This is a genomic window from Peptoniphilus stercorisuis (assembly GCF_017874395.1).
Lineage (GTDB): Bacteria > Bacillota > Clostridia > Tissierellales > Peptoniphilaceae > Anaerosphaera > Anaerosphaera stercorisuis.
Map to the genome: position 1 here is coordinate 1 of NZ_JAGGLJ010000002.1, position 57,671 is coordinate 57,671.

54 protein-coding genes, 4 tRNA genes, 1 pseudogene and 1 other annotated feature (1 of these 60 running past the window's edge) are annotated in these 57,671 nt (G+C 27.7%); of the genes and pseudogenes, 51 read left to right on the forward strand and 8 right to left on the reverse strand.

The features are described 5' to 3' along the window. Positions 1-4 precede the first annotated feature (4 nt). The 12 genes from J2Z71_RS00880 to accC (J2Z71_RS00935) all read left to right on the forward strand — a co-directional run bounded on the left by J2Z71_RS00880 (position 5) and on the right by accC (J2Z71_RS00935) (position 10,075). Positions 5-93: transfer RNA gene (locus tag J2Z71_RS00880), tRNA-Ser, on the forward strand. Between the two features lie 54 nt (positions 94-147). Next, positions 148-221: transfer RNA gene (locus tag J2Z71_RS00885), tRNA-Gly, on the forward strand. A gap of 12 nt (positions 222-233) precedes the next feature. After that, positions 234-309: transfer RNA gene (locus tag J2Z71_RS00890), tRNA-Lys, on the forward strand. Between the two features lie 26 nt (positions 310-335). Beyond that, a tRNA-Ser gene (locus J2Z71_RS00895) sits at positions 336-424 on the forward strand. Positions 425-1,163: 739 nt separating this feature from the next. Further along, positions 1,164-3,095 (forward strand): acyl-CoA dehydrogenase family protein, encoded by a 1,932-nt coding sequence (locus J2Z71_RS00900; protein WP_210059969.1) that lies wholly within the window; start codon positions 1,164-1,166, stop codon positions 3,093-3,095. Positions 3,096-3,115: 20 nt separating this feature from the next. Then, the gene (locus tag J2Z71_RS00905; protein ID WP_210059970.1) at positions 3,116-4,351 is read left to right on the forward strand and encodes an FprA family A-type flavoprotein; all 1,236 of its coding nucleotides are present in this window, start codon (positions 3,116-3,118) and stop codon (positions 4,349-4,351) included. A gap of 119 nt (positions 4,352-4,470) precedes the next feature. Then, positions 4,471-5,581, forward strand: a protein-coding gene (gene prfB, locus J2Z71_RS00910) for a peptide chain release factor 2 (RefSeq protein WP_210059971.1) whose coding sequence is annotated in 2 segments (ribosomal slippage) — positions 4,471-4,548 and positions 4,550-5,581 — 1,110 coding nt in all. Because the reading frame shifts where the segments join, the coding sequence is not laid out codon by codon here. A gap of 68 nt (positions 5,582-5,649) precedes the next feature. Next, positions 5,650-6,501 (forward strand): PLDc_N domain-containing protein, encoded by an 852-nt coding sequence (locus tag J2Z71_RS00915; protein ID WP_210059972.1) that lies wholly within the window; start codon positions 5,650-5,652, stop codon positions 6,499-6,501. Positions 6,502-6,610: 109 nt separating this feature from the next. Further along, positions 6,611-7,312, forward strand: coding sequence for an orotidine-5'-phosphate decarboxylase (pyrF, locus tag J2Z71_RS00920; RefSeq protein WP_210059973.1), 702 nt, complete (start codon positions 6,611-6,613; stop codon positions 7,310-7,312). 8 nt (positions 7,313-7,320) lie between these two features. After that, positions 7,321-7,950, forward strand: coding sequence for an orotate phosphoribosyltransferase (gene pyrE / locus J2Z71_RS00925; protein WP_210059974.1), 630 nt, complete (start codon positions 7,321-7,323; stop codon positions 7,948-7,950). Between the two features lie 197 nt (positions 7,951-8,147). Continuing rightward, entirely contained in the window at positions 8,148-8,717 is a 570-nt protein-coding gene (locus J2Z71_RS00930) for an acetyl-CoA carboxylase biotin carboxyl carrier protein (RefSeq protein WP_210059975.1), read from the forward strand. A 2-nt stretch (positions 8,718-8,719) separates the two neighbouring features. Beyond that, positions 8,720-10,075, forward strand: coding sequence for an acetyl-CoA carboxylase biotin carboxylase subunit (gene accC / locus J2Z71_RS00935; protein WP_210059976.1), 1,356 nt, complete (start codon positions 8,720-8,722; stop codon positions 10,073-10,075). Between the two features lie 66 nt (positions 10,076-10,141). Here the strand turns inward: accC (J2Z71_RS00935) and J2Z71_RS00940 are convergent, their stop codons facing one another. Next, entirely contained in the window at positions 10,142-11,443 is a 1,302-nt protein-coding gene (locus tag J2Z71_RS00940) for a M18 family aminopeptidase (RefSeq protein WP_210059977.1), read from the reverse strand. A gap of 103 nt (positions 11,444-11,546) precedes the next feature. Between J2Z71_RS00940 and J2Z71_RS00945 the strand changes: the two genes are divergently transcribed. From J2Z71_RS00945 to J2Z71_RS01070, 25 genes and pseudogenes are all read left to right on the forward strand, one after another. Further along, positions 11,547-12,155 carry a DNA-3-methyladenine glycosylase gene (locus J2Z71_RS00945; protein WP_210059978.1) on the forward strand — a complete coding sequence of 203 codons (609 nt, stop codon included), beginning with the start codon at positions 11,547-11,549 and terminating at the stop codon, positions 12,153-12,155. Positions 12,156-12,180: 25 nt separating this feature from the next. Continuing rightward, positions 12,181-12,417: pseudogene (locus tag J2Z71_RS09070) on the forward strand (DUF1294 domain-containing protein). 184 nt (positions 12,418-12,601) lie between these two features. Then, entirely contained in the window at positions 12,602-12,832 is a 231-nt protein-coding gene (locus J2Z71_RS00960; protein WP_210059981.1) for an acyl carrier protein, read from the forward strand. Then, positions 12,825-13,262 carry an acetyl-CoA carboxylase biotin carboxyl carrier protein gene (locus tag J2Z71_RS00965; RefSeq protein WP_210059982.1) on the forward strand — a complete coding sequence of 146 codons (438 nt, stop codon included), beginning with the start codon at positions 12,825-12,827 and terminating at the stop codon, positions 13,260-13,262. Before J2Z71_RS00960 ends, J2Z71_RS00965 begins: the two co-directional genes overlap by 8 nt. A gap of 1 nt (position 13,263) precedes the next feature. Beyond that, positions 13,264-14,634 (forward strand): acetyl-CoA carboxylase biotin carboxylase subunit, encoded by a 1,371-nt coding sequence (gene accC, locus J2Z71_RS00970; protein ID WP_210059983.1) that lies wholly within the window; start codon positions 13,264-13,266, stop codon positions 14,632-14,634. After that, positions 14,635-15,474, forward strand: a complete 840-nt coding sequence (gene accD / locus J2Z71_RS00975; RefSeq protein ID WP_210059984.1) for an acetyl-CoA carboxylase, carboxyltransferase subunit beta — start codon at positions 14,635-14,637, stop codon at positions 15,472-15,474. It begins immediately after the preceding gene. 4 nt (positions 15,475-15,478) lie between these two features. Beyond that, on the forward strand, positions 15,479-16,369 hold the full coding sequence (locus J2Z71_RS00980) for an acetyl-CoA carboxylase carboxyltransferase subunit alpha (RefSeq protein ID WP_210059985.1): 891 nt from the start codon (positions 15,479-15,481) through the stop codon (positions 16,367-16,369). After that, complete coding sequence (locus tag J2Z71_RS00985) at positions 16,370-17,299, forward strand: ketoacyl-ACP synthase III (RefSeq protein ID WP_210059986.1); 930 nt, start codon at positions 16,370-16,372, stop codon at positions 17,297-17,299. A gap of 1 nt (position 17,300) precedes the next feature. Next, on the forward strand, positions 17,301-18,233 hold the full coding sequence (locus tag J2Z71_RS00990; protein ID WP_210059987.1) for a nitronate monooxygenase: 933 nt from the start codon (positions 17,301-17,303) through the stop codon (positions 18,231-18,233). Next, complete coding sequence (locus tag J2Z71_RS00995) at positions 18,218-19,252, forward strand: NAD(P)H-dependent flavin oxidoreductase (protein WP_245311147.1); 1,035 nt, start codon at positions 18,218-18,220, stop codon at positions 19,250-19,252. Before J2Z71_RS00990 ends, J2Z71_RS00995 begins: the two co-directional genes overlap by 16 nt. Beyond that, positions 19,252-20,181, forward strand: a complete 930-nt coding sequence (locus J2Z71_RS01000) for an ACP S-malonyltransferase (RefSeq protein WP_210059988.1) — start codon at positions 19,252-19,254, stop codon at positions 20,179-20,181. Before J2Z71_RS00995 ends, J2Z71_RS01000 begins: the two co-directional genes overlap by 1 nt. Further along, a complete protein-coding gene (fabG, locus tag J2Z71_RS01005; RefSeq protein WP_210059989.1) occupies positions 20,171-20,905 on the forward strand; it encodes a 3-oxoacyl-[acyl-carrier-protein] reductase in 735 nt (244 codons plus the stop codon). The genes J2Z71_RS01000 and fabG overlap by 11 nt, the downstream gene beginning before the upstream one ends. Continuing rightward, positions 20,902-22,143 (forward strand): beta-ketoacyl-ACP synthase II, encoded by a 1,242-nt coding sequence (gene fabF, locus J2Z71_RS01010; protein ID WP_210059990.1) that lies wholly within the window; start codon positions 20,902-20,904, stop codon positions 22,141-22,143. Before fabG ends, fabF begins: the two co-directional genes overlap by 4 nt. Continuing rightward, the gene (fabZ, locus tag J2Z71_RS01015; RefSeq protein ID WP_210059991.1) at positions 22,133-22,564 is read left to right on the forward strand and encodes a 3-hydroxyacyl-ACP dehydratase FabZ; all 432 of its coding nucleotides are present in this window, start codon (positions 22,133-22,135) and stop codon (positions 22,562-22,564) included. The genes fabF and fabZ overlap by 11 nt, the downstream gene beginning before the upstream one ends. Positions 22,565-22,643: 79 nt before the next feature. Beyond that, positions 22,644-23,096 carry a MarR family winged helix-turn-helix transcriptional regulator gene (locus tag J2Z71_RS01020; RefSeq protein ID WP_210059992.1) on the forward strand — a complete coding sequence of 151 codons (453 nt, stop codon included), beginning with the start codon at positions 22,644-22,646 and terminating at the stop codon, positions 23,094-23,096. A gap of 135 nt (positions 23,097-23,231) precedes the next feature. After that, a complete protein-coding gene (locus J2Z71_RS01025) occupies positions 23,232-24,050 on the forward strand; it encodes an energy-coupling factor transporter ATPase (protein WP_210059993.1) in 819 nt (272 codons plus the stop codon). Continuing rightward, positions 24,041-24,904, forward strand: a complete 864-nt coding sequence (locus tag J2Z71_RS01030; RefSeq protein ID WP_210059994.1) for an energy-coupling factor transporter ATPase — start codon at positions 24,041-24,043, stop codon at positions 24,902-24,904. The genes J2Z71_RS01025 and J2Z71_RS01030 overlap by 10 nt, the downstream gene beginning before the upstream one ends. Continuing rightward, on the forward strand, positions 24,897-25,694 hold the full coding sequence (locus J2Z71_RS01035) for an energy-coupling factor transporter transmembrane component T family protein (RefSeq protein WP_210059995.1): 798 nt from the start codon (positions 24,897-24,899) through the stop codon (positions 25,692-25,694). The genes J2Z71_RS01030 and J2Z71_RS01035 overlap by 8 nt, the downstream gene beginning before the upstream one ends. Further along, positions 25,691-26,425, forward strand: a complete 735-nt coding sequence (gene truA / locus J2Z71_RS01040; RefSeq protein WP_210059996.1) for a tRNA pseudouridine(38-40) synthase TruA — start codon at positions 25,691-25,693, stop codon at positions 26,423-26,425. Before J2Z71_RS01035 ends, truA begins: the two co-directional genes overlap by 4 nt. 106 nt (positions 26,426-26,531) lie before the next feature. Continuing rightward, positions 26,532-28,307: a DUF4153 domain-containing protein gene (locus tag J2Z71_RS01045; RefSeq protein ID WP_210059997.1), complete on the forward strand. Its 1,776-nt coding sequence runs from the start codon at positions 26,532-26,534 to the stop codon at positions 28,305-28,307. Between the two features lie 75 nt (positions 28,308-28,382). Beyond that, complete coding sequence (locus J2Z71_RS01050; RefSeq protein WP_210059998.1) at positions 28,383-29,084, forward strand: tRNA1(Val) (adenine(37)-N6)-methyltransferase; 702 nt, start codon at positions 28,383-28,385, stop codon at positions 29,082-29,084. Continuing rightward, on the forward strand, positions 29,085-29,888 hold the full coding sequence (gene rsmI, locus J2Z71_RS01055) for a 16S rRNA (cytidine(1402)-2'-O)-methyltransferase (RefSeq protein WP_210059999.1): 804 nt from the start codon (positions 29,085-29,087) through the stop codon (positions 29,886-29,888). It abuts the gene before it with no gap. Position 29,889: 1 nt separating this feature from the next. Beyond that, positions 29,890-30,840 (forward strand): DNA double-strand break repair nuclease NurA, encoded by a 951-nt coding sequence (locus J2Z71_RS01060; protein WP_210060000.1) that lies wholly within the window; start codon positions 29,890-29,892, stop codon positions 30,838-30,840. After that, entirely contained in the window at positions 30,837-32,666 is a 1,830-nt protein-coding gene (locus tag J2Z71_RS01065; RefSeq protein WP_210060001.1) for an ATP-binding protein, read from the forward strand. The genes J2Z71_RS01060 and J2Z71_RS01065 overlap by 4 nt, the downstream gene beginning before the upstream one ends. Before the next feature lie 100 nt (positions 32,667-32,766). Then, a complete protein-coding gene (locus J2Z71_RS01070; protein ID WP_210060002.1) occupies positions 32,767-34,374 on the forward strand; it encodes a potassium/proton antiporter in 1,608 nt (535 codons plus the stop codon). A 6-nt stretch (positions 34,375-34,380) separates the two neighbouring features. Here J2Z71_RS01070 and J2Z71_RS01075 read toward each other — a convergent pair whose 3' ends face one another. Then, complete coding sequence (locus tag J2Z71_RS01075) at positions 34,381-34,953, reverse strand: glutamine amidotransferase-related protein (RefSeq protein ID WP_210060003.1); 573 nt, start codon at positions 34,951-34,953, stop codon at positions 34,381-34,383. 139 nt (positions 34,954-35,092) lie between these two features. Between J2Z71_RS01075 and J2Z71_RS01080 the strand changes: the two genes are divergently transcribed. Continuing rightward, on the forward strand, positions 35,093-35,752 hold the full coding sequence (locus tag J2Z71_RS01080) for a helix-turn-helix transcriptional regulator (protein WP_210060004.1): 660 nt from the start codon (positions 35,093-35,095) through the stop codon (positions 35,750-35,752). A gap of 13 nt (positions 35,753-35,765) precedes the next feature. On the opposite strand, the gene brnQ is transcribed toward J2Z71_RS01080, so the two are convergent. Continuing rightward, positions 35,766-37,079, reverse strand: coding sequence for a branched-chain amino acid transport system II carrier protein (gene brnQ, locus J2Z71_RS01085; protein WP_210060005.1), 1,314 nt, complete (start codon positions 37,077-37,079; stop codon positions 35,766-35,768). A gap of 355 nt (positions 37,080-37,434) precedes the next feature. Here brnQ and J2Z71_RS01090 point away from each other — a divergent pair, with 355 nt between their 5' ends. The 4 genes from J2Z71_RS01090 to J2Z71_RS01105 all read left to right on the forward strand — a co-directional run bounded on the left by J2Z71_RS01090 (position 37,435) and on the right by J2Z71_RS01105 (position 42,809). After that, entirely contained in the window at positions 37,435-38,787 is a 1,353-nt protein-coding gene (locus tag J2Z71_RS01090) for an oxaloacetate decarboxylase subunit alpha (protein ID WP_210060006.1), read from the forward strand. Positions 38,788-39,157: 370 nt separating this feature from the next. After that, complete coding sequence (gene fusA, locus J2Z71_RS01095) at positions 39,158-41,224, forward strand: elongation factor G (RefSeq protein WP_210060007.1); 2,067 nt, start codon at positions 39,158-39,160, stop codon at positions 41,222-41,224. Positions 41,225-41,337: 113 nt separating this feature from the next. Beyond that, positions 41,338-42,033 carry a putative ABC transporter permease gene (locus J2Z71_RS01100; protein ID WP_210060008.1) on the forward strand — a complete coding sequence of 232 codons (696 nt, stop codon included), beginning with the start codon at positions 41,338-41,340 and terminating at the stop codon, positions 42,031-42,033. Between the two features lie 38 nt (positions 42,034-42,071). Next, positions 42,072-42,809 (forward strand): class I SAM-dependent methyltransferase, encoded by a 738-nt coding sequence (locus J2Z71_RS01105; protein ID WP_210060009.1) that lies wholly within the window; start codon positions 42,072-42,074, stop codon positions 42,807-42,809. Positions 42,810-42,853: 44 nt separating this feature from the next. On the opposite strand, the gene J2Z71_RS01110 is transcribed toward J2Z71_RS01105, so the two are convergent. Both J2Z71_RS01110 and J2Z71_RS01115 read right to left on the reverse strand, forming a co-directional pair. Next, positions 42,854-43,003, reverse strand: a complete 150-nt coding sequence (locus tag J2Z71_RS01110; protein ID WP_210060010.1) for a hypothetical protein — start codon at positions 43,001-43,003, stop codon at positions 42,854-42,856. Positions 43,004-43,011: 8 nt separating this feature from the next. After that, positions 43,012-45,789: a transglycosylase domain-containing protein gene (locus tag J2Z71_RS01115; RefSeq protein ID WP_210060011.1), complete on the reverse strand. Its 2,778-nt coding sequence runs from the start codon at positions 45,787-45,789 to the stop codon at positions 43,012-43,014. Positions 45,790-45,896: 107 nt separating this feature from the next. Between J2Z71_RS01115 and hflX the strand changes: the two genes are divergently transcribed. From hflX to J2Z71_RS01130, 3 genes are read left to right on the forward strand one after another with little or no spacing between them, the layout of a single operon-like run. Beyond that, positions 45,897-47,210 carry a GTPase HflX gene (hflX, locus tag J2Z71_RS01120; RefSeq protein ID WP_210060012.1) on the forward strand — a complete coding sequence of 438 codons (1,314 nt, stop codon included), beginning with the start codon at positions 45,897-45,899 and terminating at the stop codon, positions 47,208-47,210. Next, the gene (locus J2Z71_RS01125) at positions 47,207-47,851 is read left to right on the forward strand and encodes a YigZ family protein (RefSeq protein WP_210060013.1); all 645 of its coding nucleotides are present in this window, start codon (positions 47,207-47,209) and stop codon (positions 47,849-47,851) included. Before hflX ends, J2Z71_RS01125 begins: the two co-directional genes overlap by 4 nt. A 9-nt stretch (positions 47,852-47,860) precedes the next feature. Next, positions 47,861-48,244, forward strand: a complete 384-nt coding sequence (locus tag J2Z71_RS01130; RefSeq protein ID WP_210060014.1) for a CoA-binding protein — start codon at positions 47,861-47,863, stop codon at positions 48,242-48,244. Between the two features lie 47 nt (positions 48,245-48,291). On the opposite strand, the gene J2Z71_RS01135 is transcribed toward J2Z71_RS01130, so the two are convergent. Beyond that, positions 48,292-49,284, reverse strand: a complete 993-nt coding sequence (locus J2Z71_RS01135; RefSeq protein WP_210060015.1) for a threonine ammonia-lyase — start codon at positions 49,282-49,284, stop codon at positions 48,292-48,294. Positions 49,285-49,495: 211 nt separating this feature from the next. Continuing rightward, positions 49,496-49,741: a binding site (T-box leader), on the forward strand. Positions 49,742-49,778: 37 nt separating this feature from the next. On the opposite strand from J2Z71_RS01135, the gene J2Z71_RS01140 reads away from it, so the two are divergent. The 4 genes from J2Z71_RS01140 to J2Z71_RS01155 all read left to right on the forward strand — a co-directional run bounded on the left by J2Z71_RS01140 (position 49,779) and on the right by J2Z71_RS01155 (position 53,847). Beyond that, positions 49,779-50,786, forward strand: a complete 1,008-nt coding sequence (locus J2Z71_RS01140) for an ABC transporter substrate-binding protein (RefSeq protein ID WP_210060016.1) — start codon at positions 49,779-49,781, stop codon at positions 50,784-50,786. Positions 50,787-51,162: 376 nt separating this feature from the next. Beyond that, positions 51,163-52,167 carry an ABC transporter substrate-binding protein gene (locus J2Z71_RS01145; protein ID WP_210060017.1) on the forward strand — a complete coding sequence of 335 codons (1,005 nt, stop codon included), beginning with the start codon at positions 51,163-51,165 and terminating at the stop codon, positions 52,165-52,167. 11 nt (positions 52,168-52,178) lie between these two features. Then, positions 52,179-53,093, forward strand: a complete 915-nt coding sequence (locus J2Z71_RS01150) for an ABC transporter permease (RefSeq protein WP_210060018.1) — start codon at positions 52,179-52,181, stop codon at positions 53,091-53,093. Continuing rightward, complete coding sequence (locus J2Z71_RS01155) at positions 53,080-53,847, forward strand: ABC transporter ATP-binding protein (RefSeq protein ID WP_210060019.1); 768 nt, start codon at positions 53,080-53,082, stop codon at positions 53,845-53,847. The genes J2Z71_RS01150 and J2Z71_RS01155 overlap by 14 nt, the downstream gene beginning before the upstream one ends. A gap of 31 nt (positions 53,848-53,878) precedes the next feature. Here the strand turns inward: J2Z71_RS01155 and J2Z71_RS01160 are convergent, their stop codons facing one another. Then, positions 53,879-54,883, reverse strand: coding sequence for a hypothetical protein (locus J2Z71_RS01160; RefSeq protein WP_210060020.1), 1,005 nt, complete (start codon positions 54,881-54,883; stop codon positions 53,879-53,881). A 128-nt stretch (positions 54,884-55,011) separates the two neighbouring features. Between J2Z71_RS01160 and J2Z71_RS01165 the strand changes: the two genes are divergently transcribed. Further along, complete coding sequence (locus J2Z71_RS01165) at positions 55,012-56,301, forward strand: alkaline phosphatase family protein (protein WP_210060021.1); 1,290 nt, start codon at positions 55,012-55,014, stop codon at positions 56,299-56,301. Between the two features lie 41 nt (positions 56,302-56,342). Here the strand turns inward: J2Z71_RS01165 and J2Z71_RS01170 are convergent, their stop codons facing one another. Then, entirely contained in the window at positions 56,343-57,371 is a 1,029-nt protein-coding gene (locus J2Z71_RS01170) for a hypothetical protein (protein ID WP_210060022.1), read from the reverse strand. Positions 57,372-57,560: 189 nt separating this feature from the next. On the opposite strand from J2Z71_RS01170, the gene J2Z71_RS01175 reads away from it, so the two are divergent. Then, positions 57,561-57,671: the 5' portion of a MarR family winged helix-turn-helix transcriptional regulator gene (locus tag J2Z71_RS01175; RefSeq protein WP_210060023.1), read on the forward strand. It continues 360 nt past the right edge of the window; the window shows 111 of its 471 coding nt (coding positions 1-111); the start codon lies at positions 57,561-57,563; the stop codon falls past the right edge of the window.

The window sequence follows — 57,671 nt, forward strand, 5'->3', positions numbered from 1 at the left end:
TATTGGAGAGGTACCGAAGTGGTCATAACGGGGCGGTCTTGAAAACCGTTAGGGTGCAAGCCCACGTGGGTTCGAATCCCACCCTCTCCGCCAAAAATAAATAAACTACCTTAAAAAACCTTGTAGTTTATTTTTTATTGAAAATTTGCGGGTGTAGCTCAGTGGTAGAGCCCCAGCCTTCCAAGCTGGTTGCGAGGGTCCGATTCCCTTCACCCGCTCCATAAAAATCATATGACCCATTAGCTCAGCCGGTAGAGCACCTGACTTTTAATCAGGGTGTCGCGCGTTCGAATCGCGCATGGGTCACCATTTTAATTTATGTTTAATTGAATATTGGAGAGGTACCGAAGTGGTCATAACGGGGCGGTCTTGAAAACCGTTAGGGTGCAAGCCCACGTGGGTTCGAATCCCACCCTCTCCGCCAAAGAAGAAGATGAACAATTTGTTCATCTTTTTTATTGTCTAAAAGTTAGTTAGTATAAGTTATTTTAAGATCTAATCTTTAGTTGTGATTGAATTTTAAGATGATTGTTATGAATAAAACTCTTAGAAGAGGCAGGGTATATGTTTAAAGTTTTTAATTTTAAGGTATAAATTTATGAGATTATTTAAGATATAGATTTTTATTTTAATTTGTATTATAAGTAATTTAAATCTCTTATATAATTTAATTTTAATAATAAGTTTTGTATAATTATTTTTATTAGATTAAGAAGAGTTTTTATTATTAAAAGTTTAGACATATATTAATTAAATGTATAAAAAAATCATTTTAAATGTATGAATTTTGTGGAATTTAATTATAAGTGGGTATAAATTTATATGTAAGCAATTTAAATGTTATTAAATTTAATGATAATATCTGTAATCTGCTAGGTATTTGAAAGAAATTAGATTAATTATTTTAAAAAACTTGACACTTAAATAAAAATAGACTACTATAATGGTATAGTTTATATAAATAAAGAAATCCATTATAGGATATAGAAAGTATTTAATTTAAATAGAACAGTTTAATTTTAATAATGTAGAAATAAGAAATGTATAAAAACGTTTCCGTAAGATATAGGATAATTACTTAAATACATTATTTATAAACATTATTATAATTTTAATATAGCTCTTAGGAGTTAATGTATTTATAAGTAAAAGGGGGCAATTGAATGTTATTTAAAACAACAGAAAAGCATGAAGCACTTCGTAAAGATATTAGAAAATGGGCTGAGGATAATATTAAGCCTATAGCTTTTATGCTAGATCAAAACAATGAATTTCCAGCAGAACAAATCGAAGAGTTTGGAAAACTAGGATACATGGGTTTACCATTTCCAAAGGAATATGGTGGAGCAGGAGAAGATACTTTAAGTTATGCAATCGCTGTAGAAGAACTTTCTAGAGTAGATGGTGGTACTGGAGTTATATTATCTGCTCATGTGTCATTGGGAACATGGCCAATTTTTGCATTTGGTACAGAAGAACAAAAGAAAAAGTACTTAGTTCCTCTAGCAAAAGGTGAAAAAATCGGTGCATTTGGACTTACTGAAGAAAATGCAGGATCAGATGCAGGTGGAACAGAGACAAATGCTGTTTTACAAGGTGACCATTATATTTTAAATGGTTCAAAAATATTTATTACAAATGCTGATAAGGCTGATACTTATGTAGTGTTTGCAGTTACAACTCCAGGTATTGGAACTCATGGAATTTCAGCATTTATTGTTGAAAAGGGATGGGAAGGATTTACTTTTGGAGATCATTATGACAAATTAGGTATTCGTTCTTCATCTACTGCAGAGCTTATATTTAATAATGTTAAGGTTCCAAAGGAAAACTTACTTGGTAAAGAAGGTCAAGGATTTACTATTGCAATGCAAACTCTTGATGGTGGACGTATTGGTATTGCAGCTCAAGCTCTTGGTATTGCTCAAGGTGCTTATGAAGCAGCTGTTGAATATTCAAAGGAAAGAGTTCAATTTGGAAAACCAATAGGATTCCAACAATCAATTTCATTTAAGATAGCAGATATGGCTACTAAGTTAAGAACTGCAAGATATTTAATTTATTCTGCAGCAGAACTTAAAGAACATCATGAACCATATGGTATGGAATCTGCAATGGCAAAACAATATGCTTCTGATATTGCTCTTGAAGTTGTAAATGATGCTCTTCAAATCCATGGTGGATCAGGATATCTAAAGGGAATGGATGTTGAAAGATTCTACAGAGATGCAAAGATCACAACTATTTATGAAGGTACTAATGAAATTCAAAGGGTAGTTATTGCTTCTCATATTTTAGGAAGACCACCTAAGAAAAAAGGTGCAAGAGCAGGTGTTGATGCTCAAAAGAACCAAATTACAGGTGTTCGTAAAAATGTAATTTTTAAAGATGGTTCTGCACAAGAAAAGGTTGATGAACTTGTTGCTGCACTTAAGAAAGATGGATATGACTTTACTGTAGGAATTCCAATAGATACACCTATTGTTGAAGCTGAACGTGTAGTTAGTGCTGGTAAGGGTATTGGCGATAAGAAAAATATGAAACTTGTTGAAGATTTAGCTAAAAATGCTGGAGCTGCAATAGGATGTTCAAGACCAGTTGCTGAAACTCAAAAATACCTTCCTCTAGATCGTTATGTAGGTATGTCAGGACAAAAATTCGGCGGAAACTTATATATTGCATGTGGTATTTCTGGAGCTATCCAACACTTAAAGGGAATTAAAGATGCAACTACTATTGTTGCTATTAATAAAAATGCTAATGCTAAAATATTTAAAAATGCTGATTATGGAATAGTTGGAGATGTATTAGAAATTCTTCCACTATTATCAAAGGCTTTAGAAAGTGGAGAGAAAAAACCAGCTCCACCTATGATAAAAATGAAAAGATCAAAACCAGCTAAATTAGCACCTACAAAAACTTTATATGTATGTAATGGATGTGGATATGAATATGATCCAGTTTATGGTGATGAAGATTCAGATATTTCACCAGGAACAGTATTTTCAAAACTTCCAGATGATTGGATGTGCCCAAGCTGTGGAGAAGAAAAAGACGGATTTACAGAAGTAACATTCCCAGAGTACAGACAATAAGGTTAAAGGAGGACTAATATATGTATAATGTAAGAAAAGTAACTGAAGACCTATATTGGGTTGGAGTTAATGATAAAAGAATAGATTTATTTGAAAATATATTTCCAATTCCTAGAGGAGTTTCTTATAACTCATATCTATTATTGGATGAAAAAACAGTTTTATTTGATACAGTTGACTGGGCATATGCTCGTGAATTAGTTAAAAATGTTGAAACTGTACTTGATGGAAGGGACCTTGATTATATTATTATAAATCATATGGAACCTGACCATGGTGCTTCACTAGAAGCTATGTTAGAGCTTTATCCAAAAGCAAAAATTGTTTCTACAGAAAAATCATTTATGATTATGAGACAATTTGGATTTGATATTGAAGGTCGTGAAATTGAAGTTAAAGAAGGAGACTCAATGAACTTTGGTAAACATACTATTGCCTTTGTTGAAGCTCCAATGATTCATTGGCCTGAAGTTATGGTATCTTTTGATGTAACTAATGGAGTATTATTTGCAGCAGATGCTTTTGGTACTTTCGGATCTCTTGATGGAAAACTTTTCAATGATGAAGTTAATTTTGATAGAGATTGGTTAGATGATGCTAGAAGATATTATACTAATATTGTTGGTAAATATGGACCATTTGTTCAAGCTCTTCTTGCAAAAGCTGCAACTCTTGATATTAAAATGATAGCTCCTCTTCATGGACCAGTTTGGAGAAGTGATCTTGGATATTTCATTGACAAATATGACAAATGGAGTAAATATGAACCTGAAGAAGAAGCTGTAATGATTATTTATGCTTCTATGTATGGTCATACTGAAACAGCTGCTCAAGCTCTTGCAACTAAATTATGTGAAAGAGGAATGACTAATGTAGTTATGTATGATGTTTCAAGAACTGATACTTCATATTTAATTTCAGAAACATTTAGAGTTTCTCATATAGTACTTGCATCTGTAACTTATAATCTTGGAATTTATCCTAAGATGCATAATTATCTAATGGATTTAAAGGCATTAGATATTAGAAATAGAACATTTGCACTTATGGAAAATGGTTCTTGGGCTCCACAAGCAGGAGACAAGATGGAAGAATTCTTAGATACTGAAGTTAAATTAATGGATGTTCTAAATGAAAGACTTCTAGTAACATCAGCAATTAAAGATGTAAATGAGCATGAAATGGATTCAATGGCTGATAGTATTATTGATTCAATGGAAAAAAGAAGAGAATCAATTGAAAAATTCGGTAAATAAAATCTATAAATAATTAAAATATAATTCACTCCTAGGGCGACTTGGGAGTGATTTTTTATTGATAAAGAAAAATATATCATTTATACTATAGTTAATATAATAAAAGGAGGGATTGTATTATGGAGCATAATATATACCTTGACAAGGAGCGTTTAAACGAAGCGAAATCCTTAGTTGAAAGTCTAGGTGAATCTCTTTGACTTACCTACACTAAGGGAAAAGGTCAAGGGATTAAATGAAAAACAAATGGAAGTTGGATTTTGGGATGATGCAGAAGCTGCACAAAAAGTAATTAGAGAACAAAACCACTACCAATCAAAAATTGAAAAATATGAAGAATTAATGAAAAAAATATCAGAAACTGAAGATTTAATTGAACTTATGGAACTTGAGGAAGATTTTACTTTTTATGATGAATTTAAAGAGTCAGTTGAAGATATAGTTAAGAAGGCATCTAATTTTAAATTAGAGACGCTTTTAAACGGAGAATACGACCAAAATGATGCGATAGTATCTATTCATGCTGGAGCAGGTGGAACTGAGGCTCAAGATTGGGCTAGTATGCTTTATAGAATGTACACTAGATATTGTGAGCAAAGAGGATTTAAAGTTGAGACATTAGATCTTTTAAAAGAAGATGAAGCGGGAATAAAATCAGTAACTCTTCAAATTACAGGTGACAATGCCTATGGTTATTTAAAGGGTGAAAAGGGAGTTCATAGACTTGTAAGAATTTCTCCTTTTGATTCTAATAAAAGACGTCATACATCTTTTTCATCAGTAGATGTATATCCAAAACTTGATGATGACAATGAAGTTGAAATAAAAGATGAAGATTTAAAAGTTGACACATATCGTTCATCAGGAGCAGGTGGACAACATGTTAATACAACAGATTCAGCTGTAAGAATTACACATATTCCAACGGGAATAGTAGTTCAATGTCAAAATGAAAGATCACAAATTCAAAATAGAGAACAAGCTATGAATATGTTAAAAGCAAAACTTATAGCACTTGCAGAAGAAGAGAAGAAAGAAAAAATTGAAGACCTTCAAGGTAATTATTCTCAAATTGCTTGGGGTTCTCAAATTCGTTCATATGTATTTCAGCCATATACTATGGTAAAAGACCATAGGACAAATACTGAAATGGGTGATGTAAATAGAGTTATGGACGGAGATTTAGATGATTTTATAAATGCTTATTTACAAATGAAAGCACAAAAATAATGGGTTTTACCCATTATTTTTATATAAAAAATTATCTTAAAGTTTAAATTATATAATAAGGTGGTATTATGAAAAGTTTTATAACATTAATGAGCGCACCATTTTCATTTACAATTTTTAGAATATTGTCTATAGTTTTTATTGGTGTTTGGACTTATAGAGATGCAAAGAATAAAAATAATAATGATTATATTATTTGGACATTAGTGTCTGTTGTAGTTCCTTATTATTTAGGAGTAATTTTATATATTTTAGTTGGACGAAAATCTAGCAAGGTAATTTGTGAAAATTGTCATAATTATACAGATTTAGATAAGCCCTATTGTTCTTACTGTGGAGAGAAAAGAGAAGTAGAAGAAGATCATAAGTTTTATAAAAAAAATAATATTTGGGCAATTTTAAGTGTTATTTCTCTAGGACTTGCTTTTATTATTCCAATAATTTTCTTTGGAAGTAATTTTTTCTTTATGGGAAATCACAATATGATGATACCAAGAATGAATGGTATTGAAGATTATAGAGAATTTAGAAACTTTTATGAAGATGATAAAAGACAAAGTAATTATGAAAGTGGAGAAGTTGAGAAAACGAAAAATAAATTTAATTATAAATTTAGAAAATCCAATGAAAAAATGGTCAATAATGTAGTTTATAATAAAAATGGCAGTGATGCTCAAAGTGTAAATTTAGATTATAAAATAAAAAATGGAAAAGTTATTGGCAAAATATTTATTAAGGGAAATGAAATTAAGGATTTTGAATTTAATGATAAGTCTGGAAATATAAAATTTAACTTAAATGAACTAGCTAAGATATCAGCTTTTGAGAATGAAGAAAATCTTGATATTTCTTTTATATTTTATCTAGAAAATGCAACTGGAGAAATAAATATGAACTCTATTGAGGCAAATATTTATTAATATTTGAAATTATTATAAAGAAATTGTAGATAAAAGTGTAATAATTGTTTACAGTTTCTTTTTTCTATGTTAGAATGTTGAAAGTTTAAGATAAATTAGGGAGGTACTTATGGCAAAGGATGTAATAGTAGCATTAGATTTTGATTCTAAAGAAAAGACTATGGATTTTTTAGATAAATTCAATGAAGAAATATTTGTTAAAGTAGGAATGGAACTTTTTTATAAAGAAGGACCTGAAATCGTTCGAGAACTTAAAAAAAGAGGTCATAAAATTTTTTTAGATTTAAAACTTCACGACATACCAAATACAGTAAAGAATGCAACAAAATCACTTATGAATCTTGAAACAGATATGATAAATTACCATATAGCAGGTGGGGAAGAAATGCTTAGTGAGTCTGTAATTGAAGCTAAGAAAATAAATGAAAACATTATTACTCTTGGAATAACTATGTTAACTTCAACATCAGATGAGATGATGCATGAAAGTATTTTAATTAAGGATGATTTATCTGTTGAAGATACAGTACTTAGTTATGCAAAAACTGGCAAAAAATCTGGACTTTCTGGTGTAGTTTGTTCCGCTCTTGAGGTGCCAGTTATAAAAAAAGAATTAGGAGAAGATTTTATTACAGTAACTCCAGGAATTAGACTTAAAGGATCAAATACAAATGATCAAAAAAGAGTTGTTACACCAAGTGATGCAAGAAGTCTTGGAAGTGACTATATTGTAGTAGGTCGTCCAATTACAAAATCTGATAATCCAGTAGAAAGCTATCATGAAATTAAGAAGATGTTTTTAGGACTATAGGAGGAAAAATGAAAAATATTTCAAAAATACTTTTAGATATTAAAGCTGTTGCACTATCACCAGATGAGCCATTTACTTGGGCTTCAGGAATAAAATCTCCAATATATTGTGATAATAGATTAATACTTTCTTATCCTGAAGAAAGAAAAATTGTAGAAGATTCCCTTACAAATCATATTAAAGAAGAATATGAAGATGTAGAGTATATTATGGGAACAGCAACTGCAGGAATACCACATGCAGCATTAATTGCAGAAAGATTAAATCTTCCAATGGGATTTGTTAGATCTTCAAAAAAAGATCATGGAAAGCAAAATAAAATTGAAGGTAAAATTGTAAAAGGTGCAAAAGTTGTAGTAATAGAAGATTTATTTTCAACAGGTGGATCTTCAATAGATGTTGCAATTGCCCTTGAAGAAGTTGGATTTGAAGTACTTGGAATAGTTTCTATTTTTACTTATAATCTTCCAGAGGCTCATGAAAATTTTAAAAAACATAATTTAAAATACAGCTCCCTTACAAATTATGAAGAACTTACTGAATATGCAAAAGAGATTAATTATATTGATGATAAACAATTAAATAAATTATCTAAATGGAGAGTTAACCCTAATGATTCTTCTTGGATGAGCTTATAAACAATGGTCTAGTTAAACTAGACCTTTTTTTATTATGAAAAAAACTTATAAATAATAATTGACTTTTACTTTGAAGAGTTTTACAATTACATACAACATATAAAAATGCCTATAGTTAGTATAAATTAAAATCTATATAATACATATATTAAAATACTGATTAATATAGCAAATAAATAAATTAAGGGGTTTTGAAAATGGATGAGAGAATAGAAGCACTAGAGCGAGCGTTTAAAAATTTAAAACTTACAAAATTGAAATATAAAGATAATAACTTTGAAATTGAATTTGAAAAAGAAAATGACTTAAAAATAGATGATAAAAAAGGAATAAATCTTGAAGAGGAAATTTTAAAGCTAAATATAGAAGAAGAATTAAAAAAAGCTGGACTTAAAAGAGGACTTGAAAGTTTAGAAAGAGAAAAAGAACTAAAGAAAAATAAAATAGAGCATAAAGATTTAGAAAAAAGTCCTGAAGTTCTTGAAAAAGTAGAAGAGGATATAAAAGAAAATAAATCTTTAAAGGGAAATCTAGTGGAAGTAAAATGCCCTGTAGTTGGAATTTTTTATTCTAAAGAATCTCCTGAAAAAGAGCCTTTTGTAAGTATTGGACAAAGTGTTAAAAAAGATGAAACTATATGCATTATTGAAGCTATGAAGATGTTTACGGAAATCAAATCTCCAGTAGATGGAGTTGTTAAAAGTATAAATTATAGTGATGAGGACTTAGTAGAAGCTGAAAAAGTAATATTTGAAATAGAGGAATAATTATGTTAAAAAAAGTATTAATTGCAAATAGAGGCGAAATTGCCGTAAGAATAATAAGAGCTTGTAAAGAACTTAATATAAAAACTGTTGCAGTTTATTCAACAGAAGATAAGGATTCTCTTCATGTAAAACTTGCAGATGAAGCTATTTGTATAGGAAGTGCTAGAAGTAAGGATAGTTACTTAAATGAAACTAATATATTGTCCTCTGCAATTAATTTAAAATGTGATGGAATACATCCTGGATATGGATTTTTATCTGAGAATTATAAATTTGCAAAAAAAGTAGAAGAAAATGGAATGAAATTTATTGGACCATCTGCAGATATAATTGAGATGATGGGAGATAAGATAAAAGCTAAAGAACTTATGAAAAAAAATAATGTTCCAATAGTTCCAGGTTCAGATGGAGAAGTAGAAGATATAGACTCTGCAAGAGAAATAGTAAATAATATTGGGCTTCCTATTTTAATAAAGGCATCAGGTGGCGGAGGCGGTCGTGGAATGCGACGAGTTTACAAGATTGAGGATTTAGATAAAGAGTTTTCTGAGGCAAAAAAAGAAGCTATAGCAGCTTTTAACAATGGCGAAATGTATATAGAAAAACTAATAGAAAATCCAAAACATGTTGAGGTACAAATTCTTGCAGATGATTATGGAAATGTAATATCTCTTGGTGAAAGAGACTGTTCTATTCAAAGAAAAAACCAAAAATTATTAGAAGAATCTCCTTACAATACATTAAGTGATGAAATAAGAGATCAAATGTATAAATCAGCTATTATAGCAGCAAGATCTTGTAATTATACAAATGCAGGAACAGTTGAATTTGTACTTGATAATGATAAATTTTATTTTATAGAAATGAATACAAGAATTCAAGTTGAACATCCTGTAACAGAGATGGTAACAGGAATAGACCTTGTAAAAGAACAATTAAAAATAGCATCTGAAATTCCACTTAGTATAAAGCAAAGTGATATAAATATAAATACTCATAGTATAGAGTGTAGAATAAATTCAGAAAACCCACTAAAGGGATTTTTACCAGCAGCAGGAAAAGTTGATTTTTTAAACTTACCTGGTGGAAGAAATGTAAGATTTGATACTTACTTATACAATGGATGTAAAATCAGCCCTTATTATGACTCAATGGTTGGAAAACTTATAGTGTCAGACGAGTCAAGAAGTGGAGCTATAATAAAATTGAAAGAAGCTCTTAAAGAATTAAAAATCCTTGGAATAAATACAAATATAGAGCTACAAAATTCAATTATTTCAAATAATGATTTTATAAATGGAGACTATGACACTTCATTTATAGAAAAAAACTTAGACAAGTTATTAGCTGTAGAATAATATAGCTTGTATATTAATATATAAATCTCCTAAAAAAAGACTATCATTTAAGATAGCCTTTTTTGTTTATAAATTATAAAATTCTAAAAATGATTTATAAGTGTAGTAGTGATCATCTACACCACAAAGTTCACAAATAGAGTGCATAGCAAGCATAGGTCCTCCAATATCAACTGATCTAATAGGTAGTTGAGATGAGGAGATAGGTCCAATAGTAGATCCACCTCTTAAGTCTGATCTATTTACAAAAAATTGAACTGGAACCTTTGCACTTTCACAAATTCCCTTATAGATTGCAGAGGAAGTACTATCAGTTGTATAAGCTTGATTTGAAGCAATTTTAATAGCAGGTCCCTTATTAATAATTGGAATATTAGTAATATCATTTTTGTCTCCAAAGTTAGGATGCTTAGCATGAGCCATATCTGCAGAGATTAAAAATGATTTTTCAAGTGCAATTAAAAAGTCTTCTTCATTTAAATCTTGAGCAAGTGCAATTCTATTTAAAACACTTTTAACAAAGGGACTTCCAGCACCTTGCTTAGTACTACTTCCAACTTCTTCATTGTCAAAAGCAATGGCAATATTTGTAGAATCACTATTATGTGAATTTACAAGTGCAGTCATTGAAGCATGAACCATTGCAAGATCATCAAGTTTTCCAGAAGATATAAATTCTTCATTAAGACCTACTAAAGATCCATTTTCAGTAGCATAAAGATAAACTTCAAAATCTAATATATCTTTATAATCAATATCTAAATTATCTGCAAGAAGTTTAATTAAATAATTTTCCTTTTCAAATTCATCATTAATCATAGAAAGTAAAGGTAATGTGTGGACTTGAGCATTATATTCAAAACCACTATTTATTTCACGATTCATATGAATTGCAAGATTTGGAATAATCAAAATAGGTTTTTCAAGATCAACTAGCATTTCCTTAGGTTCTAGAGGATTATTTGATTTAACACTTACTCTACCTGCTATAGATAAAGGTCTATCAAACCAAGTATTTAATATAGCTCCACCATATACTTCTGTATTTAGTTTTAGATAACTATTATACATTGTGATTTCAGGATTTGGTTTAATCCTAAAACAAGGTGAATCTGTATGAGCTGCTACTAATTTAAATCCTGTATCAGAAACATCTTTATTTCCAAAATTAAAAGCAACTAGAGCAGAGTTATTTTTAGTAGTGAAGTATTTTTTTCCTCTTTCTAAATTCCAATTATCTTTTAAATTAATTTCAGTAAATCCATTTGAAAGTAAATATTTTTTTGTAACTTTAACTGCGTGAAAAGCACTTTTACTTTTATCAATAAATTCAATAAGATCAAGTGCAAGTTCTTTTTCCTTTGACATATTGTCCTCCCTTAATAATAATTAATATTTAATAATATTAAATCTATATCTATTATATAATATAAATATTAAAAAAAATTATTAATATAAAATAGGTGATTAAATGAAATTAGATAAAAGTTTTTATTTAAAAGATACAGTAGAAATTTCAAAAAGTTTACTTGGAAAAATATTAGTTAGAAAAACTAAAGATAAAACTTATAAAGCAAGAATAGTAGAAACAGAAAGCTATCTTGGAGTAGAAGATAAAGCTGCCCATACCTATAAGGGAAAAAGAACAAAAAGAACTGAAACTATGTTTTTAGAAGGAGGATATTGTTATGTGTATTTTACCTATGGAATGTATAATCTATTAAATATAGTAACAGAAGAAAAAGACAATCCAAGAGCTGTTTTAATAAGAGCAGTAGAGCCAATATCTAATATTGATGATTTTTCTATATCAAGATATAATTTAGAATATAATAAATTAAATTCCTATAAGAAAAAAAACTTAACTAATGGTCCAGGAAAGCTTACAATGGCTATGGAAATAGATAGAAATCTTGATAAGATAAGTATTTTAGAAGATGAAATATATATAGAAGATGATAACTTTAAAGATTTTAAAATAGTTGAGGCAAAAAGAGTGGGAATAGATTATGCAGAAGAATGGAAGGATAAATTGCTTAGATTTTATATAGAGGGAAATAAATATGTATCAGTTAAATAATATAATAATTTACTTTTTAATAGGGATGAATATATTGTCTTTTATACTTTTTTTTGTAGATAAAAGACTTGCAATCAATCATAAATACAGAATAAGTGAACATACACTTTTAATGTCTTGTGCCCTAGGATGATCAATAGGTGCAATACTTGCTATGAATGTATTTCATCACAAAACAAGAAAGATAAAATTTAAAATATTACCAATTCTATTTTTAATAGCACAAATATATTTAGTATATAGATATTTATTAAAAATATAAAATATTGAGCCTTAGGGCTCTTTTTTTATGTAAAAATTTAAGAAATTACTAAGATTATTAAAAATATATAAATATTTTTATGTAATTATTGACAAAAAAATGAATAAAACCTATAATTAGTTCAAAACTAATACATAAAGAATTTTATATAAATTTATTTATGTAATTTTAAATGGAGGTAATTATGATTTTTAATAAAGTAAAAGAAATAATTGTAGAAAATTTAGGTTGTGATGAAGAGGAAGTAAAAATAGATAGCTCTTTAATAGATGATTTAGGAGCTGACTCTTTAGATATTGTTGAGATGTCTATGTCCTTTGAAGATGAATTTAATGTAAAGATAAAAGATGAAGATTTTGAAAAAATAAAAACTGTAAAAGATATTGTTGATTATATAGAGAAGAACAATGGATGAGAAACTAATTTTTTTAAGGGATACATTTAAGGACTTAAAACTTTCTAATTTGAAATATAGGGATTTGAATTTTGAATTAGAATTAAGTTCTGAAATTATTGAAAAGAAAAATATTAAGTCTTTTGACGAGAATTCTATATCTAAAAGTAGTGATATTTCTAAAGATATAGAGGAGATTTTAGACAAAAAAGATTATTTAAAAATAAAGGCCCCTTTAGTTGGGCTTTTTTATTCTAAGCCTGATCCTAAAGAAGACTCTTTTGTTCACATAGGTAAAGAAGTGAAAAAAGGTGATGTTCTATGTATTTTAGAGGCTATGAAAATGTTTAATGAGGTAAAATCTCCAGTAAATGGAATTGTTAAAAGTATTAATTTTAAAGATGAGGATTTAGTTTCTGTAGATGATGTACTTTTTGAAATAGAGGAATAAAATGTTAAAAAAAGTTTTAATAGCAAATCGAGGAGAAATTGCAGTTAGAATTATTAGAGCTTGTAAGGAGTTAAATATAAAAACTGTTGCAGTTTTTTCAACTGAGGATAGAGATGCTCTTCATGTAAAACTTGCAGATGAGTCAATTTGTATAGGAAGTGCAAAAAGTAGCGAAAGTTATTTGAATATTAATAATATTTTAACTGCTGCAGTTAATTTAAAATGTGATGGAATACATCCTGGATATGGATTTTTATCTGAAAATTATAAATTTGCAGAAGAAGTTGAAAAGCTAAATATAAAATTTATTGGACCTTCTTCTAAGGTTATTAAAACTATGGGAGATAAGATTAAGGCAAAAGAACTTATGGAAAAAAATAATATTCCAATAGTTCCAGGTTCAAAGGGTGTTGTATCTAATGTAAATGAAGCAAAAAAAATTGCACAATCAATTGGTTTTCCAATTTTAATTAAAGCATCTGGTGGTGGTGGCGGACGTGGAATGAGAAGAGTTTATAATATTAAAAATATTGAATATGAGTTTAAAGAGGCTAGAAAAGAAGCTATTTCAGCTTTTAATAATGGAGATATGTATATAGAAAAATTAATTGAAAATCCAAAGCATGTGGAGATTCAAATTCTAGCTGATTCTTTTGGAAATATTATTTCTCTTGGAGAAAGAGATTGTTCTATTCAAAGAAAAAATCAAAAAATGATAGAGGAAAGCCCCTGTCCATCAATAGATGAAAGTTTAAGAGAAAAAATGTCTAAGTATGCTGTTTTAGCAGCGAAAGCTTGTAATTATGAAAATGCAGGAACTATTGAATTTGTACTTGATAAGGATAAATTTTATTTTATTGAAATGAATACAAGGCTTCAAGTTGAACACCCTGTAACAGAGATGGTAAGTGGAGTTGATATAGTAAAGGAACAGCTTAAAATAGCATCTAAAATACCACTTAGTATAAAGGATAATATAAAAATAAATACTCATAGTATTGAATGTAGAATTAATGCAGAAAATCCTTTTAAAAATTTTATGCCAGAGGCAGGAAAAGTTGATTTTTTAAATATTCCAGGTGGAAAAGATATTAGATTTGACACTTATTTGTATTCAGGATCAAGTATTAGTCCCTATTATGATTCTATGATTGGAAAATTAATAGTATGTGATAAGACAAGAGTTGGTGCTATAAAAAAACTAAGATCTGCAATAGAGGAGCTAGTAGTAGATGGTGTTATGACAAATTCTCTTTTGCAGTATTCAATACTTTTTAATGAGGAATTTATAAAGGGAAATTATAATACATCTTTTATTGAAAAAAACTTAGATGCTCTTTTATTATCTTTAGATTTAGATGTAGGTGATTAGTTGGATTATTTTGAAAAAAAGGGAATTCTAAAAAAAGTTAAAAGATATTGGCAAAGTAAAAAGAAAAAAAGGGAAGAAAAGATATTTATAAATTGTCCTAAATGTAAAAAATTAACTTTGAAAAAAGAATTAGAAGAAAATTTATATATTTGTCCAGAGTGTAATAATTATTTAAATATGCCAAGTATTTTTAGATTAAATAGTATTTTTGATTCTTATGAAATTATAAACTCTGATTTTAAAAATAGAGATCCATTGAATTTTCCAGATTATGGAGAAAAACTTGAAAGGGAAAGAGAAAAAACTGGATTAGATGAGGCAATTATTGTGGCAAAGGGAATGATTGATGATTTTGAAACCTATGTATTTATATTAGACAGTTCCTTTTTAATGGGAAGTTTAAGTACATATGTGGGATATAGAATAGTTGATTGTTTTAATAGGGCAAATAGAGATTCTCTTCCTGTAATATCTTTTAGTGCAAGTGGTGGAGCTAGAATGCAGGAGGGGATATTTTCTTTAATGCAAATGGCAAATACTACTTTTGCTTTAAGAGAACATTCAAATAATAAAAATTTATATCTATCTATTATGACTAATCCAACTACTGGAGGAGTTAGTGCAAGTTTTGCAAGTCTTGGAGATATTATAATTTCAGAACCTGGTGCAATGATTGGTTTTACTGGTCCAAGAGTAATAGAACAAACTTTAAATAGAAAATTGCCTGAGGATTTTCAAAGGGCAGAGTTTTTATTAGAAAAGGGATTTTTAGATGACATAGTAGAAAGAAGGGATTTGAAAAACTATATCTCTAAAATTTTAGAATACCATCAAGGGTGATTAGATGATTGAAAATATATTAAAAGATTTAATAAGAGAAGAAAAACTTTATAAGAAAGACAATAGAGATTTTAAGATCTATAAAGAAAATAAATTAAAAAATGAAAAGAAAAATTTAACTATGAGAGATAGAGTTTATTTATCTAGATATGAAAATAGACCAAAGGCAAGAGATTTTATAAAAAATATTATAAAAGGACCAATTTATTTTCATGGAGATAGATATTATTCTGATGATAAGGCTGTAATAGGTGGAATAGGAAAAATAAATAATACTGTTGTAACTTTTATTGGAATTGATAAGGGAAAAGATTTAGAAGATTCTATTTTAAAAAACTTTGGAATGGCTCATCCAGAGGGATATAGAAAGGCAGTAAGACTAATGAAAGAAGCTGAGAAGTTCAATAGGCCCATAATAACTTTTATAGATACACCTGGAGCTTATCCTGGAATAGGTGCTGAAGAAAGAGGGCAGTCTTCTGCTATTGCAAATTCAATTTATGAAATGACTTATTTAAAAGTTCCAATTATTTCTGTAATAACTGGAGAGGGATGCAGTGGTGGAGCTATTGGACTATGTGTAAGTGATTATTTAATAATGATGGAAAATGCAACTTATTCAGTTTTATCTCCTGAGGGATTTGCATCAATACTTTGGAAAGATTCTAAAAAATCTAGTGAGGCTATTGAAATTATGAAAATTTCTGCAAAGGATTTATATGATTATGATATTTGTGATGAAATAATTGAAGAGGATTTGGCACTAAATATTTATGATTTTAAGGAGAATTTTACTAGATTAAAAAATTCACTTTTAGAAAGTATAAATAGACTTAAAAACACAGAAGAAGAGTTATTACTTAGAAATAGACGAGAGAAATTTATGAGGTATTAAATGGGACTTAGTATTTTAAAATCTGGGAAGTATCTTCCTGATAATGAAGTTACAAATGATTATTTTGAAAAATATTTAGATACAAGTGATATATGGATAAGAAAAAGAACTGGAATAGAATCAAGAAGGATTTCAAAAAATTTAGATGTAAAATCTCTTTCAATACTTGCAGTTAAAAATTTAGAACTTTCAAAGGAAGATATAGAAAAAATAAAATTAGTAATAGTTACAAGTTTATCGGAAGATTATTTAATGCCTTCTATTTCATCTTTTATAGTTGGAGAATTTAATATTAATAATAAGGCTATGTCTTTTGATATGAATATTGCCTGTACAGGATTTGTATCTGCAACGGTCTTAGCTGAAAAGTATTTAAATAATGAAGAATATGCACTAATAGTAAGTGCTGAAGTATTAAGTAAATATACAGATTTTAATAATAGAGAAAATGCGATTTTATTTGGAGACGGCGCAGGGGCTGTTTTATATGAGAAAAATAATGAAGAATTTTTTTATGACAATGGAAGTATATTTAGTAAAGATCTTCATTTAGTTGGAAAATCCATTGAAAGAGAAAGTAGCTTTATAGAGATGAATGGGAAAAATATATATAGATTTACAATGGAATATGTACCAAAGAGTATTGAGAAAACTATTGAAAAATCAGGTATAGATATTTCTAACATAGATTATTTTATACTTCATCAGGCAAATATTAGAATAATTGAAGGTATTGCAAAAAGAGTTGGTGGAATAGAAAAATACTATTCTAATTTAAAATATTATGGAAATACTTCTTCTGCAACTATACCAATTTGTATAAGTGAAATCTTTGAAAAAAATATGTTCAAAAAAAATCAAAAAGTGCTTTTATCAGGATTTGGTGGTGGGCTTTCTTATTGTACTTGTATTGTAAATATTGGAGGATGAGATGAATTTACAAAATATATTAAATATTAAATATCCTTTTATTCAAGGGGGAATGGCCAATATTACAAATGGAGATTTTGCAGCTGATGTATCAAATGCAGGTGGTCTTGGAATAATTACAACGGGAGGATTTAGTCCTGATGAGCTTCGAGAAAATATAAGAATTTGCAAAAGTAAAACAAATAAACCCTTTGGAGTAAATGTAATTATGATGCACTGGGATATTGATGAAATTGCAAAGGTATTAGTTGAAGAAAAAGTAGAGGTAATTACAACTGGGGCAGGAAATCCAGAAAAGTATATTGATTATTGGAAAAACAATAATATAAAAATTTTCCCAGTAGTATCTACAACATCTCTTGCTATAAGAATGCAAAGACTGGGAGTAGATGGGATTATTGCAGAAGGACAAGAAGCAGGAGGTCATATTGGAGAGGCAACTACAATGACACTTACTCCTCAAATAGCTGATGTAGTAAATATACCTATAATAAGTGCTGGAGGAATAGCATCAGGACGACAAATACTAGCATCAGAAGTATTAGGTGCAACTGGTGTACAAATGGGAACTGTACTTCTTGGAACCAGGGAATGTCCAATACATGATAATTATAAAGAAAAATTAATAAAATCTAAAAATTCTCAAGTTATTGTAATTGGAAGAATAAATGGTCTTGCAACTAGAATGATAAAAAATAAAATGACAAGAGAATATTTGGAAAAGGAAAAAATGGGAGCAACTAAAGAAGAATTAGAGATTTATACTTTTGGTGCTCTTAGAAAATCTGCAAAACTTGGAGATTTAAAAGATGGATCTATAATGGCAGGTCAAAGTGTAGAGCAAATAAAAGAAATACTTCCAATAGAGAAACTTTTTGAGAAATTATATAGTGAATATAAAGAAGAAAGGGAAAAACTATGCAGATCAATATAAAGGAAAAAGAAATACTTCCATTGATGCAAGGTGGAATGGGTGTTGGAATATCTCTTTCAAATTTAGCAGGAAATGTTGCAAAGGAAAATGCGATAGGTGTTATTTCTGCAGTGAATATAGGTTATCAAGAAGAGGATTTTTTAGATAATCCACTTATTGCAAATATTAGATCTCTAGAAAAAGAATTATTAAAAGCAAGAGAAATTGCAAATAATAAAGGATTAATTGGAGTAAATATAATGTGCGCTATAAATGATTATGAAAAAATGGTAAAAGAAGCAGTAAGACTTAAATATGACATTATAATATCTGGAGCAGGGCTTCCTCTTAATCTTCCAGAACTTGTAGATGAAAATACTTTAATAGCTCCAATAGTTTCTAGTAAAAGGGCAATAAGTTTAATTATAAAAACATGGCTTAAAAGATATAATAGGCTTCCTGATTTTGTAATTGCAGAAGGACCTCTTGCAGGAGGTCACCTTGGATTTAAAAATATAGATGATTTAGAAAAAAAATCTCTTGAAGAAATTGTTATTGAGATAAAAGATTATTTAAAGGAAATAGAAGAAAAATATAAAAAGAAAATTTATTTATTTGCAGCGGGAGGAATAAGAACAAAAGAAGATAGAAAAAGATTAATGAAACTAGGAATAGATGGAATTCAAATTGGAACTCCCTTTATTGTAACTAGAGAATGTGATGCATCTTCTAATTTTAAAAGTGAAATAATAAATGCAAAATCAAGTGATATAAAAATAATAAATTCCCCTGTTGGAATGATTGCAAGAGCTATTAATAATGATTTTATAAAAAATACAGAAAAAAATAGAATTCCTTCAAGAAAATGCATAAATTGTATAAAAACTTGTAATAAAAACACAATACCTTATTGTATAACAGATGCACTAAATGACAGTGCAATGGGAAAAGGTGGACTTGTTTTTACAGGGGATAATATAGATTCTTTAGATAAAATTACAAATGTAAAAGAAGTTATTAGTAGATTTATGGAGGAATAATGAAATTAGGATTTTTATATAGTGGTCAAGGATCTCAAGAAATTGAAATGGGAAAAGATTTTTATGAAAATGAAGATCTAGCAAGAGAATTTTATAATAATATAAATTTGGAAAAAGATATAAAAAAATTGTCTTTTTATTCTGATGAAATAGATATTTCTAAAACTGAAAATACTCAAATAATATTAATTGCTTTTCAAATTATGATTAGTGATTTATTAGAAAAAAATAATATAAATCCAGATGCAGTTGCAGGTCTTAGTATTGGAGAATTTGCAGCTTTATATAAATCAGGCGTTTTAAGTAGTGAGGATACTTTAAAAATTGCAGAATTTCGTGGAAGAAAAATGTCTGAGATCTCAAAACATATAGATACTTCAATGTATGCAGTGATTGGATCAAAGGAAGAAGAGATAAATAGAGTTTTAGAAAAATATAATAATGATAAAAATTTTGCATCTATTTCAAATATAAATACAAAGGGACAAATTGTAATATCAGGAGAAAAATCTATCGTTGATTTAGCTGTAATAGAACTTAAAAACTTAGGTAAAAAGGCTATTAAACTAAAAGTATCAGGTCCTTTTCACACAGATTATATGAAATATGTATCAGAAGATTTAAGTGAATATTTTGAAAATATAGATTTTTTTAATGAGGAAATTCCTGTATATTATAATTTTTTGGGGAATAAAAGAAATAATGAAAATATTAAATATTTAATGACAAAGCAGGTTAAATCAACTGTAAGATTTGAAGAAGATTTAAAAAATATGATAGATGATGGAATTGATACCTTTATTGAAATTGGATATTTTAATATATTAAAGGGATTTGTAAGAAAAATAGATAAAAATATAAAAGTCTATTCAATTTCTACTTATAAAACTTATTTAGACTTTTTAAAGGAGTTTTCCTATGAAAAATAAAAGAGTATTAATAACTGGTGCAACAAAGGGAATTGGACGAGAGATTGCAAAGAAATTTGCAGATAGTGGATATAATATTATTATTAATTATAGAGATGAAAAAGAAGCGAGAAAACTTGAAGAAGAACTTTTAGAAAAAAATGTAGAAGTTTTAAAAATAAAAGCTGATATTTCAAATTATGAAGAATGTGAAAATATGTTTTTAGAAATAAAAGAAAAGTGGAAGGGATTAGATATTTTAGTAAATAATGCAGGAATTACTAAAGATAATATAATTCTTAGAATGACTAAGGAAGATTTTGACAGTGTAATAGATGTAAATTTAAAGGGAAGTTTTTATTGTATGAAATTTGCTTCAAAACTAATGCTTAAAAATAAGTTTGGAAGAATTATTTCTATTGCATCAGTTGTTGGAATACATGGAAATATTGGACAAATTAATTATGCTGCTTCAAAATCTGGTGTAATTGCAATGACAAAATCTCTTGCAAAGGAACTAGCTCGTAAAAATATAACTGTAAATGCAGTATCTCCAGGATTTATAGAGAGTAATATGACAGAGGATTTAAAACTAGAATATAAAGAAGAATTACTTAATAGAATTGCTGTAAATAGATTTGGACATGCAGCTGATATCGCAAATATAGTCCTATTTTTAGCAAGAGAGGAATCATCATATATAACAGGACAAAATATGGTAGTTGATGGAGGATTATTTCTATGAATAGAGTTGTAGTTACAGGAATTGGATTTATATCTCCAATTGGAAATAGTGAAGAGGAATTATTTAATAATATAAAAAATGGATATTGTGCAGTAGATTTTATAAAAAACATTGACACAAGTGATATAAATGTAAAAATTGCCTGTGAATGTAAGGATTTTAATCCCTTAGATTATTTTTCAAAAAAAGAAATTAAAAGGCTTGATAGAGTAAATCAATTTGCAATAGTTGCAGCTAGAAAAGCTATAGAAGATAGTATGATAAATTTTAGTGATTTTGAAGAAGATAGAATTTCTGTAATAGTTTCTTCGGGAATTGGAGGACTTTCTACATTAGAAAGAGAATCCTTTGTATCTTTTGAAAGAGGATTTAATAAAATTAGTCCATTTTTTATTCCAATGGTAATAGCAAATATGAGTGCATCTCATATAGCAATAGATTTATCTATACATGGATATGTAGGTTGCCCTGTGACAGCTTGTGCAGGTTCTGCTAATGCTATTTTAGATGGGTATAGAGGGATAAAAGATGGATACTATGATATTGCTCTTGTAGGAGGTACGGAGGCTAGTATAAATAAACTTGGGATGTCTGGATTTTCTTCAATGAGAGCTTTAAATGAAACTACTAATATTAATCGTGCATCAATTCCCTTTGATAAGGAAAGAAATGGATTTGTAATGGGAGAGGGATCTGCAATACTTGTTCTTGAAAAATTAGATTCTGCAAAAAAAAGAAATGCGAAAATTTATGGTGAAATAATCGGTGCAGGTATATCTTGTGATGCAGGTCATATTACAGCTCCAAATGAAGATGGAACTTATGTAAAAATGGCAATGGAATATGCTATTAAAGAAGCAAATATAAAAAAAGAGGAAATAGATTATATAAATGCTCATGGAACATCTACTCCATTAAATGATAAGACTGAATGTATTGCAATTAAAAAAACTTTTGGAGAATACTCTAATAAGATAAAAATGTCTAGTACAAAATCTAACACAGGTCATTTACTAGGTGCAAGTGGATCTCTTGAGATGATAATTTCACTACTTGCAATTAAAAATTCCTATATTCCTCCTACAATAAATTATGAAGTTTATGATGAGGATTGTAATACTTTAATTGTTAAAAATAAGGGAATAGAAGAAGACATTAATATAATAATGTCAAATTCACTTGGTTTTGGAGGGCATAATGTATCTTTAATAGCTAGGAGGTATAGTGATGGAATATAATTCAGATGAAATAAAAAAAATACTTCCTCATAGATATCCTTTTTTGTTAGTAGATAGAATAATAGATGGAAAAGAAAAAGAGTTTATTGTTGGAATTAAAAATATATCAATATCTGATGCAGTTTTTCAGGGACATTTTCCAAATCATCATGTATATCCAGGTGTATTAATAATTGAATCTATGGCTCAAGTGGGAGCTATATTATTATTATCAGAAGAAGAAAATAAAGGAAAAATTGCTCTATTTACAGGAATTAAAAATGCTAAGTTTAAAGGAGAAGTTTTCCCTGGAGATAGACTAATTATTAAATGTGAATTTATAGAAAAAAGACTGAATATAGGTTTTGCCAGTGCAAAGGCCTATGTTGAAAATAAGCTAGTTGCCTTTTGTGAAATGAGCTTTGCAATTAGTTTACCTTAGTATCTTAAAAGTTTACAATAGTTCTTGTCCTTGTAAAAGTTATCTGATATTATTATTATATTATTTAGAGGTGAATCTAATGGTAGAAGAGATTTTTTCAGAAGTATATGATAAATTCAAACTTAACTTTTATAGAAATATATTTCAAGGATTTGCAAAAAGAGAAGCAAGTTTAACAGCTACAGAAACTTTTTGTGTAGAAGTAATATATGCACTAGATAGACCTACAATAAATCAATTGGGAAGATTTTTAGAATTATCACAGCCCAATATAGCTTATAAGGTAAATAATCTTGTAAAAAAGGGATATGTGAAAAAAATCCAATCTAAAGAAGATAAAAGGGAGTTCTTTCTAGAGGTAACAGATAAATTTCATAATTATTATGATATAAAAAATGAGTATATGAAAACTGTCCTAGAACGTGCAAGAGAAAAGTTTAGTAAAGAGGAAATGGCACAATTTGAATATATATTAAAAGTAATGTCAGAAGAATTAATGCCTGAAATAACTGAAGGTATGAAAAAAGATTAGATATTTACCTCTAGAGTAAATATCTTTTTTATGTACATAGGTATAATTAAAGCCTATAATAGAAGGAATTAAACTATTATAATTGAAACTTATCTTTAGTTGTACTACACTATTAATCTAGGATAGAGGTATTATATGATAGAAATAAAAAATGTATCGTTTAAATATAATGAAAATGATGATAGAAATGTCATTGACAATTTAAGTTTAAATATTGAAAGAGGAGAATTTGTAGCTATATTAGGACACAATGGATCTGGAAAATCTACTCTTGCAAAATTAATAAATGGACTTTTAATCCCAAGTGAGGGAGATGTATATGTTGATCTTATGAATACAAAATCAGAAGATGATATATGGAAAATAAGATCTCGTGCTGGAATGGTTTTTCAAAATCCAGACAATCAAATTGTAGCAACAATGGTAGAAGAAGATGTGGCTTTTGGACCAGAAAATTTAGGGATTCCAACAAAGGAAATTCATGAAAGAGTTGACTTTGCACTTAAATCTGTTGGAATGGAAGATTTTAGAAAAAATGCCCCACATATGTTATCAGGAGGTCAAAAGCAAAGAGTTGCAATAGCAGGAATTCTTGCAATGACGCCTGAGTATATTATTTTAGATGAACCAACTGCAATGCTTGATCCCAATGGTAGATCAGAAGTTATGAATACTATTAATATGCTAAATAAAGAGCAAAATAAAACAGTGATTTTAATAACTCACTATATGGATGAAGCAGCAATGGCAGATAGAATAATTGTAATGGAAAAAGGTCATGCAATAATGGAAGGAAGTCCTCGTAATGTATTTTCACAAGTTGAAAAAATTAAAGAAATAGGACTAGATGTTCCACAAGTTACAGAACTTGCATATGAACTTTTTAAAGAAGGCTTTAATATAAATAGAAAAGTATTAACAGTAGATGAGTTGGTGAAAGAAGTATGGAAATAGTAGAAATAAAAAATTTATCTCATATATATGGAGAAGGTTCTGTTTTTGAAAAAAAAGCCTTAGATAATGTAAATTTATCGATTAAAGAAGGTGAATTTCTTGCTTTAATAGGGCATACAGGATCTGGAAAATCAACTTTAATTCAACATTTAAATGGACTTTTAAAGGCAACTTCTGGAAATATATTTATAGATAATGTAGATATTACTCAAAAGGGAGTTATGTTAAGAGATATTAGAAAAAAAGTAGGACTTGTCTTTCAATATCCAGAATATCAACTCTTTGAAGAAACTATTGAGCGTGATGTTGCTTTTGGACCTATAAATCAAGGTTTAACAGGTGAAGAGCTAAATAGTAGAGTTAAAGATGCAATAGAATCTGTTGGACTTAATTATGAAGAGTTAAAGGATAAATCACCCTTTGAGTTATCAGGTGGACAGAAAAGAAGAGTTGCAATTGCAGGCGTTCTTGCAATGGATCCTAAAATTTTAATACTTGATGAGCCAACTGCAGGACTTGATCCAGCAGGTCGTGATGAAATATTAGGTGAGATAAAAAATATATATGAAAAGAAAAATATTACTATAATATTAGTAAGTCATAGTATGGAAGATGTTGCAAAACTTGCTGATAGAATTGTAGTTATGAACTCAGGAAAAATATTTATGGACAATACACCAAGAGAAATATTTAAAAGAGAAGAAGAACTTATAAGTGTAGGGCTTGGAGTTCCACAAATAACATCTTTTATGAGAGCATTAAAGAAAAAAGGTGTAGATATAAATGATGATTGCATAACTATAGAAGAGGCAAAAATAGAAATAGAGAAATATTTGAGAGGTACTAATGCTTAAAGATATAACAGTAGGACAATTTTATCCAGGAAATTCATTAGTCCATAAGCTTGATCCAAGACTTAAAATAATAATAATGTTATTTTATATTATTTCATTATTTTTTGTTAACACATATATTCCCTATGTTTTTATTGCATTATATTTGTTACTTATAATAAAAGTTGCAGATATACCACTTAAAATAGTATTAAAGGGAATTAGACCACTTAAATGGATTTTATTAATAACCTTTGTAATAAATTTATTTTTTATACAAGGTGAAGAAATATTTAGAATTGGTTTTTTATCAATTACTAAAGAAGGTTTAGATACAGCATTAAAAATGGCAATAAGACTTGTGCTTTTAGTTTTAGGAACAAGCCTTTTAACACTTACAACATCACCAATAGAGATGACAGATGGTATTGAGGAACTTTTAAATCCTCTAAAGAAAATAAAAGTACCAGCTCATGAAATAGCAATGATGATGACTATAGCTCTTAGATTTATACCAACATTAATAGAAGAAACAGACAAAATAATGAAGGCACAAATGGCAAGAGGCGCAGATTTTGAATCTGGAAATATTTTAAATAGAGCTAAAAATTTAGTTCCACTTTTAGTCCCATTATTTATAAATTCCTTTAGACGTGCAGATGATCTTGCAACTGCAATGGAGGCAAGATGTTATAGAGGTGGAGAAGGAAGAACTAAGTTTAGAGAATTAAAACTTAAAAAAGCAGATTATTTAACTTTTATATTTAATATTGTATTTTTTGGAGTAATAATTTTTTGGAGATATATATGAAAAATATAGTATTAAAAATAGCCTATGATGGAACCTCTTATCATGGATATCAAGAACAACCAGGATATAGTACTGTTGAGGGAGAACTATATAAAGCTGTAGAAAGTACTGTAGGACATAAGGTTAAATTATATATGGCAGGAAGAACAGATAAGGGAGTTCATGCTCTTGGACAAACTGTAAATTTCTATTCAAATACTACAATTGATTTAGGAAATCTTCCAAAGGTTATAAACTATCATTTGCCAGGAGATATATCTGTAATGGGTGCAAAATATGCAGAAGAAGATTTTCATTCTAGATATTCTGCAAAGAAAAAATTTTATAGATATATTATATATAGAGGAAAATACAGAAATCCACTATATGAAAATAGAGCCTATCATTTTCCATATACTTTAGATTTAGATAAAATGAGAAAATCTATGGAGTGTTTAATAGGGGAACATGATTTTAAAAGTTTTATGGGAAGACATGCTGTAGTAAAAGATACTATTAGAACAATAAATAAAATTGAAATAACGGAAAAAGGCGAGCTTGTCTATATTGATTTTTATGGAAAGAGCTTTTTAAAAAATATGGTTCGTGTATTAGTTGGAACAGCAATTGAAATAGGTACAAATCATAGAGATGTTGATTTTATGAATAGAGCACTTATTGCACAAAAAAGAACATCAGCAGGGCCAACAGCACCATCTTGTGGACTTTATTTAATGAAAATATATTATTAGATCTATTATTTATAATAGATCTTTTTTTTATAAATATTGTAATAAAATTAAAAGTATTGTATAAAAACTTCTTTTAGTTTATTATATTCTTAGGTAAGGGGGAATTATGAAACTTATTTTTAATATTAAAAAAACCCTAAATAATACAAAGACATCTTTTAAAAGATTTCCAGTAGGAATGATAGCATCTTTTTTAAGTGCTTTATTTTTTATCTTAGGTGTTTATTCTGAAAGAATGAGTGGATATAATGGAAACAATACAAAAAATGGGTTTTTATTTTTAATAGCAACATTTTGTTTTGTATTTATAGATCTTTTTTTAGAGGGACTAAAGGGAATAGTCAAAAATGAAGAAGATTTACAAAAATATAAATTAATAAAAATTGTTTTGATTATTTTATCAGTTCCAATACTTTATGGAATAAAAGAAAATATGTTAGGCTTTGAAGAAGCACTATTTTCCTATGATAATAGTTATAAATATTTTGGCTTATTGCTATTTTTTATAATAGCATCTTTTTTTATAGCGAAGTTATTTTATCATAAGGATTATATAGCATATGTAATAAAAATAATGGGAGCTGGATTTGTATCTTTATTATATTCAGGAGTTTTGTTTTTAGGGCTAAGTGCAATTTTCTCAGCACTTCATCACTTAATTGGCTTGAAAATCACATCAAATATTTATGTATATACTTCGATTTGTATTTTTATACCATTTAATATAGGGATATTTCTTTCGAATTTTCCTAAGGGAGAAACTTCATTAGCAAATTATGAAATTTCAAAGGCAACAAGAGTATTACTTAATTATATTTTAATGCCGATTTTTTCAATATATTTAATAATTTTATATATATATTTTGCTAAACTTATATTTATAGGAGAACTTCCAAAAAATATATTAATTCATTTAATACTTTGGTTTTCTCTATTTTCAGTAGTATATTTATTTGTACTAGATATTATAAAAGATTCTAAATCTGTAAGAGATTTTAGAAAAATCTTTCCAGTACTTATGATACCTGTAATACTTGTAATGTTTTATTCAATAATACTTAGAATAGGAGATTATGGAATTACAGAAAACAGATATTTTGTTATAGCTGCAGGAATATTATCACTTGCTTCAATGATTTATTATGTATTTTATAGAAGTAATTCAAATATAGCAATTCCAATATTATTATCTGTAGTAATTTTAATTTCAACAATAGGACAAGTTTCAGCATATAATATGTCTGCAAATAGTCAAAATTCTAGACTAAAGAAAATACTGCTAAAAAATAATATGTTAAATGGAAATAAAATAGTTCCAAAAACTGATGTTTCAGATAATGACAAGGCGAAAATATCAGAAATAGTAAAATATATGTGTAATAGTCACAGAAATTATGAACTTAACTATGTTCCAAGTGATTTTAGTTGCTCAGATGAAAGTATGAAAGAAGTATTTGGATTTGATCATACAGATTCTTATGAAGAGTATGATGATATGTATTATAATTATGATGCTAAGGTTTCAATAGATATAAATGGATATTCAAAACTACTTTTAATTGATTCTTATCCAGATTCAAATATATCTAAGACAGTTGGAAACTATAAAATTAGAAGAAAATCAAATTTCATTGAAATATACTTTAATGATGATGATAAAGATAAAGAAATAGTAACTATAAATATGAAAGATATTAAGAACAAATTAAAGGTTCTTAAAAAGACAAAGGAAATTATAGATCCAGATGATTTATCAATAAAGGGTAAATCTGGAAATATAGAATATAAAATAGTATTTACATCACTTAACTTCTATGAGGGAGAGATTGATTCAGAATATTATAGTTGTAGTTTCTATCTTTTGACAAATATTAAAAATTAAGGCTTAAAGTTACTTTAAGTCTTTTTTTTATATAGAAAAATACTATTTATGATAAAATAATTGAAGAGGTGAAAAATGAAAAAAGATATTGTTCCAGGTACAGATTATGTAATATTTCAAGATGATAATGTCTTTAAATATACTACAGACTCCCTTCTTTTAACTTCTCTTGCAAGACCAAATGGAAGAGTGTGTGATATAGGAAGTGGAAGTGGAATTATTTCACTAAGATTAATAGATAATAAAAATATAAAGACTTTTACTAATATAGAGCTAAATTATGATTCTTATGAGATTTCAAAAAAATCAATTAGAGAAAATCAATTAGAAGATAAGATAAATAGTTTGAATATAAATGTATTTGATGTGAAAAAGCACTTTGACAATCAAAGTTTTGATACAGTTATTATGAATCCACCGTATTTTTCAAAAAGTCTTAAAAATTATAAAAAATCAAAAGAAATTGCAAGACATAGTGATTCAATAGAGGGATTTATTCAAGCAGCTAAATATTTACTTAAAAATAGCGGGAAACTTTTTTTAATATTTCCAACTAAGAGATTAGTAGATTTAATATTTATTTTAAGATCTGAGGGGCTTGAGCCTAAAAAATTGAGATTTATAAAAAATGATAAAGATAAAGAAAGTTATCTTGTCTTTGTAGAGGCTGTAAAGGAAGGGAAATGTGAAATAAAAATTCTTCCTGATTTAATTCTCTATGAAGATAAAAAAAGAAGTAGTGAACTTGAAAAAGTATATGAAAATAAGGAGATTTAAGTGATATATTTTTGTCCAACACCAATAGGAAATTTAAAGGATATAACTAAAAGAACATTGGAGGTTTTAGAAAGTGTAGATATTATTGCAGCAGAAGATACAAGAATTACACTTAAACTTCTAAATAGTTATGGAATAAAGAAAAAATTAATAAGCTATCATAAATTTAATGAAAAAGAGCAATCAAAATATATTATAGATTTATCAGAAGATAAAGATATTGCAATAGTAACAGATGCAGGACTTCCAGGAATAAGTGATCCAGGAGAGGTTCTTGCAAGAGAACTAATAAAAGAAAATATAGATTTTACAGTTTTACCAGGACCAAATGCAGCTCTTACAGCCTTAGTATTATCAGGGCTTAGCAGTGAGCATTTTATGTTTTATGGATTTTTAGACTCTAAAAGTTCTCATAGAAAAAAACAATTAGAATCATTAAAAGAATTTCCCTATACAATGATTTTTTATGAAGCTCCTCATAGATTAAAGCAAACTTTATTTGATATATATGAAGTTTTAGGAGATAGAAAAATTTCAATTTCAAGAGAAATAACTAAAATGTATGAGCAAACTCTTAGAAATACTACAAAATACTTTTATGAAAATTTTGATGAAATAAAATTAAAAGGTGAATTTGTAATAGTTATAGATGGCTATGAAAAAGAAGAAGTTGAAATAGATATAGAAGAACTTTTAAAAGAAAAATTAGAAAGTGGAATGAAAAAATCCCAAGCTGTTAAGGAAATTTCAAAGGAATATGATATACCAAAAAATGAAGTTTATAAAATTAGTTTAGAGGTTTAATATGAATGATTTTTTAAGTATTCAAAGAGAAATTGAAGATGTAAATGAATTATTGCTAAATAAATATAGTGATTTATTTAAAATGGACAATGAAACTTTTAAGAAAGAAATTTTAACTAAGGTTGGTAAAATAAATAAATTAAAAAAACTTTCAAAGGAAGAACTTAATAATATTGGAATAGTAGTTGGAGTAGATGGCTCTACAAATAGAGTTGGTGGAGCATATCCTCACTATATAGAACTTTTTCAGGCATTGGCAAAGCCAACAGTAGGTAAGGATTTATTTTTAAATGAATGCTATACTCCAATGCTTAGCTCAAATGAAGAGGACAGTGAAGAAAAAGAAAGAAAGACAAAGGATATTATGCTAGCTCAAATAGAGCTTGATGTTGCAATAGAATTTGTAAAAAACAATAAAGTAAATATGCTTATGATGGATGGAGGTCTTATTAGATATAAGATAAATGACAATGATAGGTATAATGAGCTAAGAGAATTATGTGAGGAAAAAGATATAATATTTTTTGGTGTTATAAAAGATATTAAGACAAATATAATTGCAAGGGCTTTTCAAAAGGATTTAAGTATATATGATAGAGAGCTTTTATTTGGAAGATTAAATAAAGGTGAAATACTTGAAATATTTGATTCCTATAATAAAAAATATGAAGAGGAAGATGGATTAGTATCAGCTTTTTTAAGAACTAGTAAATCTGCAAATGCAATAGGTCTTGATATTATTGAGTCTCAAAGAGAATATATAGAAGATGTTTCGAATTTAGTTTATTCTTTAACTCCTGATTCATCAAGAGGTGTGCCACTTTGGCTAGATATTGTTGATAAAGAGGTAAAAATAACAGATGCTCTTATTAAAACAATGCTTGAAGAGTATTTAGATAGAGATATTTATGAGAGATTTTTTGTATCAGAAAGAGATAGGAGAAGTTTATGAAAGTTGTAGGAATAACATCGCAACAGGAAGTGTATATAGGATCTCAAGATAGAAATTTTAGAATTAATGAGTTTTTGATTGTAGAAGATAGCGTTCAAGGTGAACTTCTTGGAGAAGTAGTAGAGGCAAAAACTTTTAATAGATATATTCCCTTAGATGTAGGGGGAGATTTTGTAGATGCTTCAGTTTTAGAATCTTTAAGAGCTATGGGATATGATGTAAATAATGAAACTGTATATATTGCAAGACTTAGACTTACTAAAGAAGCTCTTTATCCAGTGCTTACAGGAAGTGATGTGAGAGTTCCAGAATTTAGTGAAGTTAAAAAACTCTTAATAGGAATAGATACAGTTGATGGACTTGTACTAGGTGTTATAAGAAATACAGATGATCTTACAAAGGATATGGATGATCAATATAAAAATCTATGTGAAACCTTTGAAGATGGAAATACTTATGCTCAAAGAGAACTTCCATATTTATTAGAATATAAAACAATGCATGAATACCCTCATATTGGAATATTTGGAGGATCAGGATCAGGAAAGAGTTTTGGACTTCGTGTAATACTTGAAGAGTTAATGGAAAAAAGTATTCCAACAGTTGTACTAGACCCACATTATGAAATGGACTTTTCAGAAAGTTCAAATAAAGACTATAAAGATAAATTTAAATGTCTTCAAATAGGAAGAGATGTAGGTATAAAATTTGAAGACTTAACAAGTGGAGATATTAAAAATTTACTTAATGCAGCATCTCATTTAACAGACTCTATGAATAATGTTGTAGATGAAATGTTTAAAAAGGGAAATAGTTATTATTCATTTTTTGAAAAACTTGATAATTTATCTATAGCACAAGATCTTGGAACTACGGAAAAAATTCAAAATAAAATAGATTATGCAGATTCAATAGAAGATGAAAAAACATGGCAAAAAAGACTTGAAATATTTGATAAATATTCTACAAAATGTCCAGCAGCTTCTGTAAGAGGAATAATTTGGAGACTTAATAGACTTTTTCATGAGGGAATATTTAATCAAAATATAAATCCTGTAATAGATGGATTAAAAGCAGGAAAACTAATAGTCATTCAAGGATCAACTAGAATGATACAAGTATTTTCAACTTATTTATTAAATAAAATTTATTATGAAAGAAGAGATTATAAAGAGGCGGTATATAATCAAGAAGTAAAAGATTTCTTTCCACCATTTATAATAGTTACAGATGAGGCTCATAACTTCGCTCCAAAGGCTGTTGAGACTCCATCAAAGGCAGTTTTAAAAGAAATTGCACAAGAAGGTAGAAAGTATGGAGTATTTCTAATACTTGCAACTCAAAGGCCAACTCTATTAGATGAAACTATAACAGCACAACTTAATACTAAATTTATATTTAGAACAGTAAGAGCATCAGATATAGACACTATTCGTGAGGAGACAGATATTTCAACTGATGAAGCAAAAAGACTTCCGTATTTGTCCACAGGAGATGTTTTTATTTCATCATCTCAAAGGGGAAGAACATCTTATGTTAGAATTAGAGCAGCTAATACAAGATCTCCTCATAAGGAAAACCCCTTTGATGAGCTAAATAAATATAAAAATAAAGAAAATGAAGAATTTTTAGAATATATTAAAGAATATTTTCCAATAGATGTGTCTTTAAATTCACTAGATGTAATTAAAGGACTTTCAGAAAAATATTCAATAAATATAACATTAGATCAATTAAAATTAAAACTTAGCGTATTATACGAAGAAAAATTAATTGATGTAGAAGAAAATTTCCTTGGAAAACAATATATATTAAAAGAGGATTAAAAAAATGTCCACAATTCATAAAAATAGGGTATAAATTTATAGTCTAAATATTACTAGTTTACAATATGATATAATCTTAATAAAGACAAAGGGGTGACATATGACTTTAAATATATTAACGATAGGTATCATAATACTGATTAGCGTTTTTTTAAATAAAGCATCAAGTAAAATTGGAATACCAACATTACTTGCTTTTATTATCCTTGGATTACTATTTGGATCTGAGGGAATAGTAAAGATACCTTTTGACAATTATGAGTTTGCTTCTAGAATTTGTACTGTGGCCTTAATATTTATTATGTTTTATGGAGGATTTGGAACAAATTGGATGGAAGCTAAAAAAATTGCACCTCAAGCTATTCTTCTAGCAAGTCTTGGAGTAGCTATGACTGCAGTTTTAACAGGACTATTTACTTATTATGTTCTTAAATTTGATTTTTGGGAAAGTATGTTAATGGGTTCTGTAATTTCATCAACAGATGCAGCTTCAGTATTTACAATACTAAGATCGAAAAAATTAAACTTAAAAGACAATACAGCTTCTATGTTAGAACTTGAAAGTGGTAGTAATGACCCGTCATCATATATGCTAACAGCAATTACACTTTCAATAATGAATGGAAATGCCAATGGTACTAAAATTATCTATATGGTATTTGCTCAAGTTGTATATGCACTTTTAATAGGATTTATAATTGCTAAGCTTTCAATTTATTTACTTAAACATTTTGATTTTGAAATAAATGGTTTTGATGCAGTATTTGTACTTTCAGTTGCAATATTATCCTATGCAATACCAGAGGCAATAGGTGGTAATGGTTATTTAAGTGCTTATATAGTTGGAATTATGCTTGGAAATCAAAATTTTAAAAATAAAGTTGATTTAGTTCATTTTTTTAATGGAGTTACAGGATTTATGCAAGTTATAATATTTTTCTTACTTGGACTTTTAGCATGGCCATCAAGACTTCCATCAATAGCATTGCCAGCTCTTGCAATTGCATTATTCTTAACATTTATAGCAAGACCTATTACAGTATTTGCAATTCTTAGCCCTTTTAAGGCTTCTATGGGACAAAAATTAATAGTATCTTGGTCAGGACTTCGTGGTGCAGCATCAATTGTATTTGCAATACTTGCAACAGTAGACCCAGCTTATATGAAAAATGATATTTACCATGTAGTGTTTTTCCTAGTACTACTTTCAATTTCTGTTCAAGGGTCGCTTATACCAATACTTTCTAGAAAATTAAATATGATAGATCATACTGAAAATGTTATGAAGACATTTACTGACTATCAAGATGAAGAGCCAGTTGGTTTTATTCAATTAAGTATTGATAAATATCATCCTTGGCTTAATCAATCAATAAAAGAAGTGCGTCTTCCACCAGGAATATTAATAGTATCAATAGTAAGAGATGACATACCTATTGCTCCAAATGGAGATACTATTATGAAAGAAGAAGATATTTTAATATTATCAGCTCGTGCAGTATCAAATGAAATTACAACAGAACTTACTGAATTAAAAGCAGATAAGAACTTAATAGGAAAGAAAATTTCAGAAATAAAATTAGACAGAGGAAGACTTATTATAGTTGTAAAAAGAGAAGATGAAATAATAATTCCAGATGGAAACACAATTATTGAAGAAGATGACTTTATAGTAATAAATAATACAGTATTAAAAGAAATAAAATAAAGAGCTCTAGAGCTCTTTATTTATATTTAAGATGAAATTTTTAAGAATATCTTTTCCATATTGAGAATATCTTCCCTCAGGATGAAAAATTACACCATACATATTTAAATTAGTATTTTCAAAAGCCGCAATGGGAGAGTCCTTTGTACTAGCAATAATATTAAAATCCTTTGGAGCTTTTTCGACAGAATAGCCATGGATCATATGGGTAAATTGTGGGCTTTTAAGATTTTTAAATAAATTAGAAGAATTATCTATATTCGTTTTTATCTGTCCCTTTTCAAAGGGATATTTTTTATTTCCAACAACTCCACCAAAGGCAATAACCATAGTTTCCATACCAGAACAAATACCAAGAATTGGAATATTTAGTTTAAAAATTCTATTATCTATTTTGGGAGCATCTAAAGCCTTAATATCTCTAATACCATCACCTAAAATAATTCTATCAGGATTTATTTCAAGGGTAGAATCATATGCATTATCATACATAGTAATATATACAGTTGAAAAATCAGAAATAATATTTTTAATTTTTTCAGGTCTAGAGTCTCCAAAATCTACGATTAATACTTTCAAAAAAACACCTCATTTCTATAAATATTATAATATAAATTTTAGTAGTTGGAAAATATAAATAAGGGTATCATTACATTAAGAAATAATTCTCAATAACAATCAAGTTTAATAATTAATGCTAAATATAGGAGTTGTGAATATGGAAAGGGAAGATAGATTAAAGATTCTTAAAGAATACATATTAGTTATAAAATTTTTATCAAAAGTTGCAGGTAAAAATTGTGAAATTCTTTTAATAGATATAGATAATGATTTAGGAGAAATACTATATATTATAAATGGAAATTTGTCTGGCAAAAAAAAGGGAGATAAATTAAATAAAAATCAATTAGAAAAAATTATGAAAGATGAGTACAATAGCAATGACTATACTACAAATCATATTGTAATTAATGAAAATAATCAAAAAGTATTTAGAGAATCTACATATTATATAAAATCTGAAGAAGGCGAACTAATAGGTCTTATGTCAATAAATAGAGATTTAACTAAATATCTTGAATTTAGAGAATTTTATGATAAGGAATTATTATATGGTTTTGAAAAAAATGAAGAACAAATAGATAAATTTTTTAATTTGTCCTTAGATTCTATACTAGAAGATATGATTAGGAATGTATTTATATATTGGGATAGATCTATTCCTGTAAATAAAATAGAGGAAGAGGGAAATCCAATTAGAGAACTTTATCAAAAAGATGTATTTAAATATAAAGGAGCTGTAAATAAAGTAGCTGATTTATTAGATATATCAACGCAAACTATTTATCGATATATAAAAGAATTAGAAGAAGAATAAAAAAAAGAACTTGTTAATGAACAAGTTCTTTTTTATTAAAATTTCCAGATTCAGTTTCCTTTTTTGCAAAAAATGTAAATATTATTCCAAATATAACTGCAGGTATTACCCATATAAATGAGTATAGTGTTGGATGGTTTTCTTGAATAGTAATAAGCATTTTAAATTCAAGTCCAAATCTCATAAAAAACCTTATGATAGATGGAACAAAAGCTCCAAAAACTGCTCCAATATAAGTAGAGTGTTTTGTAAATATATTTGGAAATAGATTTAGAAAAATTAAAACTATTGCCACAGGATAAAGAATAGATAATACTCCTCCTGCAATATTTACAATATTATCAACACCCTTTATAGATAAATAACCACTAAAAGCAGTTGAAATTAAAATTACATATTTTGATTTTAATTTACCCTTTGATAATTCTTGAAAATAATCACCAACTGTTGCAGTAAGTCCAATTGCAGTAGTTAAACAAGCAAGGGCAATTGCAATAGAAAGTGCATATTTACCAAAATTTCCAAGTAAAGTATCAGTTGCTAAAATAAGAAGAGATACTCTGTCTAGATTCTCTACGCCAAGACCTGACATAGTAGCACCAATATATAAAAGACCACCATAAACTAAAGAAAGTCCAACTGCTGCAATTAAAGAAGCAAAAATAGTAGAAGAAATAAGTTCTTTCTTATCTTTAATTCCCTTAGACTCAAAACCCTTAATAACAACAGTTGTAAAAACAAGTGCTGCAAGAGCATCCATAGTTTGATATCCCTCTTCAAAACTTTTAGCAAAAACACCAGTTGCTCCAGTATTCACAATAGTACCAAGTGGAGTGATAAATCCTTTTACAACAATCATTGTAAGGACTATAAGTAGTACTGGAGTTAAAAATTTTCCAAGACTATCAATTATATTCGTAGGGTTAAGTACGAAAAAGAGGACGATTCCAAAAAATACAATAGATGAGACGATAGGATTTAATCCTGGTAATGTTGTTCCTTGTATAATTTCGAAAGTCGTTGCTGCTGTTCTTGGAATGGCAAGTACTGGTCCAATTGCAAGAATAACTAAAGTTCCAAATACTACTGAAAACTTTTTGTTAACTTTTCCCGCAATGCTGTCTATAGATCCACCAGCTTTAGTGGAAGCTAAAACAGCGAGCAGTACAATACCTACTGAGGATATCAAAAATCCAAGAGTTGCTGGAATAAATGAACTGCCTGCTTTCATGCCAAGTGTTGGTGGAAAAATAAGATTTCCAGCACCGAAAAACATTGAAAACAACGCTAGTCCTGATACCAATATGGTATTGAAGTTCTTTTTCATACTCTACCTCCTTAAAAAATTTGTATGCATTACATAATACCACAAAACTATATCAAGGTAAAGAAAAATATAAGAAAAATCAAAGGAATTGTTTAAAAGATAGGTTAAAGAGGTACATATTTAAGAATTTATTAAATATATATAATATAAAAACATACTTTTATCTGGGTAATAATATACAAGAGATAAATAAGTATATGTATATTAATATGAAACTAAAAACTTTATAAGATTCTTATATTAGAAAAATTTTAATACTTATAATAACATATATCTATATAAAAATTTTGATTTATAAATAATAAGAAAATTACAAGAATCAAAAAGTAAAAAATTATAGCTAAGAGGTGCTAGTATGGCAAAGAAAAAAATTGAATTTACAGAAACTATATTAAGAGATGCTCATCAAAGTTTAATGGCAACAAGAATGAGCTATGAAGATATGGCTCCAGCACTAGAATTATTAGATAAAGCTGGATATAGAGCTCTTGAATGTTGGGGAGGGGCTACATTTGATTCTTGTATTAGATTTTTAGATGAAGATCCTTGGCAGAGAATTAGAAATATTAAATCAAATCTAAAAAATACTAAAACTCAAATGCTTTTAAGAGGACAAAATTTGCTTGGATATAAAAATTATCCAGATGATATTGTTGAGAAATTTATAGAATTATCTGTAAAAAACGGAGTGGATATTATTAGAATATTTGATGCTTTAAATGATTTAAGAAATTTAGAGACATCAATAGTTGCAACAAAAAAAGCAGGAGCAGAAGCTCAAGTTGCAATTAGCTATACAGTTTCTGAAGTCCATACTATTAGTTATTTTGCAAATATGTGTAAGATAATTGAAGATTTTGGAGCAGATAGTATTTGTATTAAAGATATGGCAGGAATACTAACTCCTTTTGAAGCCTATGAACTTGTAAGACAAATTAGAAAGGTAACAAGTATTCCACTAGAAATTCACACACATGAAATCACAGGAATGGGTTCATTAACTTATCTAAAGTCAATAGAAGCAGGAGCAGATATTATTGATACTGCAATATCACCATTTTCTGGAGGAACTTCTCAGCCAGCTACAGAAACTTTATATATGGTAGTTAAGGAAATGGGATATGATACTGATTTAAATATAGAAGTTTTAGAAGAGATTGCAAGTTATTTTGAAGGTATAAAAAATAAATATATAGATAATGAAATATTACCTATAAAAATGCTTTCTATAGATCCTAAGGGATTAATATATCAAGTTCCAGGAGGAATGCTTTCAAACTTATATACTCAACTTAAAGGATTAAATCAATTAGAAAAATTTGATGAAGTGCTTGCAGAAGTACCAAGAGTAAGAGAAGATTTAGGCTATCCACCACTTGTAACACCAATGAGTCAAATGGTTGGAACTCAAGCTGCTTTTAATGTAATAACTGGTGAAAGATATAAGATAGTTCCAAATGAAATAAAAGACTATTTAAAGGGATATTATGGAATGAGCCCAGTTGAAATAAATGAAGAGTTTAAAAAATCAATTATAGGAGATGTTGATACTATAAATGATAGGCCAGCAAATCATTTAGAACCAGGTTTTGAAAAAGCAAAGGCTGAAATAGGTTCACTTGCAAAAACTGATGAAGATGTATTAACATATGCACTATTTCCAGAAGTTGGACGTGCATTTTTAGAAAAAAAGTATAAAAATATATAATTATACTTATATATTTAAGTATTTTAATTAAAAACTTGTAAATTATATTTGAAATAATCTACAAGTTTTTTTGCGTGCGCATAAACGTTTTCTTAAAACTGTATAATAAAATTTACTTAAAATAAAGTATTTTGAGAAAAAATTAACTTTTTAGTTGTTTTTGTGTAGTTTTTGGATATATATATTTATGTAGGTGATTTAGAGGATATTTTTTATTTATATAATATCTTTAATAAAATATAATATAAAAGTTAAAACAAAAGTTTATTGTGATTTTATATTACTATATAAAGAAAAATATTTTCAAATTATGATATAATAGTTAATATAAAAACGATTGCAAAAAAATATTACATATAGGAGGAAGGTTATGAAAGTTTATAGTACTGAGCAGGTAAGGAATTTAGCTTTGGTTGGACATAGTGGATGTGGTAAAACAAATCTTACAGAAGCTATGTTATTTCAAAGTGGTGCAACTAAAACTATGGGACATGTATCTGAGAAGAATACATTAAGTGACTTTTCAAAAGAAGAAAAGGAAAGAGGAACCTCTATAGGAACAAGTGTTATTCCAGTAGAATGGAGAAATCATAAGGTGAATATTATTGATACTCCAGGATATCTAGATTTTATGGGTGAGTCCTATGCAGCACTTCGTGCATCAGAAGCAGCTCTAATGGTTATAGATGCAACTTCAGGAATAGAAGTTGGAACTGAAAGAATGTGGAAATACACTGAGAAAATAGGCCTTCCAAGAATTATATTTATAAATAAAATTGATGGAGAAAATGTAGATTTTAGAAAACTAATGGAAGAGCTTGAGGGAGCTTTTGGTAAGAAAGTAATACCTTTTTCTGTGCCAATTGGTGAGGGAGAAGATTTTGTAGGTGTTACAGATGTAATTTATCAAAAGGGATTTAAATATAAAGAGGGTGCTCCAGAGGAGACAAATTTAAATCATGATCAAGTTAAGGCAACTGAAAGAATGTATGAAGAAATTGCAGAAGTTGTAGCAGAATCTGATGAAGTGCTTATGGAAAAATATTTCTCAGGTGAAAAATTCACTCGTGAAGATTTACTTCGTGGACTTACAACAGCTCTTTTAGAAGGAGACGCAGTTCCATTATTAGTAGGTTCAGCTGAAAAGGGAATTGGTATAGATATTTTATTAAATACTATAGTAAATTATATGCCAGCACCAGATGACAAAAGAGCTCATTTAGGATTTAGATATGAAGAGGGAGAAGAAAGACATGTAGATGTTAAAGAGCCTTTCTCAGCAGTAGTATTTAAAACTATAACAGATCCATTTGTTGGAAAAATTTCACTATTTAAGGTAGTTTCTGGAAAAATAACTAAGGAAACTCAATTATTTAATTCTACAAAAGAAGAAAGTGAAAAACTTGGTGGTCTTTATATTGTAAGAGGTAAAAACCAATTTGAAATTTCAGAAATTCAAGCAGGAGATATTGGAGCTACTACAAAACTTGAATTTACAGAAACTGGAGATACATTATGTGATAAATCTCATATAATAAAATATAAAAAAATAAAATATCCAAGTGCAGTATTATATTATGCAATAGAAGCTAAAACTAAAGGTGATGAGGAAAAACTTTCTACTTCATTAAGAAGACTTAGAGAAGAAGATCCAAGTTTTGTAATAGAAAGAAATCCTGAAACAAAACAACTTACAATAGGTGGACAAGGAAATGTTCAACTAGATGTAATTCTTGAAAAACTTAAAAATATGTTTGGTGTTGAGGTAAATATAATTCCATTTATTATTCCATATAGAGAAACAATAAAGAGTACTGCAAAAGTTCAAGGTAAACATAAAAAACAATCTGGTGGAGCAGGTCAATATGGAGATGTTTGGATTAGATTTGAACCAACTGAAGAAGATTTTGTATTTGAAGAAGAGGTATTTGGTGGATCTGTTCCAAAGAATTATTTCCCAGCTGTTGAAAAGGGAATTATTGAATCTATGGAACATGGAGTTTTAGCAGGATATCCTATGACAAATGTAAAAGCTGTATTATATGATGGATCATATCATGATGTTGACTCTAATGAAGTTTCATTTAAAATAGCAGCTTCAATGGCATTTAAAAAGGGAGTTAAAGAAGCAAAACCAGTTTTACTTGAGCCAATTATGAAAGTTGAAGTAGAAGTACCAGATGATTATCTTGGTGATGTAATGGGAGATATGAACAAACGTCGTGGTAGAATACTTGGAATGGATCAACAAGCTGGTGGAATTCAACTTCTAATTGCAGAAGCGCCACAAGCGGAAATGTTTAAATATGCAATAGAGCTTCGTGCTATGACTCAAGGTCGTGGAACATTTTCAATGGAATTTGTAAGATATGAAGAAGTTCCTGCAAATATTTCAGAAGAAATAATAGCAGAGGCAAATGAGAAGAAAGAAAAATAAATAAGATTATATTGGGAGCCTTTGGCTCCCTTTTTTTATGTTTATATATTTATATGAAATTTTTATTTAGTCTATTGGGTAATAATTAAATAATATTAAAAAAGGAGGTAATTATGGGAAGTGTAGCAGATTATTTATTTCAGTGGCAAAACCAAATTTTAATATTCATTATGTTTTCAGTTATTGGATATCTTTATGAGGAAATTCTTTTAGTAATTTATAGAAAACCTATGGAAAATAGAGGATTTTTACATGGTCCATATCTTCCTATATATGGATTTGGAGGAATTATATCAATTTTTTCAATAGGAAAATTAATTCCTTTAGATGTAATAGTAAATAATAAAAGCATAAAGGCACTTTTAATATTTTTATTAATAACTTTTATCTCAACAATTGTGGAGCTCATTGGGGGATTTATTATGCATAAATTTTTTAATTTAAGGCTTTGGGATTATTCTAAAAGACATATTAATTTCAAGGGATATATTACTCCTGATGCGTCTATTAGATTTGGACTTGGTGGGATTTTTATTTATTATTATATGATTCCTTTACTTGAGAAAATCATTAATAATTATAGTGTAGAAACTATGCAAATATCTGCAATTATAGCTATTTTAATTATGGGTATTGATTTTGTTTATACAATAAAGTCTGATAGATTAAAAAATAAAAACTTGATTAGAAAAAATATAAAAGAGTTTAAAGAAGAGATGAAAAAAGAGATTAATGAGAAAAAAGAAAATATAGAAAAGAAAAAGCAAAAGATAACTACAAAATTTAAGGATAATGATATAATAGATTAGCCAAAAAAACCTATTACGCCCTTACTAAAGGAGGGTTTATGAAAATAAATAAGGAGTCTGTGTCTTTAGTATCTTTTGAAAAGATGGCAGAATATTACTTTAATGAAGTGGATAATAAGTCTTTTAATGCTTATTATGAAAGACCAAATCTTACTAGAATTGTAGGAGATGTAGAGGGTAAAACTATACTTGATGCAGGATGTGCAGCTGGGTGGTATAGTGATTATTTTTTAAAAAACAATGCTAAGAAAGTTTATGCTATAGATTTTTCTAAAAATATGATTGAAATGACAAGTCTTAGGTTAGAAAATAAATCTTATAGAAAAAGAGCTTTTTTAAAGGAATTTGATTTAAATAATGAACTTGATTTTATTGAGGATAATTCTTTAGATATTATTGTATCTTCTCTTACTCTTCATTATATTAAGGATTTAGATAGGGTATTTTATAATTTTAAGAAAAAGCTAAAAGATGGAGGAAAACTAGTGTTTTCAATGCATCATCCATTTTTAGACTATATGCTTTTTGAAAAGAAAAATTATTTTGAAAAAACTCTTATAAAAGATACTTGGAAAACTTCTATAGGAGATGTAGAAGTGGAATTTTTCACAAGGTCTCTAAGTGAAATTTTATCGGCTCTTTTTGTAAATAATTTTGTAATAACAAATTTAGAAGAGCCAATGCCAGATGAAATGTTTAGGCTTGTAAATGAAAAGAACTATGGTAGTATGTTAACTAAGCCAAGATTTATTTTTATTGAGGCTAAAGTTATTTAATATTCTAAATCTAAAAAAAGGGAAGAACTAGTTCTTCCCTTTACTTATTTAAGTGCATTTCTAAGTTTTATTCTATTTTTATAAAATAATATTTTAATACCTCTTGAAGGTTTTATTTTAAGTCTTACTTTTTTTCTTTTTCCGAAATTTTTAACATCTCTTTTAAGTTTATATTTTGCAATTTTACTAAACATAATACCTCCTATTTTTTATTTTTAATATACCATTGTTCGTCGTGAATATTGCAGTATAATACTGGTAAATACTCATAGTCATCGGGATAAATATTGCCGTGTTTTTTAGGTTTATATTCTGATCTGTCATATATTATTTTATATTCTACATCTTCTTTTGGACAATATTCTCCAGCAAGTCTATTGCTTTTTGTACAAATTAATTCCTTAATATGATCATTACAATATTCTTTTGGTTCAGTTCCTTTTTTAAATTTCTCCATATAACCTGCACCTGCTTCTTCACAAAGTACAGATCCTAGTTTCCCATTTTTTTGACAAATATATTTTGAAACTATATTTTTTGGTTCTTTAAATTTTTCAGAATCTTCTGATGAATGTGCCTTTACTGCAATTTTTTTAAATAAATCTATTACTATTTGATTATCTGCATTAAGCTCAACTTTAGGAGAGTCACATCCAATCCAAGTAGATATAGTATATTTTGGGGAAAATCCTGTAAACCAAAGGTCTGAGTTAAATTTATTTACTCCAATTTCTCCAGCTATATCAAAATTATAAATTGATGAGCCTTTAGCTGCTCCTCTTGTGACATTTGTTCTTAGGGCATCGGTAAGTAAAAAACAATTTTCTTTTTTGAATATATTTTTCTTTTCTGATTTTTTATTGTCAATTATTGGAATTCCTGATGCATCTTCTATTTTTATAACAGCGCTAATTTTTTTATAATCTCCACCTGTTGCAATAGTTCTATAAGCAGAAGCTGCTTCTATATTAGTAATACCCCTTTTCATATTTCCAAGGGCAAGGGAGTCTATATTTTCGTCGTTTTTATTACTATTTTCTGCTTCACTTATAAAGTTATCATTTTTAGAATTTTTATCAATTATTCCAAATTTTTTAAGTGCATTTATTGATTTTTCAATAGAGAGTTCTTCTAAGAATTTTGCAGATGCAATATTTGAATTATTTTCTATTGCAAATCTCATAGTTAAAAGTCCTTTGTATCCGCTATAATAATTTTCTGTAAATGTTTCATCATTATAGATTTCTGGGACATCATCTATTATACTTCCTAGAGTTTTTCCGGATTCAAGAGCAGGTAGATATACTGAAAGAGGTTTTATTAAAGAGCCTGGTGCGCGAGGGGAAGATGTTGCTCTATTTAATATTTTAGAGTGTTTATTTTTAACATCCAGGCCTCCAACTATGGCTTTTACATATCCTGATTTATTATCTAAGACAACTGCTGAAGATTGAGGCTGTATAATTGGTGTTTCGTCGTAGGAATAATAGTCTTTTGATAAAATTAAATTATTGTATTTATCAATTTGATAAAATGCTTTATGTTTTTTTATATAGTTATTATCAATAATTATATAGTCTTTTTTTTCTTCGAATACATCTCTTGGAATATTTAAAAATCCAATATTATAGGTTTGTAGATTTCCATTTTTATTTATTTCGTATAAATCAATAATATCTAATTTTTTATTAGATGTATTAAAAAGAGATTTATTTATTGAGAGATCTCCTTTTTTATTAATACTATAATTATTTGTATCAATTACCATATTAAAATCATCATCAAAGAAGTTATGTCTATAAAAATATACTACATTAGAATTTGAATCTAATATATTTCTATTTTTATCTGTGCTAAAGGATAGTAATTTTGCTCCTTTAGAATTTGATGATTTATTATTTAAAAATTCAGGTAAGTTTTCGTAAATATTCTCAAGATATTTTTGCATATCTTCATCTAGTGAGGAGTAAACTCTATACCCACCTGTAAATAGTTTATGTTCTGCTTCATCTTGTGAAACTTGATAGTAATCTGCTAAAAGTCTTGCTGCTTCTGCTTTTATATAGTCTGTAGAATAGCTGCTCATTGAGTGATATTTTTTAATACCTGGATTTAGAGATTTTACAATATCAAAATCAATTGCTTCTTCATATTCTTTTTTACTTATATAATTAAGTTCTAACATTTTTGCAAGGACAATTTTTTGTCTTTCAAAGGATTTATTATTTAAAATAATATACATTTGCTCGCCGTTTACATCTCTTATAGCAATAGTTTCTTCACCATTATATAATTCTTTTGGAATTCTTTTAAAAGGAGAGTATTCTGCAGGGGATTTAGTAATTCCTGCAATAAGTGCACTTTGTGCAAGGTTTAGATCCCAAACATCTTTTGAAAAATATGTTTGAGAAGCTGCTTGAACTCCATAAGAACCCTGTCCTAAATTAATTCTGTTTAAATAGGCTTCTAGAATTTCTTCTTTATTAAGTGTATTTTCTACTCTAAGAGCTAAGTATGCTTCTTGAATTTTCCTATTAAGGCTTTTAACATTTGATAAGTAAACATTTTTGACCAATTGCTGTGTTATAGTAGAGCCTCCTCTAACTATTCTTCCAGCTTTAATATTGTCTTTTAAAGCACCTAGTATTCCACGTATATCAACACCTTCATGATGATAAAATCTTTGATCTTCTATAGATACAAAGGCGTTTTTAATATTTTCTGGCACTTTTTCAATAGGTACTATAGTTCTGTATTCAAGTGATTCTATTTTTTCTAAGAGCTTTGCATTTTCATCATATATACTAGATGTTTGGTTAAAGCTTTTTGATAGATTATTTAAATCTGTAACAGGAGTTTCACTTAAAACACTAAGCACTACAGCACTTAGACAAGTTCCAATAAAAATAAAAATCATAAGAAGTATTAATAGTACAATTTGAATTTTATTTTTTTTATCTAAGTCTTTGAATTTGCTCATAAATTACCTCCACTTTATCTAATTATATCATTAGATATGTGTAAATACTATTATTCATTAAAAGCTCTATATGTCTAAAGAATACTGCTTTGTGGTATAATATTAATATGGAAAATATTAGAGAAAATAAAACAGAAAGAGTAATAATAGTAGGTACAGATTTAGGAGCATATCCACATAGTTTAGAGACTTCCTTATATGAATTGGAGGAACTTGTAAAAGCTGCAGGTGGGGAAGTAGTTGGAATTGTAACTCAAAACTTGAAAAAGTACTCACCAAAGTATTTAATAGGAAGTGGAAAAGTATCTGAAATTGGAGATATGATAGAGCCTTTAGAAGCAGATATTGTAATTTTTAATGATGAGCTTTCAGGTGTTCAAGTTAGAAATTTAGAGAAAGCTTTTAATAAAAAACCTAAGGCTGAACTGGAACATGCCTATACTAAAAAAATTAAAGTACTAGATAGAACAAATTTAATTCTAGATATATTTGCACTTCGTGCATCAACTTATGAGGGAAAATTACAAGTAGAACTTGCACAGCTTGAATATCAACTGCCAAGACTTATTGGTATAGATGGATGGTCACGAACAGGTGGAGGAATAGGTACTCGTGGACCTGGAGAGCAAATAATAGAAACAGATAGACGTAGACTTTTAAGAGAGATTGACTCAATAAAAGATAAACTAAAAAAATCTCAAAAGACAAGAGATATTACAAGAAATAGAAGAGTAGATAATAATATATTTACAGTTTCTCTTGTGGGATATACAAATGCTGGAAAATCAACTATATTAAATAGATTAAAGGCATCTGATTCTAAAGAAGTTTTTGTAGAAGATATGTTATTTGCAACTCTTGATCCAAATTCAAGACGTGCAAAACTTCCAAATGGTATGGATTTTATAATATCTGATACAGTAGGCTTTGTTTCAAAACTTCCTACAAAACTTGTAGAAGCTTTTAAATCAACTTTAGAAGAAATCAAATATTCTGATTTAATTCTTCATGTAATAGATGTTTCAAGTGAGGATATGGAAATTCAATATGAAACAACAATGGGAATTTTAAAAGAACTTGATGTTGATATGACAAAGATAGTAACAATATTTAATAAATCTGATAAGGTTGAAGTTAAAGATGTTATAATACCAGCAAAAATGATGAAAAATGAAAAAATATTTATTTCTGCAGCTAAAGATGCAAATATGGATGAACTTCTTCAACTTATTGAAGAAAGTCTTCCTGAAAAATTTGTAGATGTAGATATGTTAATTCCATATTCTGATACAGATATTACATCTGATATTTTAGATAATCATATAGCTGAAAATTTAGAATATGCAGAAGATGGAGCTTCTTTTAGAGTTACTCTTACAATGGATGAATACAATAGATATAAAAAGTATGTGATAAAATGAGTTTAAAATACTATTCAATATTAAAAGACAGTGAAGATGAATTTATTGAGAGAAAATCAAAATTTATAGGATATGCCTTTAAAGTAGAATCAGAGGAAATGGCACTGGAAAAACTTAATTTAATTAAGGAAAAACACAGAGATGCAACACATAATTGTTCTGCTTATATTATTGGAGAAGATAAATTAATACAGAGATATTCAGATGATGGAGAACCTTCAGGAACTGCTGGAGTTCCAATACTTGAAGTGCTAAAAAAAGAAGATCTTACAAATGTTTTAATAGTAGTTACTAGATATTTTGGTGGGATTTTATTAGGTGCTGGTGGACTTGTTAGAGCTTATACAAAGGGTGCAAAAATAGCAATTGATGCATCAAGAAGAGTGGATATGGTGGAGTATAATTATTATAGTTTTAAATATGATTATACATATCATGGAGCAATTCAAAATTTTTTAATAAAAAATGGGTATAAAATTATAGAAGAGAACTACACAGATGTTGTAGAGCTTAAACTTCATGGAACAGAAGAAGATAAAAAATTAATTGAATTTTTAACAAATGAAACTAGCGGTACTATAAAAATAGAAATACTTTCTAAAGATATTTTACCGACATTAAAGGGCAAAATAATATATTAGGAGGAAAATATGAACTTAAAAGATCAAATGATGAATAAAAAAACATGGGCAGTAGTAGGTGCTACAGATAATACTTCAAGATTTGGATATAAAATTCCTGTTATTATGAAAGAGCATGATTATAATGTATATATGGTTAATCCAAGAAAAGAAAGTATCGATGGAGAAAAAGTATATTCTTCATTAGATGAACTTCCAGAAAAAGTTGAAGTAGTAGATATGATTGTAAATCCAAAATTTGCAAGAGAATATGTAGATAAAGCAAAGGAACTTGGAATAGAAAATATATTTTTCCAACCAGGAAGTTATGATGAAGAATTAGTTGAATATACTAAGGATTTAGGACTAAATGTAGTGCTAGACTGTGTATATGCAACTCTTAAAAATGAATAAATAGTTTATAATTATAAAGAGCTAGGTGCTTATCTAGCTCTATTTTTTTATTTTATAAAAGTATCTTCATATTCATTAAATATATCAAGAATTAATTTAGCATGGGGATTTCCACCAGATATTACAAGAGCTGTGTTTTTACCAAATAATTGATCTTTATATTTTTCATAAGCAGCTACGACAGTTGCAGAAGATGGTTCAACTATTATAAGTTCTTGAAGTCCCATAAAAGCTGTTGCAGATTTAATTTCTTCTTCAGATACTATTAAAATATCATCAATATAATCTTTACATATTTCAAAGGACAAAGGTCCTACTCCACCTACTAAAGATTCACAAATAGACTCTTTAGTATCATATTTTTCATAACATATATTATCATCTAAAGATGCCTTCATAGCAGGGCAGGCTTCAGTTTGAACTCCATAAACTTTAATGTTTTTATTTAAACTTTTTGCTGCAATTGCAATTCCAGATATAAGTCCACCTCCACCAATTGGAGCTAAAATTGTATCTATATTTTTATTTTTTTCTAAAATTTCAAGAGCAATTGTTCCTTGACCTGCATAAACTATTTCATCATCAAAATAAGAATCTATAAAGGTTAAATTTTTGTCTTTAATATATTCCATTCCAAGAAGATGAGCTTCGTCATAATTATTTCCAAGTAGAACAATACTTCCTCCAAAATACTTTATTTTATTTAATTTTGCCTTTGATGTATTCTTAGGAACTATAATAAGGGCATTTTTTATACCTAGTAATTGAGCGCCTAAGGCAACGGAAATCCCATGATTTCCAGAAGATATAGTTGCAACACCTATTTCTTTTTCTGATGGAGAAAGAGAGAGCATTTTATTTAAAGCCCCTCTAATTTTAAAGGCTCTAACTTCTTGTGTATTTTCAAGTTTATAGTAAACATTTTTATCATTATTAGTTAAATAAGTAGATTTTATTAAAGGAGTATTTACAATATAATTTTTAATTCTTTCTCTAGCATCTTCTATCATTTTTAAATTTAGTGAGTATTTATTTTTCATATAATAACCTCCATTTTTATTTATTTTAACATAAAATAATATTTTAATTTTAATAATTGCTTAAAAAAATTTATTTGAAAAAATAAGATTATTTAGCTAACTTGTAGGGTATTGATTTAAATAAGTTGAAAGTAGTATTTAAAAAATATAATAATTTCCCTTGACAAATGTAATTTTAAGTCTTAGAATGATAAACAAGTTAAAAGATTATAAAAAAGCAATGACAGAGAGAAAGATATTAAGTCTTATTAAAGAGAGTCGGAACAGGTGAAAGCCGACATAAGAGGAGATATGTAATATTCACTCTACAGCTTGATAGTAGAATTTATAGTAGACTATCACGGAAGCCACCGTTATCTGAGGATTGGGATTTATAATGATCCTGAAATGAGATTGTAGTATAATTTTATTTACTACAAAATTAGGTGGTACCGCGAATTTATCCTTCGCCCTATGTTTAGGGCGAAGGTTTTTTTATTTTAAGGAGGATTTAAATGAATATAAGTAAAAAATTAATCGGTACGCTATTATTATCAATGACTCTTCTAGTTGGATGTGGAAGCAATACAGCAAAAAATGAAGAAAATAATTCAAAAGAAGAAACAAATACAAAGATTGAAAATGCAGATTATAAAATAGGAATTATAAAGTATATGGATCAAATATCTCTAGATGAAGCTAGGGAAGGATTTATTGATGAAATGGAAAAAAATAATATAGAAGTTGAATATATTGATAAATCTGAAAATGGAGATGTTTCACTTACTACAACTGTTCCACAAAAAATGGTATCTGAAGATGTTGATTTAATTTATGCAATAGCAACTCCAGCTGCTCAAGGAGCAAAAAATGTTGTAAAAGATATTCCAATAGTTTTCTCAGCTGTAACAGATCCTGTTGGTGCAGGTCTTGTAGAAAGTATAGAAAGTCCTGGTGCAAATGTAAGTGGTATTTCTGATTATATTGATCCACAAGGACAAATTGAAACTTTCTTAAAACTTTATCCTGATACAAAAACTTTTGGAGTTTTATATAATACATCAGAACAAAACTCTTTAGTACAAGTTGAAGAGCTTGAAAAGAAATTAAATAAAATGGATATTAAACTTGAAAAAATTGGTGTTCCAAATGTAAATGACATACCACAGGCTATTACATCTCTATCAAAAAAATGTGACGCACTATTTGCACTTACTGATAATATGGTTGCAAATGCAGCTCCTGTAGTATCAGAAACACTACTTAAAAATAATCTACCATCTCTTTCAGCAGAAGAGGGACAAGTTAAAAATGGTTTATTAATGAGTGAGGGTGTAAATTATTATGAACATGGTGCTCAAGCTGCAAGACTTGCAATTAAAATATTAAAAGGTGAAGATGTAAAAAATTTACCTGTTGAATATAATGAAAAAAATATTAAAAAAGTAAATGAAAAAACAGCTAAGGCTCTAAATGTAGACCTTGGGGACGAAATATTAAAAGATGCTGAAATAATAAAATAAAATTTCTTCTAAAATCTTCTTGACTTTAAAGTGAAACTGTAATATACTTTTGTTAATTTCAAAGAGCAAAATTGGAGAGAAAGATACAAAACTTTATTTAAAGAGAGTCGGGTTAGGTGAAAGCCGATATAAAGAAAAGTATGTAATATACACTCCAATGCTTATCTGTTGAAAATACAAAAGTAGGCAGATACGGAAGCCCCCGTTATCGTAGGATATGGATTGTTAGATCCAGATAGGTAATCTTACGATTATGAAGCAGGGTGGTACCACGCAAGAGAAGTCAAGTCTTTCGTCCCTTAGAACAATATAGTTCTGAGGACGGAGGACTTTTTTTATTAACTAAAACGAAGAAGACAAATTTAGGAGGAAAGAAATGAAAAAGAAATTAATAGTTGCGCTAATGTCTATGACACTTTTATTAACTGCTTGTGGTGGTAAAGAAGAATATAAAAACCAGGCTAATAATCAAAATGAAAAAAATGTAGAAGAAAAATCTGACAAAGATATTAAAATTGGAATAGTTCAATTTTCAGATCATATAGCACTAGATAGATCAAGAGAAGGATTTATTAGTCAGCTTGAAGATGAGGGATTTAATGTTGATGCAGATGTAGTAAATTGCCAAGGTGATATATCTTTAATACCAACAGCAGCAAAGAAGTTTGAATCAGATAAAGTTGATGTTATTTATGCAATAGCAACACCAGCAGCACAAGGTATGAAAAATGCAATAAAGGATATTCCAATTATATTTAATGCAGTTACTGATCCTGTTGAAACAGATCTTGTAAAATCAAAGGAAAGTCCTGAGGCAAATGTAACTGGTGTATCAGATTACTTCCCATTGGAAACTCAAATTGACAAGTTTCTAGAAGCTTTTCCAGAATCAAAAACTCTTGGACTTTTATACTCAACAGGTGAGGCAAATTCAGAAGGACAAATTAAAGAGTTAAAAGAAATTGTAAAAAATAAGGGAATGAATCTTGAAGTAGTTGGGGTAAATAGTACAAATGATGTACCTCAAGCAATGTCATCATTAACAGGAAAGATAGATTCTTATGTTGCAATACAAGATAATCTAGCATCATCTTCAGCAACTGTTATTTCTCAAAGTTTAATTAAAGCACAAATTCCATCTTTTGCAGGTGAAGAAGGACCAGTTGAAAATGGAATGTTATTAAGTGATGGAGTAGATTATATAGAACTTGGCAAAGAAGCAGGAAAAATGGCAAGTGAAATAAAAAAAGGTAAAGAAGTAAAAGATATTCCAGTATTCTTTTCAAAGGATGCTAAGAGAACAGTAAATGGCAAAACTGCTGAAGCATTAAATATTGAAAAAGATAGTAAAATATTTGAAAATGCAAAAGTAGTAGAATAAGGAGGAAAAAAATGGGTGCAGTGCTTTTAGAATCAATTAGAACAGGGCTAATATTTTCAATACTAGCAATAGGTGTTGTATTTACATTTAAGATATTAGACATTGCAGATCTTTCAGTAGAAGGAACATTCCCATTAGGAGCTTTTATACTAGCAAGAGTTATAACAAATGGAATGGATCCAGTACTTGCATTAGTATTTAGTTTCGGTGCAGGACTTATTGGTGGATTTATAACATTTGTTTTATACAAAAAATTAAAGATACAACCAATACTTTCAGGAATACTGACAATGACAATATTATATTCTGTGAATTTAAGAATAACAGGTAAAAGTAATGTTACATTATTTGATTATGAAACAATTTTTACTAAATTTAGCAATATACCAAGTGTAGTTCTTCTTTTAATAATAGTTTTAATAGTAAAATTATTAGTAGATACATTATTAAAAACTGAAAGAGGATATTTATTAGTAGTAACAGGTGATAATGAAAAATTAGTAAAATCTCTTGGGAAAAATCCAGATTTATACACTATGGTTGGACTTATGTTATCAAATGGACTTGTATCTTTAAGTGGTGGTTTAATGGCTCAGCATCAAGGATTTGTTGATGCAGGAATGGGTGCAACAATGATAGTAACAGCACTGGCATCTATTATTATTGGAGATACATTTTTAAAAAATAATAAAAAACTAAAACTTACAACAAGAGCAATAATAGGAGCTATTGCCTATAGAATTATATATGGAATAGCAATAGACAAAGGTCTAAATCCAAATGATTTAAAAGCTATAACAGCAATTATTGTAATAATATTTATTATGTATAATAATGCATCAGCACTTGGAATGAGTAAGTTAAAAAAAAGAAGTGAAAATGGAAAAAAGTTTGAGAGAGGGGTAGTTCAAAGTGTTAAAAATTAATAATTTATCTAAGACATTTTATCCAGGTACACCAGAGGAACAGAGTGTTTTTAATAATTTTTCTTTAGAAATTGAAGAAAATGCTTGTACTACTATCCTTGGACCAAATGGATGTGGAAAATCTACATTATTTAATATGATAAGTGGAAGTATTAAAAATGATAATGGAACAATTGAATTAAATGGAAAAAATATTGAAAACTTATCAGAAGACAAAAGAGCATTATATATTGGAAAGGTAAATCAAGATCCTTCAATGGGAGTATCACCTAGTTTAAATATATTAGAAAATATGTCCCTAGCTGTTAAAAAGGGTGAGAAGTTTACATTTAAAAAACTAATAAAAAAAGAAAATTTAGATAGAATTATTAAATCATTAAAAGAGCTTGATTTAGGACTTGAAGATAAACTTACAACTCAAGTTAAATTTTTATCTGGTGGACAAAGACAGTCCCTTTCACTATTAATGGCAACTGTAAAAAGACCAGATTTACTTTTACTTGATGAACATACAGCAGCCCTTGATCCAAAAACATCAAAGCTTATAATGGATAAGACAAATGATTTAATAAAAAGAGAAAAAATTACAACACTTATGATAACTCACAATTTAAAACATGCTATTGAGTATTCAGATAGAATAATTATGTTAAATAGAGGAGAAGTTGTATTAGATATCTTATCAAGTGATGTAAATGAAGAAGAACTTACAAAAATATATAATGAAAAAATTCAAGAGACAATGTATATGTAAGAAAAAGGCCCCTATTATTAGAGGCCTTTTTTTAATTAAAGATAAGTTCCGTATAAGCAGTAATTACTTCATCATAAGAAGAATTCATAGTATTTTTTATTTCTTCAATAAGTTTATTTCCCTCATCATCTACTTTAGTTTTATCTCTATTTTTAAAAGCATATTCTTCTGATTTAAATCCAAGTTCAGATGCTTTACTATTAAGCTCATTAGTTTTAGAAATATAATTATTAAGTAAATCTTGATTTACATCTGTAAGATCTACATTTTTAAGAATAGAATAATCAATATCACCATCAACTAAAGGATAAATACTTGCAGATATTGCTCCAAAGGATCCAGGAGAATGGGGGAATTCTTTATTATTCTTATTAAGACCTAGAAGTGTTTTATTATCAAGAGTATTTACAGAGCTAATAAAATTATCGTATTGTCTTTGGTAAGTACTTAAAATTGCCCTATATTTAATATTATTATCTAAATTGCTATTTTCAATATCTGTAATTAAATATATTTTATTGTTTTCTTCATCAAAATAATATTGATATAATTCTAAATAGTCAATTGGAATATATGCTATATCATCCATTATTTTTGTAGTGTCTTTTTTATATATAGAAGATGCATCTCTTATATAAGTTGCATAATAAATATGACTTGTAGGATAAAAAATTTCAATACATTGCATATCATCAAAATAAAGATTTTTATCTAAGTATTTTATTTCGATTTTAGGTATTGTTTCTTCCCCAATAACTTCTGTAGAAATAACAAGTTCAGTATTTAATTTTTCTGCAAGGTCATTATATGGAAGTAAAAAATTGTCCTTTGTAACTAAAATGGGATTTTTAGTTTCAAATTCTTCATTATCTATAAAAAGTTTTGGAATATTTTCCTCAACTTCTTCTACATCTTCAACTTTAGTGTTATTTGTAGTATTTGCAGTATTTGCTTCTTTTTCATCTTTATTACAAGCAAATAGCGATAAAGAGAGTAGAAGAACTAGAGATAAACTAAGTGTTTTTTTAAAATTCATATTGTGCCTCCTAAATTCTTATTTTGACTAAAGTATATCATATTAAAGTAATAAACTCATTAATAAGACTTAACATTTATATTAAATAAATTTAATTATCTTGTGATAAGATATTTTAAGGAGGAAATATGGAAAATAAAAATCTTATAGTAATTTCATTTGATGGACTTTCTTCTTTAGACTTTGAATATATAAGTAATCTTCCAAACTTTAGAGAGTTTTTAAAAAATTCAAGTTTTTGTAAAAATGTAAATACGATATATCCTTCTTTGACATATCCAGCACATGCAAGTATTGTAACTGGAAAATATCCTAAAAATCACAAAGTAATAAATAATACTATATTAGATATAAATAGAAAAAATCCAGACTGGTATTGGTATAGTAAATATATTAAAGGTGATAGTTTATTTACACTTGCAGACAAAAAAGGGTTTAAAGTGGCATCTATTCTTTGGCCAGTTACAGCAGGAGCTAAAATTAAATATAATATGCCAGAGATTTTCTCAAATAGAAAATGGACAAATCAAGCTATAGTATCAGGACTAAATGGATCTTTAATCTATCAACTAGATTTAGAAAGAAAATTTTCTCATTTAAGAGATGGAATTAAAGAGCCTAATTTAGGTGATTTTGTAGAAAAGTCAATTATTTATACATTAAAAAAATATAAGCCGGATTTTCTATTTGCTCATATAATTGATCTTGATACAAATAGACATAAATATGGATTTAATTCAGAAGAAGCAAAAAATGCTCTTAAAAGACATGATGAAAAACTTGGAAATATAATGAAGGTATTAAAAAATTTGGACTTTTATAAAAATTCTAGAATAGTTTTATTAGGAGATCATAGCTCAATAGATGTAGATAAAGTTATATTTTTAAATAGTATATTTTATAAAAATGGATATATAAATATTCAAAAGAAAAAAATAAAAGATTATAAAGTTATAGCTAAAAGCTGTGATGGTTCAAGTTATATTTATATAAAAGATAAAAGTATAAAAAAAGAAATTGAAAAAATCTTAAAGAATTTAGAATTAGATGAAAGTTCTGGAATTGAAAAAGTTTTTGATAATAATAATATTAAAAGTCTTGGAGCAGATAGTGAGGCAGATTTTATAATAGAGGCAAAGTGTGGATATTATTTTTTAGATGATATAAGAAATTACTCAATATTAGATCTTAATACTTTAGATGAAGATGAAAGAAAATTATATCTTAAAAATTGCCATGGCTATTTGCCAAGTAAGAAAGATTATAAAACTGTATTTATGATTTCAGGAGATAATATAAGAAAAAATCATATTATTGAGAATATGGATTTAATAGATATAGCACCTACTATATCTCATCTATTTAATTTAGGGCTTAGTGAATATGATGGAGAAGTAAAAAATGAAATTATAAAATAAAAAGCCCTATTTGTATATAAATAGGGCTTTTAGTCTAAAATTTAAAAATTTGTCAATAATTTATAGCTTTTAGTTGTTTCTTTAAATAAAAAATTAATTTCTTTTAGATCTTCTTCAATAGATTTAGATGGAAAATCATTTAATTTATATTCTATTTTATTTAAATAATTTTTGTAATTATCTAAATTTTCATTTAAACTTTTGCTATAGTTTTCATCAAGTTTTAGAAGTTTAAAATATTCTTTTGCTTTTTCTAGTGGAATATTATCTTCATAAATCATAGAAGAAGTTTTATTATATCCATTTATAATAGTAGTAAAGGGCTCTATAAAAGCTTCATCTGAATTATAAAAATCTCTATCACTTGCATAGGTTTCATTTAAACCAATAATAGTTTTATCAAGTATATGTTGAGTTTTTTCAAGTTCAATTTTAAATTTAATATCATCATTAAGTGAAGTGTTATCTAAATCTGTATAAATATTTATTATATTTTCATCTTTATTTGCATATATATTAAAATCATAATTAAAATAATATCCAATTTCAGGCAAAAGATCTATTGGTATATAGATTTTATTTTTTTCTTTTAAAGTTTTGTTTTTTGAATAAATACTTATAGGTGATGAGTTAATAGTTGAAATATTTGAGTTTACATCAAGAACTAAGGCTTTTTCCAAAAATGTGTCTAAATTATCTAAAGAATTATTACTTATATATAAAGTTGGACTAGTATATCCATCGTCTTCTATATAGGTATTAATATTAAAATTTTCAAAGAAGCTTTTTGATTCTACATATATTGAGTTATCGTGAATTAAAATATTCTCTTCATTATTAAATAGATTTTCATTTATATAAATATTTGGCTTTTTAGTTATTCTACGAGCAGAGAAGTTAGATAAAAGTGTAACTTCTTTTTTATTATTTGAGATTAAGTCTATTCTATTTAAATTTTCATTAATAGTTAAATCTGCCTTTGGACTTTTTGTTCCAGAGCAAGATGTTAATATAAATAAAATAAAAATAAGAGAAGTAATTTTAATTGTTTTTTTACTTTTAAGTAACATTAAAATCCCCTTTCTTTTTTTGTAATTCTAACTACTAATGATATACCACTTAATAGGAAAATTAAACTATTTTTAAAGAAAAGTTACAATAAAATATAAGCTCTAAATTTGACAACGATGCCATTTATAGATATACTAAAGTAAATAGGTTGTGTGCAATTAAATTTTATACAATAAAATGAGGTTAATATGATTAATGATGATACTTTAAAATTAGAAAATCAACTTTGTTTTCCAATGTATGCAGTTTCAAAGGAGATAGTAAGAAGATATAAGCCTCTTCTAGAGCCTCTGGGAATT

Coding starts and splice junctions, on each gene's coding strand:
- fabZ (WP_210059991.1), top strand. CDS start 22,133: ATGGAATATAATTCAGATGAAATAAAAAAAATACTTCCTCATAGATAT.
- J2Z71_RS00995 (WP_245311147.1), top strand. CDS start 18,218: ATGCAGATCAATATAAAGGAAAAAGAAATACTTCCATTGATGCAAGGT.
- J2Z71_RS01170 (WP_210060022.1), bottom strand. CDS start 57,371: ATGTTACTTAAAAGTAAAAAAACAATTAAAATTACTTCTCTTATTTTT.
- brnQ (WP_210060005.1), bottom strand. CDS start 37,079: ATGAAAAAGAACTTCAATACCATATTGGTATCAGGACTAGCGTTGTTT.
- fabG (WP_210059989.1), top strand. CDS start 20,171: ATGAAAAATAAAAGAGTATTAATAACTGGTGCAACAAAGGGAATTGGA.
- hflX (WP_210060012.1), top strand. CDS start 45,897: ATGGAAAATATTAGAGAAAATAAAACAGAAAGAGTAATAATAGTAGGT.
- J2Z71_RS00945 (WP_210059978.1), top strand. CDS start 11,547: ATGAAATTAGATAAAAGTTTTTATTTAAAAGATACAGTAGAAATTTCA.
- J2Z71_RS01035 (WP_210059995.1), top strand. CDS start 24,897: ATGCTTAAAGATATAACAGTAGGACAATTTTATCCAGGAAATTCATTA.
- J2Z71_RS01160 (WP_210060020.1), bottom strand. CDS start 54,883: ATGAATTTTAAAAAAACACTTAGTTTATCTCTAGTTCTTCTACTCTCT.
- J2Z71_RS00985 (WP_210059986.1), top strand. CDS start 16,370: ATGGGACTTAGTATTTTAAAATCTGGGAAGTATCTTCCTGATAATGAA.
- fabF (WP_210059990.1), top strand. CDS start 20,902: ATGAATAGAGTTGTAGTTACAGGAATTGGATTTATATCTCCAATTGGA.
- J2Z71_RS00905 (WP_210059970.1), top strand. CDS start 3,116: ATGTATAATGTAAGAAAAGTAACTGAAGACCTATATTGGGTTGGAGTT.
- J2Z71_RS00930 (WP_210059975.1), top strand. CDS start 8,148: ATGGATGAGAGAATAGAAGCACTAGAGCGAGCGTTTAAAAATTTAAAA.
- pyrF (WP_210059973.1), top strand. CDS start 6,611: ATGGCAAAGGATGTAATAGTAGCATTAGATTTTGATTCTAAAGAAAAG.
- accC (WP_210059983.1), top strand. CDS start 13,264: ATGTTAAAAAAAGTTTTAATAGCAAATCGAGGAGAAATTGCAGTTAGA.
- J2Z71_RS01070 (WP_210060002.1), top strand. CDS start 32,767: ATGACTTTAAATATATTAACGATAGGTATCATAATACTGATTAGCGTT.
- pyrE (WP_210059974.1), top strand. CDS start 7,321: ATGAAAAATATTTCAAAAATACTTTTAGATATTAAAGCTGTTGCACTA.
- fusA (WP_210060007.1), top strand. CDS start 39,158: ATGAAAGTTTATAGTACTGAGCAGGTAAGGAATTTAGCTTTGGTTGGA.
- J2Z71_RS01130 (WP_210060014.1), top strand. CDS start 47,861: ATGAACTTAAAAGATCAAATGATGAATAAAAAAACATGGGCAGTAGTA.
- J2Z71_RS00965 (WP_210059982.1), top strand. CDS start 12,825: ATGGATGAGAAACTAATTTTTTTAAGGGATACATTTAAGGACTTAAAA.
- J2Z71_RS01165 (WP_210060021.1), top strand. CDS start 55,012: ATGGAAAATAAAAATCTTATAGTAATTTCATTTGATGGACTTTCTTCT.
- J2Z71_RS00900 (WP_210059969.1), top strand. CDS start 1,164: ATGTTATTTAAAACAACAGAAAAGCATGAAGCACTTCGTAAAGATATT.
- J2Z71_RS01145 (WP_210060017.1), top strand. CDS start 51,163: ATGAAAAAGAAATTAATAGTTGCGCTAATGTCTATGACACTTTTATTA.
- accC (WP_210059976.1), top strand. CDS start 8,720: ATGTTAAAAAAAGTATTAATTGCAAATAGAGGCGAAATTGCCGTAAGA.
- J2Z71_RS01065 (WP_210060001.1), top strand. CDS start 30,837: ATGAAAGTTGTAGGAATAACATCGCAACAGGAAGTGTATATAGGATCT.
- J2Z71_RS01125 (WP_210060013.1), top strand. CDS start 47,207: ATGAGTTTAAAATACTATTCAATATTAAAAGACAGTGAAGATGAATTT.
- J2Z71_RS01150 (WP_210060018.1), top strand. CDS start 52,179: ATGGGTGCAGTGCTTTTAGAATCAATTAGAACAGGGCTAATATTTTCA.
- truA (WP_210059996.1), top strand. CDS start 25,691: ATGAAAAATATAGTATTAAAAATAGCCTATGATGGAACCTCTTATCAT.
- J2Z71_RS01080 (WP_210060004.1), top strand. CDS start 35,093: ATGGAAAGGGAAGATAGATTAAAGATTCTTAAAGAATACATATTAGTT.
- J2Z71_RS01045 (WP_210059997.1), top strand. CDS start 26,532: ATGAAACTTATTTTTAATATTAAAAAAACCCTAAATAATACAAAGACA.
- J2Z71_RS00990 (WP_210059987.1), top strand. CDS start 17,301: ATGAATTTACAAAATATATTAAATATTAAATATCCTTTTATTCAAGGG.
- J2Z71_RS01100 (WP_210060008.1), top strand. CDS start 41,338: ATGGGAAGTGTAGCAGATTATTTATTTCAGTGGCAAAACCAAATTTTA.
- J2Z71_RS00960 (WP_210059981.1), top strand. CDS start 12,602: ATGATTTTTAATAAAGTAAAAGAAATAATTGTAGAAAATTTAGGTTGT.
- J2Z71_RS01110 (WP_210060010.1), bottom strand. CDS start 43,003: ATGTTTAGTAAAATTGCAAAATATAAACTTAAAAGAGATGTTAAAAAT.
- J2Z71_RS01140 (WP_210060016.1), top strand. CDS start 49,779: ATGAATATAAGTAAAAAATTAATCGGTACGCTATTATTATCAATGACT.
- J2Z71_RS01000 (WP_210059988.1), top strand. CDS start 19,252: ATGAAATTAGGATTTTTATATAGTGGTCAAGGATCTCAAGAAATTGAA.
- J2Z71_RS00940 (WP_210059977.1), bottom strand. CDS start 11,443: ATGTCAAAGGAAAAAGAACTTGCACTTGATCTTATTGAATTTATTGAT.
- J2Z71_RS00980 (WP_210059985.1), top strand. CDS start 15,479: ATGATTGAAAATATATTAAAAGATTTAATAAGAGAAGAAAAACTTTAT.
- J2Z71_RS01060 (WP_210060000.1), top strand. CDS start 29,890: ATGAATGATTTTTTAAGTATTCAAAGAGAAATTGAAGATGTAAATGAA.
- J2Z71_RS01105 (WP_210060009.1), top strand. CDS start 42,072: ATGAAAATAAATAAGGAGTCTGTGTCTTTAGTATCTTTTGAAAAGATG.
- J2Z71_RS01020 (WP_210059992.1), top strand. CDS start 22,644: ATGGTAGAAGAGATTTTTTCAGAAGTATATGATAAATTCAAACTTAAC.
- J2Z71_RS01030 (WP_210059994.1), top strand. CDS start 24,041: ATGGAAATAGTAGAAATAAAAAATTTATCTCATATATATGGAGAAGGT.
- J2Z71_RS01025 (WP_210059993.1), top strand. CDS start 23,232: ATGATAGAAATAAAAAATGTATCGTTTAAATATAATGAAAATGATGAT.
- J2Z71_RS01115 (WP_210060011.1), bottom strand. CDS start 45,789: ATGAGCAAATTCAAAGACTTAGATAAAAAAAATAAAATTCAAATTGTA.
- J2Z71_RS00915 (WP_210059972.1), top strand. CDS start 5,650: ATGAAAAGTTTTATAACATTAATGAGCGCACCATTTTCATTTACAATT.
- J2Z71_RS01050 (WP_210059998.1), top strand. CDS start 28,383: ATGAAAAAAGATATTGTTCCAGGTACAGATTATGTAATATTTCAAGAT.
- J2Z71_RS01135 (WP_210060015.1), bottom strand. CDS start 49,284: ATGAAAAATAAATACTCACTAAATTTAAAAATGATAGAAGATGCTAGA.
- J2Z71_RS01090 (WP_210060006.1), top strand. CDS start 37,435: ATGGCAAAGAAAAAAATTGAATTTACAGAAACTATATTAAGAGATGCT.